The following is a 43,203-nucleotide window of genomic DNA, read 5'->3' on the forward strand; positions in this document are numbered from 1 at the left end:
AGCGTGTTGAAAAAGGTTCCCTCCTTCGTGAATGTTTTCTGAGATCGCGGAGGCCTTCGGCATCAGGGGCAGGACCAACAGCGGAGCGACGGCCTCCGCTCCTCCAACCTGGCCACCTGTGCCTTCTGAGGTTACGCAGAAGATCCGGGTCCTCTCTCAAAGAGGATATTTCGTGCATCCTCTAACCGCGCGTAGATGACTGGATCGGCATTGAACCCGACCATGTTCTTAGTGAGACCAACGACGGTGTAGTCGAAGTCTGCGAGGTGCACCTGTTCGCCAAGCTGTAACCCTGTCTTTAGATCCGCGACGATTTCATAGTGGCTGGCTTCAATCTCCCTGCCGGCTACGATCATCGGGGCCCGTCGAGATGGCCTGGGGCAAAGCCCACCAGCAAGAATTTCAGCTCGGGTGCCATTTCGGTCCAAGGTCGTTCTCCCATCGTGGCGGTCCCTATGCGCGCGTTCTCATACATGAAGAGCATCAGACCTGCCGCTTGAATCCGATGTTGAACGTGATCCCATGCCATGACGAGCGGACTCGCCTCGGCCACGCCTCGCAAGGACTGGATCGCACGGTAATCATCCTCGGGAAGTCTGGAGACCTCTACGAATGGCCCAAGCCAACCTTTCTGGACGACCCACAGGTCAGCTCCGGTTGCTGTGACGATGGTCGAGGAATCGAGGATAGAGAAGACCCGAATAGCGAACGGTACGGTCTCTGTCGACCCGAGGGCACATCTTGTTTACTTTCCTCAGGAGAGTGTTGACGGTCGCCCGGGGCTAGGAATCATGCGACCTGATGAACAGAAATAACGGCCGCGAGAGTAGAGGATGAGGGAAGGAAAACCCAGGTTGGCGTTGGCCGACCGAAGCAAGTGTTCCTCAGCATACCACCAAGCACCTTCGGAAAAAGCCGCATTTCTTCTCACAAAAGGCTAGCATTGGGCATGGAAGCGCAGGAACATTGGGAAGGACTCTACGGAACGAAAACTCCTGAAGAGACGAGCTGGTTTAAGCCGCATCTTCAAACTTCTTTCGATTGGATATCAGCAGCAACCGAACACAAGTCTGTCTCGATTATCGATGTGGGAACTGGCGAATCTACGCTGATTGATGACTTGCTAGCAGCGGGGTATCGTGACATCACTGTCCTGGATATTGCATGGACTGCCACCAGAAGCTTCAGGAACGCTTGGGGGCGGTGGCGCAGTCGATCGTTTGGTTGGTTGGCGACGTAACAAAGCTTCCTCTTCCTGCCCGCTCTTACGATCTGTGGCATGACCGTGCAGTCTTCCACTTCCTTACCCACGCGGAGCAGCGGGCCGCGTATGTACGCCAGCTTACCTTGACGCTAAAGGCCGGAGGGCAAGTGATCGTGGCTACATTCGGTCCGGAAGGTCCACTAAAATGCAGCGGTTTGGATACTGTGCGCTACGATGCAAAGTCACTGGCATCGGAGCTTGGACCAGACTTCCAGTTGGTGAGAAGCTCCACAGTGAGTCACCGAACACCATTCGGAACGACACAACAGTTTCTCTACTGCCACTTTAGCTTCAACCCGCGCCAGAAAGGTCACAAAGCATGAAATCCCAGACCATACCGATTGTCTATGCACTCGGGTTGCTAGCAACACTCGGCTTATACGGCCATGACTTGATGGCCCAGCAGTCCACAACGACACGAACGTCGCAGACAGAGACAACGATACCTTCTTCCGCATTGCTACAGCCAGGAGAGCTTGTAGGAATATTGCAGACTTCTGACAAACCCGTACTGTTACAGATCGGCTCGCATGTTCTCTATGCGGAAGCGCACATACCGCGTTCAGAGTATGCCGGGGCCGCAGGCACTGCGGCGGGTTTGCAGGCGCTCAGTATGCGGGTCTCCAACATGAAAAGAGATCAGTTGATCGTCATCTACTGCGGATGCTGCCCCTGGGGCAAATGTCCAAACATCCGGCCCGCTTACGAAGAGTTGCGGGAGCTCGGCTTTACCAACATAAAGGCACTCTACTTGGCTGACAACTTTGGCAAAGACTGGGTTGACAAGGGTTATCCGATCGCCAAGGGAAACTAAGAAAGCCATGAAAATGATCGATCAACTCAGGGTGTTGCGAACTTCTTTCCTTGCGTTCATGATGGCGGCTCCGTTGTTCGGAGTCTCGATGGCTTCCGCGCAATTGACATCTCCCGGCACCGCTCGCACAGCTCCCAACTTTTCCCGGTTGGATCTGAATCACAACAATATCCGGCTGTCGTCTTACCGTGGGAAGGTAGTCTTGCTCAACTTCTGGGCGACGTGGTGCGGACCGTGTCTTACGGAAATGCCGATCTTCACCGCATGGCAACGAGAGTACGGTTCCGAAAAGTTCCAGGTGATTGGAGTGTCCATGGACGACGGGGCTCCAGAGGTGATCGCAGCCACCCGCAAGATGAAGATTGACTATCGCGTGTTCATGGGAGACGCACATCTGGGGATTGCTTATGGCGGCGTCCTGGGACTTCCGGTAACGTTTTTGACCGACCGTAATGACAAAATTCGAGCGCGATACGACGGAGCTGCCGACCCGGAAGGCCTCAGGAAAGATATTGAAACCCTGCTAAGGATGAAATGAGTGATTCGAATACATGAACTACGGAGACCACGAAATATGAGTGAAAGTTTGCCCTTGCTCCATCACAGGGTGTCTGCCCAAAGCGCATTCACGCCGGAGGCACTTGTGGAAGCAGTACGGATGGAGCGGGGTCTCAAGGGTAAAGATGTCCCATCTATCTGTTTGCTCGACTTCGATGGCGATCTCACAGATTGGCTGGTCGCTTCCGGTATCGCTCGTCCCTTCCCGACGTGGGCCTGCTTCCACACAAAGATGTATTCCTTTTGGGTCGATGGATTGGAGGTTGGGATCGTGGCTCGAACAATCGGCGGTCCTTATGCCGTCCTCGTCGCCGAACAACTTCTGGTTTGCGGAGCTGAAATACAGCTCGGCCTCACATCGGCAGGCAGGATCGATCCGACGCTGTCGCTACCCAGCCTTGTCGTCGCAACGAGCGCCATACGGGACGAGGGAACTTCCTATCACTACGTGGCTCCAGCAGAGACAATCGCTGCGAATGCGGCTTTAGCTGATTGCCTTTATGCAGGCCTTCAGGGGTTGAAGAATCCAGTTCATCGAGGCCGCGTATGGACGACAGACGCTCCCTATCGCGAAACTCTACAAGAGATTGATGAAAATGCGTCCAGGGGAGCGCTTGCGGTCGAAATGCAAGCGGCATCGTTATTTGCCTTCGCGGAGGCTCGGACCGCGAGAATCGGCATAGTTGCCCATCTGACGAATGCAGTAGATCATACAAATGAACAGTTCGATAAAGGATCGAACGAAAATGGATGGGAGATCGTGCTGGCAATGTGTAGAAGCGTTCGGCAGTTGCTCTCCGAACCCACAGCCGGTCGCGTGTTCCGCTAATGCAATGCAAGTCGAAGCACTGCCAACGACGATCCAGAGCAACACACCCTGGAGCAACGGCCGGAAGCCAACCTCTTTGAGTGTCTTCGTTCAGAGGCTGGTCCCAATGAGGAACAGTGTCGTGGTCAAACCGAGTTTTCCAAGGTGCTTCATCTCGTGCCTTCTTGGTCCCCACTGATTCCCTCTGGATTTCGAAACTATACTTCTACTGCCGGGGGTGCTCTTCGGACGGCCAGGCTTACAAGCGAAGGTTTCGGTAGACTTGTCTCGTTCCTCGCGAGGCTGCATCCAGCAGTCTCTAGCCGCATGCGTTCTTCTCGCCGCAGACCGAATCAAGGCTCCCCGCGAGAGATGCGCATTTGCGCGCTCAGGGGAGCTATGCCCACCAATAAGATCGCGCATGTTGAGTTTCCTGCAACCAGCTCAAATGAGATGATGACCTTTTACGTCTCTCTATTCCAGGTCGAAGTCCTACAGCGAGGATGAGACATGACGACCGAACAGGAGTTGCGCCAGAAGCTACGGAAGATCGCGGCGCTTTTCGAAGGTGCTACGAGCGCAGGGGAGCGAGACGCCGCCGCCGCCGCGCTCAACCGTATCCGAACCGCCCTGAGTGCCGCGGAGAGGACCGAACAGGTGGCCGAGATGACCTTTCGGCTCCCGGACCGTTGGAGCCGCCAGCTATTCCTCGCTCTCTGCCGCCGCTACGGGCTCACGCCTTTCCGGTACCCACGACAGCGACATTCGACCGTCGTTCTGCGCGCTCCGAAGACCTTTATCAATACCACCCTGTGGCCCGAGTACCTGGAGATCGCGCAGGCCCTTGAGGAGTATCTGAACCGAGCTACCGAGCGGATCATTCAGGAAGAGGTTTTCGGCGATGCTGCGGAGGCCGAGGAACGGCCAGGAGATCCGAAGGATTCAGCGGCAGTCGGTTTTTCGCTCGAAGGATGAGGAGGAGGAGAAGCAGTGAATATCAATCGAGTGCATGTATCGCTTCGGGAGATCGATCCACCTGTTTGGCGGCTCCTTGAAGTCTCCAGCCGCACCACGCTCAAGCAGCTTCATCACATTCTGCAAATAGCCATGGGCTGGGAGGATTCTCATCTGCACGAATACATCGTTGCCGGACAGCGGTATGGAACGCCTGATCCTCACTACGACGCTCCCGGCGACGTCGCGCCTGAAACAGGAGTCCGTCTGGAAAGGGTCTTACCTGAACCCGGCGCGAGCATACTGTATCTCTATGACTTCGGAGACTACTGGCAACACGACATCCGGTTGGATACGGCATTAACGGCAGAGCCGGGTGTGACGTACCCTCGGCTTTTGGGTGGCGCGCGCAGCTGCCCGCCGGAAGACTGCGGCGGCGCGCGCGGATACGCCGATCTGCTCGAGATCCTTCTCGATCCGGAGCATGAGGACTTCGAGCAGATGCGCACATGGGTCGGACCGCGCTTCAATGCGGAGGTTTTCTCCGCAGTTGCCGTCAATCAGCGTCTGCAGAAGAGACAGTCAGCCTAATCTGCTGTCATCGTCCCAACCCTAAACCGTTTTCATATTCGTTCTGCGAGTGTGCCCGGCCCACCGGCATTGCGCGGCCAAGCGCAGCGCCATGATTGGTCGACTTCCCGTCTTGGCTGTAAAACTGGCCTTTGCCGTCGTTGTGGATGTTGCGCCCCGTCTCGGTGTGCTGGTACGTCTGGACGCTTCCGGTTTCGCCCTTCCACTTGAACTGCGCCGCATCTTCAGGCTCAAGTGCCTCACGGATGGTGGCATAGTGCCGCTCGATCTCAGCGGGCGTGTAGACACCCTCGGTCGTCGGACGGAAGTCCACGGCGGCGGTCTTGGTGATCTCGGTTGCAAGCCGCTGGCCGATGGTCGCTGCGTCATTCGTGTAAATACGCGCGTCCTCAGACGCTCGGGAGATGGCGACATAGGCAAGCCGGGTGTTGACAAGGCTGCGGGCAGTCTCTGAGTCCATATTGGCGATGATGCGGCCTGTCGTCAGACCCTGGGAGCTGTGCGAGGTCACCGCGTAGCCGTGATCGAAGTGCCGCATCTCCCTGGGGTCGAAGGTGACGATGCGCTCGTCCTTGCCGTCCATCCGCACGGTCACTTGATGAGGCTCGACATTCCTCACGGTGCCTAGATTGCGGTTGGCGACTGCAAGCTCCTTGTTCGACGTGGTGAACTGAACGCGCTCGCCGTTGGCGATCTCCCGCTGGACTTCCCTGTAGACGTTCACGCCCTTCAACCGCTTTGGATCGTGCGACACCACTTCCCCGTCCTGGCGCTGGATCGTGAGGGTGTTCGTCTTTGCGTCTACCGATTGCACGGTTGCGTAGCTGCCGCGCTCGATCCCATTAGCCTTGCTGCCGGTCGTATACAGCAACACGTCACCGGTGTTGTACCGGGCCGCCCACATCCGATCGGCTCCGGTCATGTCAGAACGATGGGCGAGGGTGCTGAATTGCTGGCTGTCCTTCGCCAATGTCCCGTTCGCCTGCAACTCAACCCGAACCGCCTGGTCGATTGCCACCCGGCTGCGGTTATCGGGAGAGACGATCAGCGTGTTGTTGGGCAGGACGGCATAGTCTCTGGCGATGGCCTCGATGCGATCTTTTGGATTGGCGATCTCGGTGATGCGCCCCTGGTCTGCAAGCATTTTCACTCCGGTTGCGGTCTCACCCTTCGTCAGATGCTCGACCGCCTTCAGCAGCGCGGGATCTTTCTGGCGCATAATCTGCGAAAGCTCGGAGGTCCGCATCCCGGCCTCCTGCATCTGTTGGAAGGGTCGGCCCGCGTCCACGGCCTGATGCTGCCGGGTGTCGCCGATGACGAGTACGCGGTCTTCGGGGCCGATCTTGTCGAGGAAGGCCCGCATCCGCTTCGTGCTGGCGAGGCTCGATTCGTCCAACATATAAAGATGTCTGCTGGCAGGGTCTTCGCTTCCCTGCCCGTCCTTGACGATGAAGCTCTGCAAGGTGGTCGCGCTGATCCCGGCCTCGCGGAGCTGGCCCGCCGCCTTTGACGACGGCGCGAATCCTTCAACGGTGTAGCCGTTGCGCTCGGCTCCTTCGCGGATGCTCTCAAGAACAGTTGTCTTTCCCGTGCCGGCCAATCCTTGCAAGCCGTGGATGCGGTCCGGGGAAGTGAGCACATCGTGGATCACTCCCTTCTGCGCCGCATTCAAGAACGCACGGGTCTCCGCCTGCGCCGCCGCCTGGTCCCGGGTCATGATCGGCTCAATGATGTTCTGGCCGCGCATGAGGCATGGACGGGGGCGTCCCGGGGTTGCAGTTTCATCCAAGCGTCAGGCCGGCTGTAGTTCGAGTTGCTCCTTGATGACTGCAACGGCTTCCGCGAGTGCACTGGCACCGATTCGGAAAGCTCGTTCGACGATGCGAGCCTCGCCGCGAATGTCCTGGGTGAGGTTGAAGAGTGCAGCCTGGCCCTTTCGTAGCGCTTGCATTACCTCAAATCCCATGATGGTCGCGTAGGCCGTCTTCAACGTCTTGAATCCCCGCACGGGGCGGATCAACTGCTTGAGCTTGCCGTGATCGGCTTCGACAATATTGTTGAGATACTTGACCTGTCGATGCACCGTTTCTTCAGGACATTTGCCCTCGGCCTTCAGTTCCGAGATCGCGATGCCGTAGGTTGGGGCTTTGTCAGTGTTGATGACAGTTGGCTTCTCCCAATCCTTCAAACCGTTCAGCGCCTTGACCAGAAACCGCTTTGCCGCCTTCGCGTTCCGTGTCGGCGAGAGATAGAAATCAATCGTATTTCCTTCCTTGTCGAGCGCCCGGTACAGATAGGTCCATTTGCCGCGAACTTTCACGTACGTCTCATCGACCCGCCAGCTCGTCGGTCGCGGGCACCGCCATTGCCAGCGCAGCCGCTTTTCGATCTCAGGCGCGTACTTCTGAACCCACCGATAGATCGTGGAGTGATCGACGCCAACGCCGCGCTCGCCCATCATCTGCTCAAGATCACGGTAGCTGATCCCATAGCGGCAGTACCAACGCACTGCCCACAGAACGATCTCGCCTTCAAAATGACGACACTTGAACTCTGACATGATCGGCTCCGTTCGGGTTCAGGCCATTCTCAAACGGCCACCAATACTTTGCAACAGAGCCCCTCGGCATCACCGCGTTCATCGGGAAGAGTCCCGACTTTTGCAGTTGCTTCCAGCTTCGAGTCCACCTCGGAACCAATCGCGCCACCCTATCGAAGCGGACCTGCCGGCATCCGTTCCGCCACGGCGGGCTTTGTCTCGCCACTACCTCTTTTCACATTGAGGATCATCTTGTTCCCTTCTAAGTGTCCCGAAATCTCAATTGAACTGGAAAACAGACGCTGCCTTCCAGAGGCCGCGACCTTGACAGCTGCCCCGACATAGTAACCGTGGCTGATGGTCATGGCACCTCCAGTCTGGGGTGTGACCGTTCCGACCAACGAAGACCCACTCTCGGTCAGGTCGAGCGTGAAGATTTCCTCTTTGCCTTTAGCGTCGTGTGCTCTTAGTTGCCACTTGCCGGTCAAGTCGGGACGCATTGCTTCCTGGGCCCCGACGGACACAATGCCTACGAGGCTTAGAGCCAACACAGTCGCGCTCCAAACGAGGGATCTTCTAAGCATTGAAGCACCACCTATACTTCCATTTTGAACACTTACACATCTTCGGTTAGGACACTTCATCGAACATCAGGGTATAGACGGCGCGGCCGTTGAACGATGGAGCCCAACGGGGCTTCCGCAATAGGGTTTAAGTCTCGGTCGTTGGGTAAGGCCTCCGAGCTAGGGAGCTCCTTGTAAATTCGGATGTGCCGCGAAGTCGCCATCGATTCGGTTCTGCACGTGCACCAAGACACCTTCTCGCGCTGATCGGCTCCCCGATAACCCGATACGCCATTTGAGGCTCATGCTGCCTCAATTCGGCGGTGTCCCTCGTTTGTAATTTTGACAGCGGAACCCAACCACTGAACCCGACGATGCCTATGGCCACCATGATGACAATCTGAGGCTCTATAGGTTCCCGATAGTCCATGGACGAGTGCGTCAGGTAATACGGAAGCGGAAACACAATCAGCAAGAACAGATAAGGAATCGCATGACCGCGATCTTCGCGCCACCAACGCCCTATGCCCCGCAACATGAGAAGCGTGACGAAGGTGCAGAAGAAAACATTTGGGCGATCCAGCGGTTCGGATTGCAGATAACTTGACCGGGCACTCCAGAATCCAGTCCAAAAGCGGACTACTCGCCGTAGTGAGACGCTGGCGAAAAGAAGGGGATGGTGACGCAGGAAGCTCGTTGCCAAGATGTGCTTGTGTTCGAGGTAAAGCGTCTCTCCCTCGGCTTCAAACGCGTTCATTTCGACGGCGTTGCTGGCCGGATGAGCCCATGCCGGATTTGAGGTGGTGGTATCGCCAGAATTCCCAGCCCAGAATTCAAGCCAGAAACCGTCTCGGACGGGAGATGCGGCGTGCATGACGCGATCGTTGCGGATAGCCCATGGTCCAACGACAGTGGCAAGCGCGACGACGGTCACAATGCCGCGGAGCAACCATCGGCCACCAACGCGTCTAACTTTCCAAAGAGCTGCCGCGAGAAGAAAGGGAAACAGCGAAAGGACGGAGGGATTGGAGAGTGCTGTGACACCGAAGAGAGCGCCGAAGCCAAACCATACCGCAAAGCGTTCTTGCAGATGCAGTCGCTGGGCAAAAGAAAAGCAGTTTGCAAAGAGGAAAGAGGTCAAGGCATAGTCCCATACCTCAGCCCCGGAGAAGTAGATTGCGAATGGATAGATTGCCCAGAGCCACCCGGCCAACCGTGCCGGGCGTTCGCCCGCGACGTGCTTGAGGCTGAAATAAATCGGGATGCATGTGAGTGCAGAGAATATGCTGTCAATGGCCAAGATCGCGAATGCGGACTTCGCCGTGTAGATACCGAAGATACGGAAGACGATCGCAAGGAGAGCCGGGAAGAGTGGCGGCACAAGAGCGGTCGGTCCGCTCATGGGCAAGAATGGCGAGCTGAAGCCATGCCCCGAAGCAAGGCTGCGGGCAACCCAACCCATTTCGGCACCGAACTGCCCATGATCATGAGAAGGGGCTGCAATCCTGAGAAAGCTAAAGGCAACTACAACAACGCGTAGAATCAAAGCACAGAAAACCATCGATAGAAAACGTGTCGTGGTGGACCTGATATGAAACCTATCTGATCGAGTGGCCGAGGCCGTTTGCGTAAGGTCATCTTGATAGAGAGTCGTCATTTCCTGCCTTGAGTGAGTCTGCAGGCCGAAGGTGGCCCGAGGGGTTGAGCTGGCTGCGTCGAAGGAGCGTACTGTTCGGATCGCACTCGGTCTTAGCCGAACACCGGAAGAGGATTTATGTACCGCAAGGAATGAGGATGATGCGCACCTTCTTCCCCGTGCTTCCCTGACGTTAGCGGGGTTCGCAGCACGATGCCGTCAAGATGTGTCGCAAACGTGCAAGGATTTGTATGACATCGGTTTGTCCGAGAGGACAATGGCCGTGTCTGTTTGGCGGAAACAATTACTGGCGCATGAATCAATCAAGGGCGGTTTGTGAGGACGGTCTTACCACCAGCTGCTGCAAGCCGATAGACGGGACCGTAGCGTGAAAGGTCGGCACCGCGCGCAGGGTTGTAGGTAAGCAGGAACAGGCGAGGGGACTTCGAGGCCCACAACTTGTGTAGAGAATCATTCGTCTCGAAGAGATTTGGGGCATCAGGCCAATAGCTGCCATACCAGGTTCCATTCATCCGTCCGTCGACCAAAGCGACTGGCTGCTGGGTGTAGAAGTTGAGAGTTGAACCAAGCGTGTATTCGCCATCAATGAGGATGCGGTCGCCTGGCTGATAAACGCCGTTGATAGCGAGCGCAAGGGACTTTGATCCAAGAATTGGATAGAAGCGGGTGAGCCCTTCATGCACGCACAGCAGCACCGCGAGGCTCGCGATAGTCAATGAGATATTGGCAAAAAGATGTCGACGTCGTGTGCGGAACAAATGACTGAGTGGGCCGCCGAGCAGCATGGCGAAGCACACGAAGATCAACGCTGCCCGGAAGAGACCCATGGCGCGGCCTGTCAGGTCGAAGATATGTCCGAGAGCGAGGTTATAGCTTGCTGGGTTGGAGAGAAGCAGGGACGCGATGTCTACCCCAGTGGTCGGTGTGGGCGCTGTGACCGCGAAGTAGCCAGTGACTGCAGCAACGAGAAGCGACAGAGGCAGCAGGAACCATCGGCTGGCTGCAAGCACTTGCCGCTCGGCGACCGAATCGCCTTCCTCAGCTCGCGTTAAGAGACCGCCAACCAAGAGTGCGAGAGCCGGCAGCGCGGGCAGTGAGTAATACTCTTGGCGCGATGAGAGACAAAAGAAGACGAGGACGATACCAGCCCACAACAAAAGGAGGAGAGCGGTATAGCGATCTTCTACTGGCACCGAAGAGTTCCCACGGAGAGCTTGAAAAGACCAGGAGGCGGCTGTGGGTAAGAAGCTGGCCCAAGGCGCAAGCCATAATGCTGCAAGCACAAGAAAGAGCAGCAGTGGTACTTGACCGTAGTCGTGCGGAATGCGCTTGCCGAAGAAACGCATGAAATGTTCGTTGATGATGTAGAACCAGAACCATCCGCGAGCGACGACTGCCCCTGAGACAGCAGGATTTCGCAGAGCAACCAGTACATGCCAGGGAGCAGCTATGAAGGTAAAGACAATGGCGCTGGAATAGGGGTGCAGGCGCCGGACAAGGTTCAGTTGGTGAGTCACAGTAAGATAAGCGAACACAACGCCAATAGGAAAAACCAGACCGATGAGACCCTTGGTAAGCACGTTGAGGGACATGACGGCGGCGAATGCCCAACAGGTGATTCGAAGGCGATTGTAGTCAATAGGGGGTTCATTCAGGAGACTGAGCGCCTTCAGGAACAGATGGACGGCCATCGTCATCCATAAGGCGAGCAGCACATCCGGGATAAAGAATCGCGTAAATAGATACGGGCCTATGGAGGAAGCAGTAACCACCGCAGAATAGAATCCGCCGCGTTCCCCGAAAAGCCGCGAGCCAAGCAAGTAGACAGCAAAGAAGAGAGCAAGCGTCAGCAGCGCAAGAGGCAACCGGGCGGCCCAATCGTGAATGCCGAAGATGCGCATGGAAGCCGACGCAAGCCAATACATGAGCGGCGGTTTATCGAAAAATCGAATACCGTCCACATACGGCGTGACGAAATCATGCCGAACGAGCATCTCCCGAGCACTCTCGATGTAAACGGAATCGACATCATCGAGTAATCCAGGCGAGAAGATACCGTAGAACTCCAAAGGAAGCCATACGCCGATCAGTGCAAGAAACGAGAGCAAACGCCCGAGACCCGCAGTAGCCGACCCTGAAGAAAAGTCTTCAGAATGGCCGCTTGTGCGCAAATACGTTGTCTTTGAATCTGGTACGGTACTTGTGTCTTCCGCGATGGCGCGCATAACGTCCCTTCCCCTGACTCTACTGATGTAACTGGTCGGTTCTTCGTCCTGAAGCTAGATACGGGAAGAGAGGCCAGACAAGATCACTCAGGATCTGAGCGATTTCGGTTCTGCTCAACATCGATGCTGCCGGCCCGGCTGGGTAACTGAGCCTCACGTAACTGCTGATTTCTCAACAATAGTTCGGCGACCAGTCGCAGCAAGCGAGAATTTTCTACCTCTAACTCCACAACCCGATCCTCTATGCATCTCTTCGTCGGGCCAAGCACGGCAGGTTTCCTAAAGATAGTTGGTATCTGCTCAATGGATGAAGCTTGCACGATACGGAGAGTGAAGCCTGGGAACAGCAAGCTACGCCCTCCGTATTCGTGGTCTCTCTATGGCTCGACAACCTGTGCGATGCTCTGCACCCGGGCTGACAGCTACAGGTCACCTTGTAGCTGTTGTCAGCGTATCCAACAGAGGTTCGGGATGCGGTAAAGAAGTGTGGAGAGAGTGTATGGATTTGTACGCGAAGGGACTTTTGCTTCGCACTGGCGCTGAGGGTTGGAGACCATGAATTGGTCGATCGTCGCTGAGCGACCCAGCGGCTCAAAACACGACGTCAAGATCAAAACGTCCATGCCGGTCGTAGCTTCCGAAGAACTGACCATATTGCGGATCGGCAGTGTTGCTGTGAATCTGAAGCGCATTGAAGTGATTCGTAATGTTCGCGATGGATATGGAAGGTCTTAAGGTGTATTTGGAGTTGAGCTTAATGTTTTTGGCGACGCGCGCGTCCGCGGCGAAGTAGGTCGGGAAACGTAGGCTTGCGGTCTTCATATTCTGGATGTAGTTTTGATAGACGTCGACGGATTGAAAGGGAAAGCCGCTTCGCAATTCGATCTTGGGGTATATTTTGATCTTCCATGGAAGCGCCACACTGCCCCAAGTCAAGAATCGATTCGGAATATCTCCTGTTCGATTGGTATACAGATTGGCGCGAATGAACGGCAAGGAAAGGTCGCCCAGGTAAGTGTCGGATTCATTAAGCGTGCCCTCGGACAAGCTGCGGACATAGGAGGCATAAAACTTGTTATCGCCCTGGAACGAAACTTGTGTCGTCAGTTCGAATTGACGGTATCGGGAACCTCCGTCCCCTGCAAGCACATATGCGCTCTGTCCCTGGACAACCTGGGGAGAGATCGTTACCAGTCCACTTGCATGGTTCTCAAGGTACTTGGCGCGCACGGTCAGGTGTTCGGAAAACTGTTGCTGCATTTGAAGATTCCAGGCAACGGTGTACGGTGCAAAGTTTCCGAGTTTATGGTCTTGGTCGACAAGAGGCGTCCCCGATGCCGCCGCTTCCGCGGTCAAATTCAAATAGGTTTGTGGGCTCCCTGATACCGTTTCATTCGGCAGATAGTTCGTGATGATCTGCTCAGGGTAGTGACTAAACGCGTAGACGTTCAAGGGCACGCTGTCATAGAAAATCCCAATTCCTCCGCTGACGGTGGTGCGTCCGTCCTTAGATGGGTTCCAGACGAATCCGGTTCGCGGAGCAAAGCGGGTCGTTGCCGTGATGGTCTGCGCCTCCCAACGTAGTCCGGCATCAATCGCAAAGTGCGAGTTGATACTCCAATGATCCTGTACAAAGACCGCCGGCTGCTGATCAGTGCGATCGTAAGGGCTTCCAAGAGAGAAATCGATCGTGCGAATCTTGACTCCCAGGTTATCGAACATAGTGATCGTCTTTGCATTGAGTTGCCCCTCGTCAGCCACGCTCGCGAAGGAAGATCCTAACTGGATCTTATGGATACCGTAACGGTTGATGGGCTTAAGAGACCACAACTCATTCCATTCAAGTCGGCGAGAATGCCGCTGCTGCTCACTAAAATAGTTTCCGCCGTCGCCGCCTGGTGCGACGGTCATCCCAAGATCGCCTTGCGGGGTCACCGCGGTTGTGAACTCGCTCACCGAGAAGGTGCTCTGCAGGAGGGCTTCCCCCAGCGCGATACGATGGGTGATAGCGCCGGTATAGATCCGAGTATCGTCATTCGGAGTTACGGGCTGCGGGTTGAAAAAATCGAGGTCGGAATAGCGGACGTTCTGCGGAGCAACATGGAGGGTGGCGGTGAGGCCCTGCCGAGGCGTCAGCGTCACATCCGTCTGTGTAAATGAGTTCAAGGATGTCGTTTTGGTCTCGTTGAAAGGAAACGGCAGCGTACGCACGGGGACTTTATTATCGACGAACTCTAAACCTTCCGAGTAGGAGATACGATCTGGAATAATCGGCCCTCCGAAGGAAAACCGGGGCGTGGCTGACTTTAGACCGCGAACGTGGCCACTGCGAATCCTAAATTCGGGCAGGGGGTCGTTGAGATCGTAATGCCATCGATTGCCACCCGGTTTCGTCTCCGCCGTGACTACTCCGGCAGTGAAGCGGCCGTATTGTGCCAGATAAGGGGAGGTCAGTACATGGATCGAATCGACGACGTCGATGGGAGCGCTCAATCCCAAACGTCCTGTCGCCGGGTCGCCCGCGTCCACTGAATCCACAATCAAGGCGCTATGCATCTCTCCGGAACCCTCAATTTGGATTTGGCCATTAAGCGCAACTACCACTCCCGGAACAAGGGGTAAGGCGTCGGTCAGCGTAAGCGGTCGTAGCGGGCTCTCATTTGCCTCCTCGGGCTTAATGGACTCTGCTGGCGACGAAGTCTGCTCTGTGATGTCTTGAGTCGACGCTTGGACGCTCACGGTTTCCTGTACCCGGGGAACAGATACGATCTTGATATCCAGAACCGGCTCCACAATGGATCGGGTGTCGACGACCTGCGCTATGGGTGCGTAGTCAGTTTGATGGATAGATAAGGTGAACAGGCCGCGACCTACCCGAACCGAAGCACGGCCATCAGCCGCGGTCTTAAGTAGGGCGAGAAAGGTGTTGTCCTTCATGAGAAAGACGTCGACGTTCTGCATGATCACGCCCTGCGTGTCGACGACAGTGACGGTAAGAAGTGTATCTTGCGGTCCTTGATACCCCTGCATGGGAGTCGCACAATACCCCAGGAGCGCGAAAGTGAGAAGTATCAGTTGGCGCATCCAGGCACCCGCGCGCGTTCCCTTCGCCGGCGTTCGAGATCTCGTATCGCCATTGGGCCAGGGCCTCATCTGGGCACCTCATTGTTGGTGCCTGAAGTCGAGGCTCGACTATGGCGCTTCCGCACACCGGCAAGGGGATCGAGACCAACCCTTAGCATCACATCCTCCAATCTCCGAGCTTTCAAAAAGAGGAGCAGTTCCTCCCGCTGCCGCCTATTGTCTATGTAGATCTTCCTTGAGCGCCCCGAAGCAACGCGGAGGTGGAGTTTACGTCGTGGTAAGTCAAGATAGGCAATTGAGCCTGCGGTAGCGCAGAGCCACACTCCCAAACCGATCAAGAGCACTCGTTCAGTTGGCAACTGGCTAAGCGCTATTGGCGCGTCCACATTGAAGATCAAGCCGTATGCTCCTAAGGCAAGACCAAGCAGAGCCGTGACAAAGACAGCCAGCCCGATAGCCGAGTCCCCTTGGACCACAGTCAAGTCGCACAACTCAAAAACAATCTCGTCCTCACCTTCTTGATAGAGTGTCGCCTTCTCTTCATCGACGACCAGGAGCGGTAAATAAAACGTAATCCTGGCCTGCCATATTCCTATCCCTGCTCCTATTACCGTAGATGCTGCCCCGCTTAGCCAAGCGCGTTGCAACAGCAGGAGACCAGCAGTTAGACCACAGGTCAGTGCGGTCGTCAGTGCAAGGATGGGAGCTCGGGAGTGGATGAGCATTCCGCCAGCGGTGTAAAGAGAAGAGTGCCAGACGAGCGGCTGTGTGTCGCGACCGGATTTCCTCGAAATTCTCACTTTATCTCTCGCCCCCGCAACCCCGGTCTAGATGACCCGCTCCAGTGTTGGTTCGTCTATGAGAAACATCTCGTTTGTCATTTGGCCTTCACTTCGTCGGGGAGAAGACCGCGATACGGGGATGAGCAAGGAGGCTTGCGTAACCCACGTAGACCTTATGCGAGATGGGATCCAGCGCCAGGGTATGTGCGCCGTAGTGAGTGCTTATTTCGTCAAGCACATGGTACGCGTTCGGGCTGTCCTGTTGAATGATGGTCAATTTTCCACCTTTTCCGGCGGAGTAGATTCGGCGAAGTATCGGATCGAATGCAACCGAATCTGGGCCTCCACCGATCTTGAGCGAGGTAACGACACGATGCAGATCGAGATCGAAGACCACCAACATAGCGTTGCCCGAGCAAACTGCGAAGAGGCGTCGCAGTTTGGGGTCAATGACCATGCCGGTCGGCCTTTCGCAAGGATTGAGAGGCCAGCGCCCTACAATCGTCCGTTTGCCAATATCAATTGCTGCTATCGAGCTGATGTCCTCAAGGTTTTGATAGAGGAAGCCACTCTGCAGATCTTGCGCAACAAACTCAGGCTTTCCAGGAAGAGGTATGGTTCCGACTGTGACACGGGTCTCGGGATCGATCAGCGTTGCCAGCTTTGCGTCGCCATTGGCTACATACACGAGCTTCGCTGACGGGACATAAAGTATGGCATCTGCGTCATCTGCCACCGGAATGCTTTGAAACTGTTGAAGAGTCTTTGGATCGAAGACCTGTACCATGTTCTCTTCACTTCTTGTGAGGAAGGCGACATTGGAGTCGGGAAATAGCGCAATGCCGTGAGCCGCGCCGGCACCAGGCATTTCGGTCACAGGACTGATCGGCGGCCGATCAGGATTCAAATCGATCTTGAATAAAGACCCTGTTGACTCGCCGGTGACGAACAATGTTTTCCCGTCTAACGTCAGATAATCAAGGATATTGAGTAGCCCATGCTTTGGAAGCTCAATGTATCCATCGAAGGTCATGAAACTGGATTTGCCCGGCGTTCCGGGATAAGCAAGATACACGCCCACTATTGAAAGACACACGAGGATCGCGGCTGCAAGCACCGCTGTGATTTGAAGACCTCGTTTGATAGATCTGTTCATTCTGCCTCCTACAAGGTTTCTCGATCAGGTTGGTCACTGCCACAATCCTCTTAAGCGACTGCTATGCACGGCTGGTTCACATTTCGATCTCTGTCGAGACCCAATTAGGCCGGAGCCATTCGTAATGAAAGAAACTGCCGTTCGGTCAGCATCAAAGCTTCGAAATGACTTCACTACCCGCAAGCACACAAGGCACTAGCTCAAAAGGATAGCCATGCGAATTACAAAGAACGAGACTGTCCATGCAATCTGGGTGAAATTTAGCAGAATGCTGCGCTTCATGGTTCCTCCACTGTGGTTATTCACAGCGCGGTATAGTTGTGCTGTCAGGAACGGTATTCGAACTGTCACGATTTGTAGGTTTGAATAGGGATGAATGTGAGCGGTGTTTCAAAGGTCATGAATGAAGCAAAGCCGAGCCGAGAAATGATTACGCTTGTTCTGCTTGATGCAAAGTTGATCAAACTGAGCGATCAATGTCGAAAGATCTCTGCCGTAGCATCCCCGGCACGTTTCTATGGTGTACCGGAGGGCGGGACGTTCGTCGTAATGCGTTTGGAGAAGAACTCACGAATAATTGTTCCACCAGCTTTCCCGGCGATTCCAATGGCGGCATTGGTGAACACCAGCCCGATGCCTCGGTCTGCGTGGGGATAATACAGATTAGAAATTGCGCCCGATCCTATGTCGCCGAGGAAATACGAATAGTTGGGCATTGGCTTCCCATTGTCACCGCGGGTGATGATTGCATAACTTGCCGCATGGATCAATCGAGACTTGATGGTTCCTGTCCCCTGGTAAAAATAACGCGGATCTTGGTGAAAAAGTGAGGGGAAGACTGCATGGCTCAGGAAGTCACTGGTTCGCCCGTCTCCAAATTGAGCGGCAAAGCGCTTGCCGTAGCCGGCTGCCCCGTACCCATAGCCTGGATACTTGTCATTTGCCTGCTCAATACCGGCGGCAAGACCGACACCAATCAGCGAAACGGGATCGAATGTGTCATGACTAGCAAGTGAGAATTTTTGCTTTATTGTCATCGGAGCGGGGTCGTGAACATAGCTTATATAAAAGTTCGGAATTACGCCGATGAACCGCTGCTTCTCTTCCGCCTTTATCTGTTCAGCAGCGATCACTTCGGTGGGACGAACCGTCACCTCCGTCGTGGCTGAGGCAACCGACAAAGCGATACTCGGGACCATATAGGACTGGTCTGGGGAAAGCGTAAATTCCGCTGTGGTGTAAGACGCAAAACCTTTGGCGTTTACGATCACAAGATAGGAACCAGCGGGCAGTTTCGTAAAGACGAAGTCCCCGCCCGCGGCGGAGAAAAGCGTGTGCAACGGTATTCCGTCTCTGTGGGTCAAGCTGACCTGCGCCCCTGGAATCTCAGCTCCGCTGGTGTCCAATATGGTGCCAGCGACACTGGCTGTGCCTACCGCAGAGGGTGTTTGCGCCGCCGGGCCCAGGACATCTACCTGGGGAGATGGAGCATCCGGCAGAGAACTGCTGCTACTCGTCTCAAGCTTGGCGGTTTTTTGTTGGGCGTGTGCAGTTGCCCCGAGCAGGCAGAGCAACAGAGGCGAAGCGCAAAGGATCGACGGCAGAGGCCACCTTGACTCTGTTGAATCTAGCCTCCCGCGTCGGGAAGGAGCCGCGGAGCGGAGTGCATCCAGACCGAGCATAACGGCGCCACGAATAACCAGTTCCATAGTTGATCTACCCTCGAAGGCTTGTTGAATATCGGGTGGCCCCACATGCGGATGCGTACCCCATGTGGGGAAGGAAAGTCACGGTAACAACGGGAATTACAGCATCTCACCGCGGGCAGCCGTGGCGTGGATCGTTCTGGTCTGGCCCCACTTTTTAGGACCTACGATATCGAAGGTCATGGTGTCCCCGACGAGATGACCAGTTGCATTGAACTGTTTTTTTTGCGAGGTGAAGCTGAAGGTCAACGTGTCCGCTGCGATCTTGCCATTCTCAATCGGCGAGGCGGCTCCCTTTGGAGGCGTCCAATTGCCGGTGATAGCGTCCCCCGATTGGGTGAGCACAAGGGTTGTCGCCTCTGATTTTCCATCAGGTAGTACATACCATTTGCCGACTGCAATCGCTGCTTGAGCATAGATGGGGACTGACAGTGCAAGCATCGCCAATACTGCAGGCAATACGCTAACGATCGGACTTTTCTTCATTCGTGGATCTCCTGTAGTAGCAGGTGTTCGACTCGCGGCGGTTCATTCTAGGTTGCCGATTGTTTGAAGTTTCGAACTACGTCTGAGATGGTTGCGTAAGAGACACGCTGCCCCATCCAATGCGATTCTCTTGATCGCTATGAGAGACCGCCAAACTCGCGATTGAGCGCAACAATAGGCCACGCGGGCATCGAGGATAAGCGAAGTTGTCTGCCTCTGAAGCGAACAAGCTGTCGCCACGACGACCATCCGCATATACATGAACTTAAGCCATCACAGATGGGCGTGCAGTCAGGAAACGTAGGCGCTGTGTAAGGATTTGTATAGAGAGAGTAATGCAACTGTCTGGCGGCTGTTCTTTCCCGTATATATCAAAGCAGGGATCATAATTGAAAGGGAGGGCACGTGCCTCATCATCGTCACGAGCGGCGCGGCTGGGTGAAGGCACGAGTGCCCATGTATCGACTCTTCGTAACCATTTTCTTGTGGTTTTGGATCGCAGCGTGGGGCATGTTTGCTATGGTGTTCCTAATAAACGACCTGAAAGGCATACGGCAGGTCTACGCACCCAGTATGTATGCGACGATTGCTCCCGTTCTCGCTGCGGAGGCCGTTCGGACGTATGAAGTAGGCGGCCCGGATGCGTTTGCTGTTTTTTCGCAGCGCGACTTTCATCAGAATCGCCGTATCTTCCTGCTGGACGGATTCTACAAAGACGTGTTGGGTGGGTCGCTGACGGACGACGGCCTTAGAGTTGCCCACGCGACGAGAAACGGACAGCTTTTCATGCTCGGTAGGAACATCGCGGCATATAAGCTTGTGTCTGCTTCAGGACGTCCTTACATCCTGCTCATCTACCTCACGAAGTCCTTGTGGATCGAGTTGATCGACGCGCTAGTGGGAAGAAACCTCCCGTACACGATCGGCCTCTTTCTTCTGGTGACCGCACTTTGCTTTGTACTTGCGTACCATATTGCGGCGCCGATTCACAGCATCCAGTCAACAGCGCGAAGAGTTGCGCAAGGCGATCTGAAAGCTCGCGTCCCAAGCAATGTGGCGAAGCGCTTCGATGAACTGTCAGCTCTGGCGAAAGACTTCGATTCGATGGTCGATCGTCTTGAGTTGCTGATTGAAACGCAAAGAAGTCTTTTGAACTCCGTATCGCATGAGCTGCGCTCGCCACTTGCAAGGATCAATCTGGCGGTTGCCATGCTGAAAGAACGCTATGCAGCGGATGCCGACGATATGCTTCAGCATCTGGATCGAGATGTCGAAAGAATTGATGTACTGATCGGTCAACTCTTGATCCTCTCGCGGCTAGAGTCTGGGCTTTCCTCATCGGAGCGAGAAGAAGTGGACCTTGCGCAACTCGTCGAGGGTACAGTTGCCGACTGCCATTTTGAAGCAGAGGCTTCAGGCAAGTCAGTCAGCTTGCATACGGCGGGCGCATTTCTTCTAAGGAGTGCCGATCCGCATGCCCTTCGGAGCGCTTGCGAGAACGTCATTCGCAACGCAGTCCGATTCTCTCAACCGGGAACCAATGTCGAGGTCCTATTGGCAATCGACAGAAACGGATCGGAACCACAGGTGACTCTATCCGTCCGTGACTATGGCCCTGGAGTTCCAGAAGAGGCACTTGATGCGATCTTTCAACCCTTCTATCGAATCGCGGGCGACGGGCAGGAGCCGGACGGGAACGGTCTCGGTCTGGCGATTGCGGCTGAGGCGATACGTTTGCATCGAGGCACCATCAGTGCCTCCAATTGCCGTCCCATTGGACTGGAAATAACCATCCGGTTGCCGGGCGATCTTGACATGGACATCGCCTAGAGAGGACGTGCGCCATCTGCGCTTAGCGCGAGCGTTCAGAGCGCATAGCAGGCACCAGGTAGCAGTCGTCATTGACGACCCTCGCACGTGCCCTGAGCGCTTGTGGAAGGGGCGCCAAGACGCAGAGCGCACTCCGATCTTGGATCACTGCTCTCATACGGCAGGCTACCTCTATACAAATCCTTACATTCGGCTGACTGTTCCTTACGGCGCAGTCTCAGTGTGCCATTCACACTAGGGACAGCTCAGATACGGATTCATAAAGGAGTTGGCAAGTGATACAGCATCTCGACGAAGACCACCAGGAGATCGGCGCGGATGCTATTCCGCGGCAGGTTAGGACTGAGCGGCCTGTAACAGGCGTTAAGCCTATGTTTGCCCTACTTCTGATCCCAATTCTTGCGGTTGGCTGCTATTTCGCGCTGCATTCAAAAAACGATAAGCAAGTTCTTGCTAGCGCTGAAACTGCGAGCCAGGCCGTCATCATTCACGCCGGGTTGGCGACCAAGGGCGACATCGGTGTTTTTATCGACGCCCTCGGCACCGTGACACCCATCTCTACGGTGAATATCTACAGTCAGGTGAGCGGCAAAGTTGTAGCAATTCATTACCGGGAAGGTCAGACCGTGCAGAAGGGCGATCCACTCATTGAGATCGACCCGCGGCCTTACCTAGCACAGCTTCAACAGGTCGAGGGATCGCTCGACCATGACCTCGGGGTTCTTAAACAGGCAGAGATCGACCTTGCGCGCTACAAGGATGCGTTCGCTGAACACGCAGTTGCCAAGCAGATTCTCGATGACCAGGAGCAAGCGGTCGTTCAGTATCAAGGAACTGTCAAATACGATTTGGGACAGGTCGAGAGCGCCAGAGTTCAGCTAAGCTACTGCTCTATCGCGTCCCCAATCTCAGGGCGAGTCGGTCTCAGGCTTGTCGACTCCGGTAATCTCGTCGCCTCAGGAGTCTCGAACCCGTTGGTGGTGATCACCCAACTCCAACCGATAACGGTCGTATTCAACGTATCGGAAGACCATCTTGGAGATATCCGAACACAGCTTCGGGAACGGACACCTCTGGTCGTTGATGCATTTGATCGCTCGGCTCGAATCAAAGTCGCTACAGGAGAGCTGCTGACGTTCGATAACCAAATTGATACCTCGACCGGGACCGTTCGCTTTCGAGGCGCGTTCACGAACCGCGACTTGGCTCTTTTTCCAAACCAGTTCGTCAACGCGCGTTTGCACGTGCACAGCCTGAAGGGTGTCGTTCTCGTCGTGAACGCGGCGATCCAGCGTAATGGGACACAGGCTTTTGTGTTCGTCGTCACTAGCAACCACACAATCTCCATTCGCAACGTGACTGAGCAAAGCACAGACGGGAACCGGACGGCGGTCGAAGGGTTGGATGTAGGGGAGCAAGTTGCTTTGTCGAGCTTTGACAAGTTGCAGGACGGGACTTCTGTCACCGTCGTGCAACAAGCCGATCATGCGAGTGGTCTTCCGACCGGGAGCGGGCTGTGAGCCCTTCCCGTCCGTTCATTCTTCGCCCTGTGGCAACTGCGTTGTTCATGGTGGCGATTCTGGTCGTCGGCGCCGCCGCCTATCTCAAGCTGCCGGTTTCGGCTTTGCCTGAGGTGGAGTATCCCACGATCCAGGTGCGGACCTTCTATCCCGGGGCCAGCCCGGACGTAATGTCTTCCGCGGTGACAGCTCCCCTCGAGCGGCAATTCGGCCAGATACCTGGCCTGACGCAAATGACCTCCACCAGTTCGGACGGTAGTTCGGCGATCGTGTTGCAGTTCAATTTGAGCCTCAATATCGACGTCGCCGAACAAGAGGTTCAGGCCGCGATCAATGCAGCGCAAAGCTACTTGCCAACCGATCTACCCGTCCCTCCTGTTTACAGCAAGTCGAACCCGGCGGATGCGCCCGTATTGACGCTCGCCCTGACTTCGAAGATCCTTCCGCTGTCGAACGTAGAAGATTTGGCAGATTCGCGTCTCTCCCCTAAAATCTCGCAGGTCGGTGGAGTTGGGCTTGTGACGATCAGTGGCGGCCAGAAGCCCGCGGTTCGCATTCAGGTCAATCCGACAGCCCTATCGGCTTATGGGATCAGCCTGGAGGATCTCCGAACCGCGCTCGTTACCACAAGCGTCAACTCGGCGAAGGGGACCTTCGACGGGCATACGCAAAATTACCAGATTAATGCGAACGATCAGCTGCTCTCCAGCAAGGACTATCAGGATGTGCTGGTCGCCTATAAGGATGGAGCTCCCGTAACACTCTCCGACGTTGCAAAGATCACGGATGGAGTCGAAAACGTCCGCCTCGCAGGATGGATGAACCAGACGCCCGCCGTAATCCTCAACATTCAGCGACAGCCAGGTGCGAATACGATCGCGGTGGTCAAGAGCATTGAGGATCTGCTGCCCAAGCTGCAGGCTGGCCTCCCGACCGGAGTGCAACTCACAGTGCTCACTGACCGGACGACCACCATTCAGGCATCTGTTGCCGATGTTGAGTTCGAACTCATGCTGACGATCGGATTGGTCGTGATGGTCATCTTCGTCTTCCTGCGCAACCTTGCAGCGACGATCATTCCTGCCATCGCAATTCCGATCTCTCTCATCGGAACCCTGGCCGTGATGTATCTGTTGGGGTACAGCCTCAACAATCTTACTTTGATGGCTCTTACCATCTCCACGGGGTTCGTCGTCGATGACGCGATCGTGATGATCGAGAATATCTCGCGCTACCTTGAAGAGGGATATGGACCTCTCGAAGCCGCGCTCAAAGGGGCCGACCAGATAGGCTTCACCATCATCTCTCTTACTATCTCCCTCATAGCCGTTCTCATCCCCTTGCTACTTATGGGAGACATTGTGGGAAGGTTGTTCCGCGAGTTCGCGATTACACTTGCAGTGACGATTCTCATCTCCGCCGTTGTGTCGCTGACTCTGACTCCGATGATGAGCGCCCGCATTCTGCGACATAAGGCCGAGTCCAAGCAGGGCCGTTTCTATCATTGGTCTGAACGCATGTTCGAGCGCCTGATCGAACGGTATGGTCGTACGTTGCAATGGGTGCTTCGTCACGAAGCCGCAACGCTTTTGGTTGCGGCTTCGACATTGGCGCTCGCGGTCTACCTGTACGTCGTAATTCCGAAGGGTCTGTTTCCTGTCCAGGATGTCGGCATCATTCAAGGAATATCCCAGGCTCCGGAGTCCATCTCCTTCGAGTCTATGGCTCTCAAGCAACAGGAGCTTGGGAACGTCATCCTGGAGGACCCCGCCGTTGCCAGCCTCTCCTCCTTCATCGGAGTCGACGGTACCAATGCGACCTTGAACAGTGGGCGCATTCAAATCAATCTAAAGCCTTTCTCGCAGCGCAACATCAACGCGACCAAAGTGATTGAACGGCTCCAGACCAACCTGCAGAAGGTAGCTGGAATTCATCTTTTTATGCAGCCGGTGCAGGACCTTACGGTAGACGATCGCTCCAGCAGTAGCCAGTATCAGTACACCCTGGAGGACGCGGACCAGTCCGAACTGGACACATGGACTGCAAAGATGGTGACGGAACTGCGGAAACATCCAGAGTTAAAGGACATCGCAACAGGCCAACAGATGCATGGATTGGCGGTTAAGTTTGTGTACGATCGAGCGACCGCTTCCCGCATGAACATCTCCGCGGACCAAATTGATTCCACCCTGTACGATGCCTTCGGTCAAAGGCAGATCAGCACTCTATACACGCAGTCAAATCAGTACCACGTCATTCTCGAGGCATCGCCAGAATTCCAGAGGAACCCGCAAAGCTTGGTCTACATCTATCTGCTGGGCTCCTCATCGAGTGGCAGCTCGACCGGCGGTTCAACCTCCGGACGCACCTCTTCCAACAGCGCAGGTACTACAGTTTCTACATTGAGCTCCTCTTCTACGAGCGGGGTGGGAACGGCCCAATCGAACGTTCTATCGAGTTCTAGCGGAATTTCCTCGCTCTCAGCAAAGAGTTCGAATGCGCTTTCCTCTTCCTCCAGCACGTCCTTGTCGACGAGCGCATCATCCAGCCTGTCCGGCACTTCAGGTCAGACTTCCGGATCCACTAGCTCAAGTACGGCATCACCATCGTCGCCGATACCGCTCTCTGCTTTCACCCGCTTAGAAAAGACTTCCAGCCCGCTGACGATTTCCCATCAGGGACAGTTTCCGGTTGTGACGCTTTCATTCAACCTGGGACCGAACACCTCGTTGAGTCAGGCAGTCGCTGTAGTCGAGAAGGTGCAGCGGGGGCTGAATATGCCCGCCAGCCTTCAAACAAGCTTCGAGGGCACAGCTCAAGCTTACAAAGCCGTCGGTGGCAACGAGGGGCTATTGATTCTTGCGGCTCTGGCGGCTGTCTATATCGTGCTTGGAGTGCTTTACGAGAGCTTTATTCACCCCATCACAATTCTCTCGACTCTCCCCTCCGCAGGCGTAGGGGCCTTGCTGGCGCTTATGTTCTTCAAGCAAGACCTGGGAATTGTCGCCATCATCGGAATCATCCTTTTGATCGGCATTGTGAAAAAGAATGGCATCATGATTGTCGACTTCGCCTTAGAGGCCGAAAGAAATAGCGGCCTCAAGTCCGCTGACGCAGTCTACGAAGCCTCCTTATTGCGATTCCGGCCAATCATGATGACAACCCTCGCCGCGCTCTTGGCAGGGATCCCGCTTGCTTTCGGTTCCGGGATCGGTTCGGAGTTGCGACGTCCTCTAGGTATCGCGATGGTGGGCGGTCTATTGCTCAGCCAAGTACTGACGCTTTACACAACCCCAGTGATCTACATCTTCTTCGATCGACTTGGGAGCCGTTTCGCAAGGGCGAAGACGCCTGAGATTCCTGTCAGAGCGACGGAGCGAGCATGAACATCTCTGCACTCTTTGTCAAACGGCCTGTCGGCACCACCCTTCTTGCCGTCGGGGTTTCAATCGCCGGAGTGATCGCGTTCAAGCTTCTGCCTGTCGCTTCCCTGCCTCTGGTCGATCTCTCCGCGATCAGTGTAACGGCGGCACTCCCTGGCGCGAGTCCTGAGACGATGGCGTCCTCGGTCGCCACCCCGCTCGAAAAACAGTTCACTCACATTGCTGCCATAACAGCCATGAGTTCGACGAGCACGTTAGGTGTCACGCAGATCCGGTTGGTCTTCGATATGAGCAGAGATGTAGATGGCGCAGCGCGGGATGTAGAAGCCGCCATCAACGCCGCGCGAAGCTATCTTCCCACCAACCTTCCGGCGAATCCAACCTATCGCAAACTCGATTCCGCACGGGCGCCCGTCCTCGTTCTCAATCTCGCTTCAAAGACTAGCGACTCCGGCACACTGTACGACACGGCATCGTCCATCATTCAGCAGAAGATCTCGCAGATTAAAGGCGTCGGCCAAGTATCGATTCTAGGTGGTTCGTTGCCAGCAGTCCGGATCGAACTGAACCCACAACAGATGAGTCACTATGGCCTGGGCATGCAGAACATCGCGAACGTGATCAGCCAGCAAAACGCGAACCGGCCAAAGGGGCAGATCTCCGACGGAACTACGATCTCCGATGTGACCGCGAATGATCAGATCAGGAAGGCTCAGGATTATGCCCCGCTGGTTGTGGGAATGAAGGATGGCGCTGTTGTGCGGCTCACGGATATTGGGAGTGTCACCGACTCGGTCGAAAACGTTCGATCTGTAGCCTACGTTAACGGCAAAGAATCGGTCAGCTTATTGGTGTACTGCTCTCCCGGAGCGAACGTCATCAGCACAGTCGACGAGATCAAGCACCGTCTTCCGGCGATTCGTGCTTCCATTCCAGCGAATCAGCAACTCCTGGTCACTGGGGACCTTACGACTACAATCCGCGCGTCGGTGAAGGATATCGAGAGAACCCTGATCCTGTCGATTGTCTTAGTAGTGTTCGTAGTATTCCTATTTTTGCGAAACGCGAGAGCCACTTTGATTCCTGGAGTCGCGGTAGCAATCTCGGTGATCGGCACCTTTGCGGTCATTTATTTCTGCGGCTATACGCTGGACAACCTCTCCTTGATGGCGTTGGCGATCTCCACTGGGTTTGTCGTGGATGACGCCATTGTTGTCATGGAAAATACCGTCCGACTGATGGAACTTGGCGTTTCCGCGAGGGATGCAGCACTCAGGGGAGCGGAAGAGACCGGTCCGACCGTGCTTTCAATGAGCTTATCTCTCATCGCAGTCTTTATCCCGATCCTTTTCATGGGCGGAATACCCGGCCGCCTGTTTCACGAGTTTGCATTCACCCTAGTGGTTTCCATTGCGATCTCGATGGTGGTGTCCCTCACGGTGACGCCTATGATGTGCGCTTACGTGCTCCGATCCGAGATCGAGGCGACGCATGGCCGGCTTTATCGATTCACCGAATGCGGATTCGACCACTTGTTGGCTGGCTATCGCCATAGTCTGACCTGGGTTTTGAAACATCCCACAACCATCTTGATCCTTTTCCTGGGCACGCTTGCTCTTAATGTTGTTCTGATGGCGCGCGTCCCGAAGGGCATGTTCCCCATTCAGGATACGGGATCTCTCCTCGGTGGAATCCAAGGGCCGCAGGACGCCTCTTTCGGAGCGATGCAGCGTTCATTGAAGGCTATCGAGGCGGTGGTTCAGACTGATCCGGCCGTCGATGTGGTTACTGGATTCACAGGAAGCAGCTCCGGTCCCGGGAGCAGTGACGGCAGTAACTCCGGCTTCCTCTTTGTAACCCTGAAGCCGTTGGAACAGCGAAAAGTGAGCGCTTCTGAGGTGTTGGATCGGCTTCGTCCGAAGCTGGAGGCGATCCCAGACGCAGCAACTGAATTGAAACCCTTTCAGGACATCCCCTCAGAAGGCAAGGACAGCAATGCCGAATATCAATATGAGTTGTACTCCGATAGCGTGACGGACCTGAGCAAGTGGGGACCAATTCTCTATCAAGAGATGAGAAAGATGCCTGAGATAACCGACGTCAGCATCGACCAGCAGAATAAAGGCCTGCAGGCTCTGGTAGATTATGACCGCCCCACGGCAGCTCGCTATGGCATTACACCGCAACTGATTGATCAATCCCTCTATGGCGCGTTCGGGCAGGCGCAAGTTTCGACCATCTACACCTCGCTCAACCAGTATCACGTAATCATGGAGGCAGCTCCGCAATACACTCAGAGCCCATTGGGTCTGGGTTCTATCTATGTCCACCCCTTCGGCGGACCCTCCGTTCCCTTGGATGCTTTTGCTCGACCCACAAAGTCTACGTCGCCTCTGGCAGTTAACCACGACGGCCTCTTTCCTGCGGTGACCGTTTCATTCAATCTGGCGGCGGCTACATCTCTCGGCCAAGCGACCGCGGCAATTGAGCAGTTGAAGCAGCGGCTTGCCCTGCCGCGGACAGTGCGAGGTGCCTTTCCCGGAACCGCCGGAGGGATGAGTAAATCATTGATCGACATGATCGTCCTCATCGTCATGGCCTTATTCGCGGTATACATCGTGCTCGGTGTCCTCTACGAAAGCTTGATGCACCCGCTCACCATCCTATCGACATTGCCTCCAGCCAGCGTTGGTGCTGTGCTCGCCCTAATTCTCTTCAAGAGTGAGTTGGACGTGATCTCTATCATCGGCATCGTGCTGTTAATCGGGATCGTGAAAAAGAATGCGATCATGATGATCGATTTCGCTCTGTTGGCGGAGCGAATCGAAGGGAAGAGCCCGCGAGATGCCATCTTTGAGGCTTGCCTGCTCCGCTTCCGCCCGATCATGATGACCACGATGGCCGCCCTGTTTGGAGCACTCCCTCTTGCGATGGGACACGGCACTGGATCGGAGCTCAGGCGCCCACTGGGAATTGCGGTTGCCGGTGGCCTGGTGCTCAGTCAAATCCTCACGCTCTATACGACGCCCGTGATCTATCTCTTTCTCGACAGGCTTCGGCTCCGTTTCCGGAGTACACGCAATACCCATGAGTTGCTCGCTCCCGGAGACATCCTCTAGTGGAAACTGCAATCAAGATTCCCGCCCTTCTGCCAACGCCGTGGAACGCTCACAGTCGTGGGTGTTACATCGCACTCTTCCTCTCCGCCGTTTTCGGATTGCAGGGATGCAATGTCGGACCGAAGTACCACCCACCTGTAATGCCGGCTCCCCCCGCATTCAAGGAGCAAGGCCCACAGCAGGCGCCGGACGGCACGACGTGGAAAGAAGCGCAACCACAAGATGCTGCACTTCGCGGGAAATGGTGGGAGATCTATCAGGAACCGGAGCTGAGTGCCCTGGAAGAGAAGGTCGTCATCTCCAACCAGAATGTGGCAAAGGCATTTGCCAACTTCACGGCGGCCCGAGCTCAGGTAGGGCAAGCACGTTCAAGCTACTACCCGACCATCAGCGTAGGCCCCTCGTACTCGCGCAGCCGATCTTCTCAGACCGCTACGACATCATCGAACTCAATTAGCAATCCAAACATCAATTTATTCAATCTTCCATTCGATGTCTCCTGGGAACCCGATCTCTGGGGCCGTATCCGCAATTCCGTGCACCAGTATGCCTACGCCGCGCAGGTAAGCGCAGCCGATCTCGCAAACCAGACATTGGCTGAACAGGCGAACTTGGCGATCTACTACTTTCAGCTGCGAGGGCAGGACGCGTTGGAAGATCTGTATCAGAAGACTGCTGAGGCGGACCGCCAGTCGCTGGCGCTGACCCGTGTCCAGTACCGGACTGGGTTGGCGAATGATGAGGTCGTCGCTCAGGCCGAGATTGCGCTTAAGACTGCCGAAGCATCTGCAACCAACGCAAGCATTGAGCGGGCTCAGTATGAGCATGCCATCGCACTAATGATTGGAGAGCCCGCCTCGTCGTTTTCGATTCCGTTCAAAGCCCTTGCGACCCGGTCCCCTGTCATACCGCTCGGAGTTCCCTCCGAACTATTGGAACGACGCCCGGACATCGCAGCAGCGGAAAGGACTATGGCAGAGGCGAACGCTCTCATCGGCGTAGAAAGAGCCGCCTATTACCCCACGCTGAATTTCTCTGGCACTTTGGGGTTCGAAACGACCAAGTTCTCAAAGTGGATGACTGCTCCAAGTCGATATTGGTCGGCGGGCCCAACGGCCTCTGAAACTATCTTCGATGGCGGCTTGAGAAAATCCACGGTCTCGCAGTACAGAGCTCTCTACGACGCGGACGTCGCGAATTACAGGCAAACAGTCCTCACTGCATTTCAGCAGGCGGAGGACTATCTCGTCTCTCAGCGTTTACTCAAAGAGCAGATTGCGCAGCAGCAAGAGGTAGTTCAGTCGGCCCAACGCTATCTGGAAGTTGCCACTGCGCGTTATAGAACCGGGCTCGATCCATATCTCAACGTATTCACCGCCCAAAGTACTTTGCTCACAAACCAGCAAACGGTCATTACTCTGCACATACAGCAGATGTCCAGCAGCGTCCAGCTGATCGAAGCTCTAGGCGGAGGCTGGCGAGTCTCAAGGTTACCGACCGAGCAAGACGTCAGTTCAAAAAAGCACTAAGCGAAATTGACGCTCGCTAAGATGATGTGTCGGCACTGAGTGAATGCCCGCGACAAGTGGGGACTTTGATGTCGACAGCATCGAACTCCGCGCAAAGATTGGCGAACTTTCTGACGCACAGGATACGATTGCGATTCTTGCCGCCATTAGTTATTTGTTGAAGATAGATTTGCCACGCTACGAAAAGGATCTGGTCGTCAGGCAAAAGGAGATGGAAGACCTTCCGGATGTTCCAAAGCAGCCTTCTTCTGACGAGAAGGATCGTCGCCGGATGAGCGCTGAGGCGATCATCGCAGGCGAACAAAAGTACACCGAAATTGAATGCCCGGTCCTCGCAATCTTTGCTGACCCCTCATGAATGGAGCGGCCCGCCGATGAATGATAAGCAGAAGGCAGCCGCAGCGGCTCACGACGCAGACTTTACCGAGGCCCAGGCGAAAGCGTGGGAGCGGATCGTGCCGACCGCCCAAGTCATTCGGATCCCACCGCAAACCACTATTTTTACAAAACGAATGAGTCTGAGGTTCTGAAGGATCTGGAGGCATGGGTGGATGCGCTGAAATGACGCAGACCCCTCGCTTCATCCGGTTTTTGCCATCAACAACGATGGTTCGTATCCTTCGGGCCACACCTTTGCCGGCTTTATTTCTGCCTATATCCTGATTCGGATGGTGCCAGAGCTGAAGACGGAGATCCTTGCACAGGCCGATGACTACGCCCACAATCGACTAGTGTGTGGAGTGCATTACCCTTCAGACCTCGATGTAAGTCGGCGTGTCGCTTTCTCTACGCCGGGAGTCTGCTCGGTGACCCACGCTTTGAGCGAGAGCTCACAGCTGCAACTGCAGAGGTGCGGACCCAGTTGCATTTGAGAGCGCTCCCGACCGAAAAACAACTCGAACAGCGGGCAATCTGGATGAGACGCATGACTAGGTGAGCGTCGCGGCTCGGGGAGATCACCCGACTTCGACTTGGTTCTCGTTCATGTTTAGTGAGACCGCATTCCAAGATGGCGTGCATCCGTGAGTACCGCTTCACGGATGCACTCCAAGCATCGAGAGTGCCTGCAGGACGGTGGTGTCGGATGAGATTGCACGCCAGCCGGACTTCGACTCTTCGCTCTGCTTATTGATTGCCTTGAAGAGGGCCGCGCGACCATTCAGATTGAGTTTCGTGTTCTTTGTCTTCCACACTCCTGGCCCAACCTCGACACGCCGCAACATATAAGTCCCGCCCTTATCCAACGTTCCAAGAATCCCGTAGCCGAACTGCACTTGTTCCGCCACCACAGCGTCTATTCCTGTGAGACGCATGTTCTTTCTTTCAACATAAAAGGTGCCGGACATACCATGAATCGCTCGCTGTTCAAGGGTTTGCGGCTGAAATGCTGGATCAGGCTTAAAAGCGATCGTTTCTATCCCGTCTGTCTGGCCTCGATCCTCCAGCAAGAACATCTTTGGGAGCGCCTGCATGAGTGTCGCGGCATCCTTGTTTTCCGTCAGCATTGCCGTGTGCATGGCTTCCCGGGCCTGAGCGCTCCTAAGCAGCCCTTGAAGCACCTTGTCATTCTTGCTTTTTTCTGCACCATCAGGCGCATGGCCATCCACGCTAACGAGCAGATCCACGTCTCCATCGAGAGTCTCGATTGTCCGTTCGACAAAGACATGGCCTGCCGACCGCCGCTCGGAGGTGCTTTCCCAAAGCGTATTGCTGGATTGTTGACGTATATCGTTTGCGCAGGCAACATCCATAATCTGCTGGGCTGTCTGTGCAAAACCGGAAGGTGCAAGAGCTAGCAAGAGTGTAAGTAATCCGCTGAATACGAAGGCTCGATGTAAATAGGTGGAGAATGAGATTTGCATACTCAAGTCTCACGTCTTGCACGGCCAAGCAGCGTTTGACTAGTGTTAGCTTTTGTATGGATTTGTATGGGAACGAATTTCTGATTCGATGGTCATGGTTGGAACGAGCGACGGCCTCGCAACCGGCACGCGAGTTGCGATGCAATCGCTGGAGGCAAAGGCATAGCATACGCACCCGATACCGCGCAGTCAGATCAAGGAGTAAAGGACTCTGTCAGCTCCAGGGAATTAGCTTGCGGGCAGCAATGAAGCGAAGGGCGGCCACATTAGGCTTGTTCGACAGCAACAAACTTGGAAACGCTGGACGGCACCGACCAAATCCATTTTCCCTTCAGTGCTACAGTCGCAGGCTCAGGCACCTGAGCGAGTTGGCAGTTCGCCTTGACAACCCGCTGGTACCGTAGGCACTTCACGGGACAGGGTGAGGCCTTCAACGCGTCAGGGGCCAAAACTCGCCGGAAGTCACTGTCGCCCGGAAAGATCGAGACTCTGGAGTCAACACCTTTGTTCTGGACATTCTAATGGACTCTTGCGGTCTCACCCTTCTTAAGTCCACGCCGGCTGTTGCGTGGCGCTTCTTCTTCGTGCTCACGACGGCAATGAGTCGGCTCTACCTGGTGCCACACCTGGAAGATACTGTCCGCATTGACCAATAGGGCCCACGTCGTTTGGACGTAGGCCCATAAACGGAAGAATTGTCGCCGCACTCTTGCGTAATGGAGCTTGCTCAATACTGCGGCAGCACCACGGCGCTGCGTGTCATTCAACTCGCATCCACGATGGACTCCACCAGTTCCATTTGCCCATCAAGGACACAAGCGCCGGTACTAGGAGGGTTCTGATGATGATGGCGTCGACTACAACGCCGGCGGCGAGGGTGGTGGAGATAATCTTAGGAATCTGGTTAGGATCTCCGCTCAGCGAGAGAAACGAGATCATCAGAATGACGGCTGCCGAGGTTACGAGGCGTCCGGTGCGAGCGAGTGCTTGAACGATGGCCTCGTCTGTCGCCTGCAGGCGGTCATACTCTTCGCGGATGCGAGACAGGACGAAAACCTCGTAATCCATCGAAAGACCGTAGAGGCAGGCAAATACAACAACCGGAATCCAGTCGCGAATCGCGGCAGTGGCAGGCACGCCGAAGATAAGGTTTGAGCCATACCCTCGCTGCCAGAACAAGACCATAAACCCAAATGCAGCGCCAAGGGAGACGACATTGAGCAGGACAGCCTTGAGGGCGAGGACTAAGGAGCGAAGCGCTTTAGTTAGGATAGCGACGCTAAGTAGACAAACAATGGTAAGCATCAATGGGAAGTGACCGTAGACTGCATCAGTGAACGCCACATCGCCAGCGGTGGATCCCCCGACCTCTGCCCCTCCTGAAACACCTTGAATACGCTTGCGCAGATCAACGACGATCGCTTTTCCTTCGTGCGTGCCCCCCTCTGCCTTTGTGATCACCGTCAGAAGGCTATCGTCTCCATGACGGAAGGACGGGGTATTGGGCGAGACGACCGCAAAAACTCCTGGAGTCGCCAGAGCAATCGCCGTCGCCTGTTTTCTGCCTTCGTCTCCTCCATGAGTGATCACCTGGACCGGAAAGTCGACCGCGCTGGGAATACCAATGTGAAGAAGTTCTCTGAAAGTTTCAGCTGCTGGCCCAGTTTGCGGGAGAGAGCCAATGAGCGGTTCTGCCGTGTTGATGGAGAGAGCAGGGATCGTAAGGGATCCAAGCACCGCAAGCGCGACCACCGCGGCCAGCCAGCGATAACGCAGAATCAGCCTCGCCCAACGTTCCCAGCCGCGGCTGAAGGTTGTGGAGGTCTTCCATAGACGGCGACGCTCAAGCCAGGGACCCCACGCCGCGAGTGTGATCGGTAGCAGAGTCAACGCAGAGCCCGTGGCAATGAGCGGCACAAGCATACCGCCGACGCCTACACTGCGCAGGAAAGGCACTGGCAAGAGCACAAGCGAGAACAGCCCGACAGCGACGGTCACGCCGCTGAGGATTACTGTTCCGCCGGCGCTGCGAATGGCAGATCGAATGGCCGCGTCATTGTCTAGCCCGCGCTCCCGCTCCTCGCGCCAACGGGTCACTACGATGAGAGAGTAGTCGACCGCGAGTCCGGGACTAAGGAGAATGATCATGTAGGGAACGAAGTAACTGACCGGCGTTAGGTAGGTCAGACCCAAAGCGCTCAGGAAGGTGACCAAAATGGCGGGAAGCGCCATCATCACAGGCACGATCGCGATGGCTGAACCGTATACCAACAGCAGTACAACTGCGGCGGCTACGATACCAATTTCCAATCCAATAACAAGGTTGTGCCGATTGGGCCCCGCATTGGACAACATTTGAGCGAAGCCGGTAAGCGTAAGTTTAGATCCCGGCATTACCGCCTTCTGCATAGCAGGAGGGATGCGTTCCTCGAAGCCAGCGCTCGGCCCCTTGTCAGGATTTGGCAGATCGATCAGCGCCCATGTGGTCTGTCCGTGATCAAGTATGAAAAGCGAATCATGCGTGTTCGCATAGTCCGCGATAGCAACGATCGAGGCATTCGAGGCAGAATCAAAGGTCTTTGCCGCCATCGCTTGGCCAGCTGGTGTATCCATGCCACTCCCTTGCGGCAGGTGAAGCACGGCAAGAAAGGGCTCGAAGGTTGCGTCGATACCAAAGCTATCGAGGATGTGCTGGTTTGCAATAAATCCGGGCTGTCCCGGCGTGGTGTACGTGTAGTCCATGCGGTGCATCATGACGCCTGCATATTTGGCCCCACAGAAGGAAAGCAGCAACCAGAAACAGACGGTCAGGATCTTGTGACGCATTACGAAAGAAGTCATCAGTGTTGTATCTCTTCTTGGTCGGATTGGTATTCAAGAATTGTTGAGGCGGTCGCTTTGCGCAAGAGACAAATGAAGCGCCCGCAGGGCTGGTTGCATGTGAAGCTGATAGCTCGTCCCATCAGCACCGGAGTCACACACTTTCTGCGAGCGGATCTTAGCCGTTCCGTTTGAGTGAGATTAGACAACGCCCGCTTGCGAGAATTGGTCAGGATTTGTACAGCGGTTGTGAAGTTTTGTAAGGCATCCGAAACTCCAATTCGACATGATATTAACGATTCTCTGTTGCTACTGAGTCGCAGCAACCTGAAGATTGCCTGAAAATGCACATCGGTCACTGTTGCCGCGATAGACTGAGTTCGCCAATGCAAATCGGTATGGGGAAGACGATGATTCACGTTTTGCTGGTCGAAGATGAGAAAGCAATGGCGGGATTGCTACGCGCCGCTCTCTACGAACAGGGATTTTCTGTTCAAGTCGCTTTTGATGGCACCGATGGCCTCCATCTGGCGACGGAGTTTCCGTACGACGTTCTGGTGCTTGACGTCATGCTACCAGGCATGGACGGTTTTGCGATCGGACGCGAACTGCGACGCATAAGAGTTTCGACGCCTATCCTATTCTTGACAGCCCGGGATGAATTGACCGATCTCGTCTACGGTCTTGAGAGCGGCGGGGATGATTATCTTACAAAGCCATTTTCTTTTGTAGAACTGACCGCGCGCCTGAAAGCGCTGGCGCGCCGCCGGTCAGAAATTCATTCGGAAATGCTTATCCTTGATGACCTTGTAATCGACACCACTTCGAGAGAGGTGTCTCGCGGCGGAGACATTGTCGACCTCACGCGGAAGGAGTATGTATTGCTCGAGTTTCTGGTGAAGAACAGACATCGGGTCGTTACCAGGCAGAGCCTTATCGATGCCGGCTGGGGATTTGCTACGAATGTTGAGAACAATTCGCTCGATGTCTACATGACCCACTTGCGGGTGAAGATCGATGGGGGGAGATCCGTGCGTCTGCTACAGACGGTCCGTGGGGTTGGATACCGGATTTCCTCCCCTGGGCGGAAATAATGCTCTCTATACGGCTGCGACTCACCTTATGGTATTCGTCTATCTTGCTTGCAATCCTCTTCCTATTCGCTGGCACAATTTACTTCGGCGTCCGGAGGGCACTTCAGGCAAGCGTTGATGGGGAACTGCAGTCTCGCGTGAACGGGGTCGAGAGCTACCTAAACCGTCAAGTGCCTCGATTCGATCTAAACCGAATTCGCGACGAGCTTGAAGAGAACGTCCTTATCCAGGTGTCGAGTACAAATGCCGATCTGGAGCCTCTGGGTGGGGAGATGCTACAGATCTCGGATGGCCAGGGCCGATGGTATTGCCAGTCGCGATCCATGCAGGAATTGAAGATCGCTGCGCCAGTTTCCTCACATGAGACCGGATTGGTGACGCGCAAGGTGACGGGCGCTCCCATGCGAATTCAGACCGCCTCGCTTCAAATCGATGGCCATGCATTCGTGATTCAGGTGGCTGCCTCAATGGCAGGACTCCAAGCTACCCTGGCGCGCATCGCCAATCTGATGGCGTGGTCCATCCCTGTGTTCGTCATCGCCGCTTCCGCAGGCGGCTATTGGCTAAGTCGGCGCGCTCTTACGCCAGTGGATCGCATCATCGAGACTTCCCGCGCGATTGGCCATCATAACCTCTCCCAGCGGCTAGTCGTTCCACAGAGCGGGGACGAATTGCAAAGGCTCTCCGAGACTCTAAACGAGATGATCGATCGGCTTGATCGCGCCTTTCGGCGTGTCACCCGGTTTACCGCAGACACATCTCATGAACTCCGCACGCCAGTGGCATTCATACGAACAACGGCGGAGGTTGCGCTATTGCAGCCGCGCCAACCGCGAGAGTACCAGCACGCATTTGTCGGCGTCCTTACGGAGGCAGAGCGAATGACAACGTTGATTGAAGATCTGCTATTGTTGGCTCGTGCCGATTCAAACTCTGTGCCGCTAATCAGAGTTTCGCTGGACCTACGCGATGTCCTGCGGCGAGCCGTAGAGCAGGTAAGGGATTCCGCGCTTGATAAAGGGATCGATCTCTCTCTCGAGCTTCCCCAGAATACCGCGACCCTAGTGGGCGAGCCCTCTGCGCTTTACCGGTTGTTTCTGATCCTGATCGAGAATGCAGTGAAGTACACCGAGCGCGATGGTCGGGTCAAAATCAGCCTAGTGGCAAATGCAAGAAGCAGTGTTGTGTGGGTACGAGACACAGGAATCGGCATAGCCGAGAAAGAGCTGCCCTTGATCTTTGACCGATTCTACCGTTCCGACAAAGCGCGCCAGCGTGATCTGGGAGGTGCAGGACTCGGACTTTCGATAGCATCGAGTATCGCTGACGCCCATCAAACACACATCGAGGTGGACAGCAAGTTGGGTGAGGGCTCGACCTTCTCAATCGCCTTCCCTCGCTGAGCGACGTCCGCTTCCCTACTATCTCGAGCTGCGAAAAAGGTTTCCTATCGTCCGGATGGGACCTTCGCTTCATTATGTCGAAGCGTCGTGAGCTGCCCGCGCCCAAGACGGCAAGTTTCGATCCCTGCACTTTGACCTTTCGTTCTCAAGCGGCTTCGACATTTCAGTTGATTTTCAGGTAACAGTCATTGAACCGTCACTGTCGCTCCCTAGTGTTGCTACAGTTCGTTCCGCAATCGACACATTTACTTGACACCACAGCCTTGCAGAACAAGGCAGCTGAGGTGCTGCGTTTCTACAAGGGAGATCATCATGAGTCGAGAATCAAGTCACAATCCTGTTTTCGTCAGGCTTGGCAAATGTCTTGCATTGGCCGTCGTCATGTTCCTAGCCGGGTTCACCAATACTCTGCTACTTGCACAGAGCTCGGGTGGATCCCTGTCAGGTTCCATGACCGACCGTTCGAACGCAAAGATCGTCAATGGTGCGATCGCGGTCACAAATACCGAAACCGGAGTCAGCAGGACCGTGACGACCAACCGGACAGGCAGCTACTCGCTGCCAAACCTGCTTCCTGGAGCTTACGCGGTAGATGTGTCAGCCTCGGGATTCGGCAGAAAGCACCTGACCGGCATCACAATTACTGTAGGCACTGCACAGGTGCTTGACGTCTCCCTGGACGTCGAGGGTCAAACGGAACAAATTGTTGTTCCGGCGAACATTGAGGATCTTCAGCTAGCGACCTCCGATATCAGTGCATTCCTAGGCGGTGAAACGATCCGCGACCTGCCGTTAAATGGGCGAAGCTGGTTCGATTTGGCCGTACTTCAGCCCGGTGTAGCAGCCATTCAGGCACAGCGTTCTTTCGCTATCGGAACCGATCGAGGTACACGCGGATTCGGTTCGCAGTTGACAATCTCCGGTGCGCGGCCGCAGCAGAATAATTATTTGCTCAACGGAACTAGCCTGAACGACTATGCAAACGACTCCGGCAGTGTGATCGGCGGCAACCTCGGTGTCGACGCCATCTCGGAGTTTACGGTGATCACAACGAACGCATCCGCGGAGTATGGACGGTCAGCTGGTGGGATCATCAACGCCGTGACGCGCTTCGGCACGAATGCATTTCACGGCAGTGGATACGAGTTCGTTCGCAACAGCATATTCGACGCCCGTAACTTCTTTGACGGTTCTACCCTCCCGTACTTCAGCCGCAACCAGTTTGGTGGATCGTTGGGTGGCCCCATGAAGAGGAATCGCACGTTCTTCTTCGTGAACTACGAGGGCATCCGGCAGAATCAGGGAAATAGCGGCGTGGCAACTGTTCCAACGGCAGATGCCCGAAACGGAATGCTCCACAACGCTGATGGGACCGTGACCAACGTTGGCGTCGATCCATCCGCAGCAAAGTATCTGACGTTCTGGCCCCTCCCTAATGGCGGACTCGCGCCCGGCGGGAACGGAAACATAGGAATCTACAACTTCAGTGAACCGCAGGTCGTTCAGGAGGATTTTGCAGTTGGCCGTGTTGATCATCGTTTTTCACAAAACGATTCCATCTTTGCGACATACCTCTACGACCGAACGCCTTACACCTACCCCGACAGCCTGAACGATATTTTCTTCTTGAGTAAGACCTCCAAACAGATAGCCACGATTGAGGAGACCCACACATTTTCTCCAGTGATCGTGAATACCTTCCGAATCGGACTAAATAGGAACTTTGTCGTCAATAACGTTGGCGCTCAGGCTATCAATCCGGCGGTGCTGGATCCCAGCCTGGCGTCGGTACCAGGTCAGTATGCAGCACAAGTCTCAGTACCCGGGTGGACTGGCTTTACTGGTGGTTCAGGAGCAAGCGGCTCAGACTACGCGTGGACCTCCTATCAATTGGGCGAGAATGTCTTCCTCAACCGCGGCAAGCACTCCATTAAGACCGGCATCGCGTTTGAGCTGATGCACCTAAATGTCTTGAACCATAACACCCTGGACGGGCAGTTCGTCTTCACCTCGGTGGCTGGCTTCTTGACCAATCATCCCTTTGTTTATAGCGCCCCTTCGAGCGGCACGGTCTCCCCGCGCAATCTCCAGGAGATGCTATTTGCGGGTTACGCTCAGGACGATTGGCGAGTCAGCCCAAACCTTACGCTTAACCTGGGATTGCGTTACGAAAATACCTCGGTCGTTCGTGAGGTAAGGGGCAAGCTTTCCAACTTGATCAATATCAGCGATCCAACACCCCAACTCGGTAATTCATTTTTCAAGAACCCAACGACTCTCAATTTCGAGCCTCGTGTCGGTTTTGCGCTGAGTCCATTCGCAGGCTCACAGACCGTTATCCGTGGCGCTTTCGGTGTATACGACGTTCTGCCTTTGCCATATGAATTCATTCTCCCTGCTACGTTTTCTGCGCCATTCACAAAGTACGGAATCGTTGAGGGCACACTCCCGGCCGGTACTTTCTACAGTGGGGCTGGGGCTTATCTCAATCCATACACTCTTTTCGGGACTCACGTTCAGCAGTCTCCAAAGCGCAACTATGTGATGCAGTGGAATCTGAGTGTAGAGCGCCAACTCACGACCGACATGACGCTCTTGGTCGCGTATTTAGGTTCGCGCGGTCTGCACCAGCCCTATTATTCCAATCAGTACAACATTGTGTTGCCAACTGCGACCCCACAGGGGAGTTTCCAATGGCCACTTCCGATCGCAAGCGGAAATATCTTGAATCCAAAATATGGCACTATCCGGGGTCTGGACTGGATTGGCGATTCTTACTATGACGGCCTTCAAGTCGGCCTTCGCAGGAACATGAAGCACGGCTTGCAGTTCCAGGTTTCCTACACCCAGAGCAGAAGCATCGACGACAGCTCTTCCAGCCTGGCGGCGGATTCCTTTGGTAATTCAGTTTCGACACTGCCCTTCTTTGCGCCAGCCCGTGGCCGTGGTCCGTCCGACTTCAATCAAAGCCGAGTTCTGGTGGTTAATGGCATCGCACATTTGCCGCAATTGCATGGAGATCAGCCTGTGATCACTTGGTTGACCAAGGGCTGGCAGTTGGGCACAATCTTGACAGCGAGCGACGGCATCCCGTTCACCCCCATATTCGGATCCGCCGGAGATCCGCTGGGTTCGAACGGTCTTCAGGACTACCCTGACCGCCTGGGCGGCGCTGGCTGCTCCTCGCTCATCAACCCGCGGAACTACTTGAATTATGTAAAAACGCAGTGTTTCCCTGTTCCAGCCCCCGGTGTGATGGGCAACGCTGGGCGCAATATTCTCGTCGGGCCAGGCTTGCTTGATATGGACACTTCCGTCTTCAAGATTGTGCAAATCCCGAAGGCCGGGGACCGCCTCAACGTGCAGTTCCGGGCTGAGTTTTTCAACATCCTCAACCACACGAACTATGCGATCCCAGGCAATACTGACATCTACAACCCCGATGGAACGCCAAGCGCGACTGCAGGCCTAATTACCTCGACAACCACACCGTCTCGCCAGATCCAATTTGGTGTCAAAGCCACTTTCTAGCGACCGCAAATTAGAGGCCACCAGCTCAGTAGCTGGGCCGCTCCGCGTTCACCATCGGAGGAAGTACGCGTCGATTATATATTGTTCACTTTCTGCTATCGATCAGTGTGGCTGCCTTCACGCAAAAGGACCGCGCCGCCTTGTCCGGCCACGCGGCCGAGTCTACCGGAAAGTACGTGGTTGGCGCTACGGTGTCCGCCACGGAAGTTGCTGTCAGCACTACGTGCACCACTGTGCCCAGGTCTTGAAAGCAGTTCCTATCGTAGGTTTTCGGTTGCAGAGATTTCCACCTGGGTAAAAAGGTGAATTTAAGGTTGAAAGTGCATACTCTCGCAATGTTCAAGAAAATTTTGGACTTGGGGTATAGGGACGGTGCCTTCGTGGACGAAGCTGTTGAAGCAAGAATAGGCAGAACCAACGTACTTCCGAATTGCACAGACCTAATCTTCACGATTGCATCTCTGTCGTTACACATCGAGCCCGATCAACCCGTGGATGAACAGGCTACCTCTGATGCAGTTGATGACCTCAGGACATTCCTGCTACGCACATTAATCGTTCTCGTAGAACGCTGGACTGCTGGCTTCCGGAGAAGCTGGAACGCTTTAAGCGGTCAGTCAAGCGAGCTATGGCATACCGCGTGAGTATTCCAACAGGGATCAGCTCAACCCTGCAACAAATCCAGGAGATTTTATGCAATTCAAGGTCACACCAAAAGTCGGCCCGCGTTACTGGACAGCCATCTCAATCGCTAGCATCTGCGGGACAAACCTAGGTGACTACGTTCCCGACGTCCTCAAGATGGACCCCGGGACCGGTCTGCTGCTCTTGGCGGTGGTGTTCGCGGGACTTGTCATCGTCGATCGCCTCAGTAAGCGCGGAAGCGAGGCCTTCTATTGGCTGGCCATTCTCACCGTACGCGCCGCTGCCACCAACATCGCGGACTTTTCTATCGGTAAAGCGCATCTGGCGTACACCTTGGTTGCAACCGTGGTCACCTTGCTTCTTTGCTTTCTCGTCGCCTTACAACTTCGGGTAACTCCGCGATCTTCGACAGGCGACTTGCCCCCAACGAGCGGCTTCTATTGGCTCTGTATGTTGACAGCTGGCACGCTTGGCACAGTTATCGGTGACGGCCTTGGCCATTCCTTCTCTTCAGTCTCGATCGGCGTACCCATGTCGGCGGGGCTATCGACCGTCGTTCTTGCGACCCTTCTGGGTGTTAGGGCTCGCACGGTACTGAACTCAATCGTCAGCTATTGGATCGTCGTTGTTGCAGTGCGGTGGTGGGGTACTAATGTCGGAGACATCCTGGCGTTTGTCATGTCTTTGTCGCTTAGCCTCGTCGTCTCCGGGCTCTTGCTAGCCCTCACTCTCGTGCTATGGCGCAAGCGGGAGACCCAGCGTGGTATCGGGGAAAGCGCGGTCGGCGCCTGACGCACCTATAAGCAGATCCGAGGAGGACCGTCATTCCTACAACCTGGGGTCGGGGAGGCGGCTAGAATGCTCACTCCCTACACGACAGGCCCAGCCCGTCTGCAAATGAGTCGCCCAAAAAAAATGGGTCAACGCTAGCCAGCGGTAAACGCGCATTCGCATCCCCAATGGTAAAAGCAGTGGAAGTCGCGAAACTAGGGACTATTCCATGGCTCACTCCTTTATCTCAAACTAGTGAGCCGAGGAAACTGACGATCTCCTGAAGCTGAGTAGATCTCGAATCGCCGCCACCGATTAGCAGCGGTTTGCCGTCTAGACCGAGCGCTCTGCTCACAGTCCGGCGTTGGTTCTGTATCTCCCTGATTGCTTCTGGAAGCACTGCACGCTGGCCGTCCCGTAGGCCTCATACAAATTCTTACACTTACGTACATGTCTTGACGGACATGCGGTTCTCTATCGGTCATATTGGTATGCACGCCCACTCTAGG

General features: G+C 55.2%; 31 protein-coding genes. 19 read left to right on the forward strand and 12 right to left on the reverse strand.

All coding sequences use genetic code 11. The annotated features are described in order from the left end of the window. Positions 1 to 131: 131 nt before the first annotated feature. Positions 132 to 356 (reverse strand): hypothetical protein, encoded by a 225-nt coding sequence (locus HDF16_RS26635; RefSeq protein WP_184223404.1) that lies wholly within the window; start codon positions 354 to 356, stop codon positions 132 to 134. Between the two features lie 593 nt (positions 357 to 949). Between HDF16_RS26635 and HDF16_RS30390 the strand changes: the two genes are divergently transcribed. The 7 genes from HDF16_RS30390 to HDF16_RS26665 all read left to right on the forward strand — a co-directional run bounded on the left by HDF16_RS30390 (position 950) and on the right by HDF16_RS26665 (position 4,989). Continuing rightward, positions 950 to 1,240 carry a hypothetical protein gene (locus HDF16_RS30390; RefSeq protein ID WP_221313242.1) on the forward strand — a complete coding sequence of 97 codons (291 nt, stop codon included), beginning with the start codon at positions 950 to 952 and terminating at the stop codon, positions 1,238 to 1,240. Continuing rightward, a complete protein-coding gene (locus HDF16_RS32230; RefSeq protein WP_221313230.1) occupies positions 1,165 to 1,587 on the forward strand; it encodes a class I SAM-dependent methyltransferase in 423 nt (140 codons plus the stop codon). The genes HDF16_RS30390 and HDF16_RS32230 overlap by 76 nt, the downstream gene beginning before the upstream one ends. A gap of 164 nt (positions 1,588 to 1,751) precedes the next feature. Then, positions 1,752 to 2,078, forward strand: coding sequence for a rhodanese-like domain-containing protein (locus tag HDF16_RS26645; RefSeq protein WP_184223406.1), 327 nt, complete (start codon positions 1,752 to 1,754; stop codon positions 2,076 to 2,078). An 88-nt stretch (positions 2,079 to 2,166) separates the two neighbouring features. Further along, positions 2,167 to 2,616, forward strand: coding sequence for a TlpA family protein disulfide reductase (locus HDF16_RS26650; protein WP_184223408.1), 450 nt, complete (start codon positions 2,167 to 2,169; stop codon positions 2,614 to 2,616). Between the two features lie 36 nt (positions 2,617 to 2,652). Beyond that, complete coding sequence (locus HDF16_RS26655) at positions 2,653 to 3,465, forward strand: nucleoside phosphorylase (RefSeq protein WP_184223410.1); 813 nt, start codon at positions 2,653 to 2,655, stop codon at positions 3,463 to 3,465. A 489-nt stretch (positions 3,466 to 3,954) separates the two neighbouring features. Continuing rightward, a complete protein-coding gene (locus HDF16_RS26660) occupies positions 3,955 to 4,419 on the forward strand; it encodes a hypothetical protein (RefSeq protein ID WP_184223412.1) in 465 nt (154 codons plus the stop codon). Positions 4,420 to 4,434: 15 nt separating this feature from the next. Next, positions 4,435 to 4,989 (forward strand): IS1096 element passenger TnpR family protein, encoded by a 555-nt coding sequence (locus HDF16_RS26665; protein ID WP_184223414.1) that lies wholly within the window; start codon positions 4,435 to 4,437, stop codon positions 4,987 to 4,989. Positions 4,990 to 4,996: 7 nt separating this feature from the next. Here the strand turns inward: HDF16_RS26665 and HDF16_RS26670 are convergent, their stop codons facing one another. The 9 genes from HDF16_RS26670 to HDF16_RS26710 form a co-directional block, all read right to left on the reverse strand. Next, a complete protein-coding gene (locus HDF16_RS26670) occupies positions 4,997 to 6,706 on the reverse strand; it encodes an AAA family ATPase (protein ID WP_246410238.1) in 1,710 nt (569 codons plus the stop codon). A 75-nt stretch (positions 6,707 to 6,781) separates the two neighbouring features. After that, positions 6,782 to 7,549, reverse strand: coding sequence for an IS6 family transposase (locus HDF16_RS26675; RefSeq protein ID WP_184223419.1), 768 nt, complete (start codon positions 7,547 to 7,549; stop codon positions 6,782 to 6,784). A 149-nt stretch (positions 7,550 to 7,698) separates the two neighbouring features. Next, complete coding sequence (locus tag HDF16_RS26680) at positions 7,699 to 8,028, reverse strand: hypothetical protein (protein ID WP_184223420.1); 330 nt, start codon at positions 8,026 to 8,028, stop codon at positions 7,699 to 7,701. Positions 8,029 to 8,239: 211 nt separating this feature from the next. Then, the gene (locus tag HDF16_RS32235; protein ID WP_432432294.1) at positions 8,240 to 9,748 is read right to left on the reverse strand and encodes an ArnT family glycosyltransferase; all 1,509 of its coding nucleotides are present in this window, start codon (positions 9,746 to 9,748) and stop codon (positions 8,240 to 8,242) included. Between the two features lie 302 nt (positions 9,749 to 10,050). Continuing rightward, a complete protein-coding gene (locus HDF16_RS26690; RefSeq protein ID WP_184223424.1) occupies positions 10,051 to 11,973 on the reverse strand; it encodes an ArnT family glycosyltransferase in 1,923 nt (640 codons plus the stop codon). A gap of 591 nt (positions 11,974 to 12,564) precedes the next feature. Then, positions 12,565 to 14,934 carry a TonB-dependent receptor plug domain-containing protein gene (locus HDF16_RS26695; RefSeq protein WP_221313234.1) on the reverse strand — a complete coding sequence of 790 codons (2,370 nt, stop codon included), beginning with the start codon at positions 14,932 to 14,934 and terminating at the stop codon, positions 12,565 to 12,567. Between the two features lie 1,011 nt (positions 14,935 to 15,945). Beyond that, positions 15,946 to 16,995 (reverse strand): YncE family protein, encoded by a 1,050-nt coding sequence (locus tag HDF16_RS26700; protein WP_184223427.1) that lies wholly within the window; start codon positions 16,993 to 16,995, stop codon positions 15,946 to 15,948. 515 nt (positions 16,996 to 17,510) lie between these two features. Beyond that, entirely contained in the window at positions 17,511 to 18,569 is a 1,059-nt protein-coding gene (locus HDF16_RS26705) for a carboxypeptidase-like regulatory domain-containing protein (RefSeq protein WP_432432295.1), read from the reverse strand. 231 nt (positions 18,570 to 18,800) lie between these two features. After that, positions 18,801 to 19,187 (reverse strand): hypothetical protein, encoded by a 387-nt coding sequence (locus tag HDF16_RS26710; protein ID WP_184223431.1) that lies wholly within the window; start codon positions 19,185 to 19,187, stop codon positions 18,801 to 18,803. A 519-nt stretch (positions 19,188 to 19,706) separates the two neighbouring features. On the opposite strand from HDF16_RS26710, the gene HDF16_RS26715 reads away from it, so the two are divergent. The 7 genes from HDF16_RS26715 (at position 19,707) to HDF16_RS32240 (ending at position 31,440) form a co-directional block, all read left to right on the forward strand. Beyond that, positions 19,707 to 21,017, forward strand: a complete 1,311-nt coding sequence (locus HDF16_RS26715) for an ATP-binding protein (protein ID WP_184223433.1) — start codon at positions 19,707 to 19,709, stop codon at positions 21,015 to 21,017. A gap of 275 nt (positions 21,018 to 21,292) precedes the next feature. Continuing rightward, positions 21,293 to 22,537: an efflux RND transporter periplasmic adaptor subunit gene (locus HDF16_RS26720; RefSeq protein ID WP_184223435.1), complete on the forward strand. Its 1,245-nt coding sequence runs from the start codon at positions 21,293 to 21,295 to the stop codon at positions 22,535 to 22,537. Further along, positions 22,534 to 25,923 (forward strand): efflux RND transporter permease subunit, encoded by a 3,390-nt coding sequence (locus HDF16_RS26725; RefSeq protein ID WP_184223436.1) that lies wholly within the window; start codon positions 22,534 to 22,536, stop codon positions 25,921 to 25,923. Before HDF16_RS26720 ends, HDF16_RS26725 begins: the two co-directional genes overlap by 4 nt. After that, positions 25,920 to 29,039, forward strand: a complete 3,120-nt coding sequence (locus HDF16_RS26730; RefSeq protein WP_184223438.1) for an efflux RND transporter permease subunit — start codon at positions 25,920 to 25,922, stop codon at positions 29,037 to 29,039. Before HDF16_RS26725 ends, HDF16_RS26730 begins: the two co-directional genes overlap by 4 nt. Continuing rightward, on the forward strand, positions 29,039 to 30,568 hold the full coding sequence (locus tag HDF16_RS26735; RefSeq protein ID WP_348641445.1) for an efflux transporter outer membrane subunit: 1,530 nt from the start codon (positions 29,039 to 29,041) through the stop codon (positions 30,566 to 30,568). The genes HDF16_RS26730 and HDF16_RS26735 overlap by 1 nt, the downstream gene beginning before the upstream one ends. Positions 30,569 to 30,611: 43 nt before the next feature. Continuing rightward, positions 30,612 to 30,926: a hypothetical protein gene (locus tag HDF16_RS26740; protein ID WP_184223440.1), complete on the forward strand. Its 315-nt coding sequence runs from the start codon at positions 30,612 to 30,614 to the stop codon at positions 30,924 to 30,926. A gap of 238 nt (positions 30,927 to 31,164) precedes the next feature. Further along, a complete protein-coding gene (locus HDF16_RS32240) occupies positions 31,165 to 31,440 on the forward strand; it encodes a phosphatase PAP2 family protein (protein WP_184223459.1) in 276 nt (91 codons plus the stop codon). A gap of 162 nt (positions 31,441 to 31,602) precedes the next feature. Here HDF16_RS32240 and HDF16_RS26750 read toward each other — a convergent pair whose 3' ends face one another. Continuing rightward, positions 31,603 to 31,881, reverse strand: coding sequence for a hypothetical protein (locus tag HDF16_RS26750; protein ID WP_184223442.1), 279 nt, complete (start codon positions 31,879 to 31,881; stop codon positions 31,603 to 31,605). Positions 31,882 to 31,917: 36 nt separating this feature from the next. Here HDF16_RS26750 and HDF16_RS26755 point away from each other — a divergent pair, with 36 nt between their 5' ends. Then, positions 31,918 to 32,364, forward strand: a complete 447-nt coding sequence (locus HDF16_RS26755) for a hypothetical protein (RefSeq protein ID WP_184223445.1) — start codon at positions 31,918 to 31,920, stop codon at positions 32,362 to 32,364. A gap of 825 nt (positions 32,365 to 33,189) precedes the next feature. On the opposite strand, the gene HDF16_RS26760 is transcribed toward HDF16_RS26755, so the two are convergent. After that, positions 33,190 to 35,271 carry an MMPL family transporter gene (locus HDF16_RS26760; RefSeq protein WP_184223447.1) on the reverse strand — a complete coding sequence of 694 codons (2,082 nt, stop codon included), beginning with the start codon at positions 35,269 to 35,271 and terminating at the stop codon, positions 33,190 to 33,192. Positions 35,272 to 35,636: 365 nt separating this feature from the next. On the opposite strand from HDF16_RS26760, the gene HDF16_RS26765 reads away from it, so the two are divergent. From HDF16_RS26765 to HDF16_RS26785, 4 genes are all read left to right on the forward strand, one after another. Continuing rightward, positions 35,637 to 36,344: a response regulator transcription factor gene (locus HDF16_RS26765; RefSeq protein ID WP_221313236.1), complete on the forward strand. Its 708-nt coding sequence runs from the start codon at positions 35,637 to 35,639 to the stop codon at positions 36,342 to 36,344. After that, on the forward strand, positions 36,344 to 37,747 hold the full coding sequence (locus HDF16_RS26770) for a sensor histidine kinase (protein ID WP_221313238.1): 1,404 nt from the start codon (positions 36,344 to 36,346) through the stop codon (positions 37,745 to 37,747). The genes HDF16_RS26765 and HDF16_RS26770 overlap by 1 nt, the downstream gene beginning before the upstream one ends. Positions 37,748 to 38,059: 312 nt before the next feature. Then, a complete protein-coding gene (locus HDF16_RS26775; protein ID WP_184223451.1) occupies positions 38,060 to 41,278 on the forward strand; it encodes a TonB-dependent receptor in 3,219 nt (1,072 codons plus the stop codon). Positions 41,279 to 41,971: 693 nt separating this feature from the next. Further along, complete coding sequence (locus HDF16_RS26785) at positions 41,972 to 42,715, forward strand: hypothetical protein (RefSeq protein ID WP_184223455.1); 744 nt, start codon at positions 41,972 to 41,974, stop codon at positions 42,713 to 42,715. The last annotated feature ends 488 nt before the right edge of the window (positions 42,716 to 43,203 follow it).

The organism is Granulicella aggregans (assembly GCF_014203275.1).
Taxonomy (GTDB): domain Bacteria; phylum Acidobacteriota; class Terriglobia; order Terriglobales; family Acidobacteriaceae; genus Edaphobacter.

Bases quoted from the DNA above. Each gene is read 5' to 3' on its own strand.
- HDF16_RS26635 (WP_184223404.1), bottom strand. From the start codon at position 356: ATGATCGTAGCCGGCAGGGAGATTGAAGCCAGCCACTATGAAATCGTC.
- HDF16_RS30390 (WP_221313242.1), top strand. From the start codon at position 950: ATGGAAGCGCAGGAACATTGGGAAGGACTCTACGGAACGAAAACTCCT.
- HDF16_RS32230 (WP_221313230.1), top strand. From the start codon at position 1,165: ATGGACTGCCACCAGAAGCTTCAGGAACGCTTGGGGGCGGTGGCGCAG.
- HDF16_RS26650 (WP_184223408.1), top strand. From the start codon at position 2,167: ATGGCTTCCGCGCAATTGACATCTCCCGGCACCGCTCGCACAGCTCCC.
- HDF16_RS26655 (WP_184223410.1), top strand. From the start codon at position 2,653: ATGAGTGAAAGTTTGCCCTTGCTCCATCACAGGGTGTCTGCCCAAAGC.
- HDF16_RS26660 (WP_184223412.1), top strand. From the start codon at position 3,955: ATGACGACCGAACAGGAGTTGCGCCAGAAGCTACGGAAGATCGCGGCG.
- HDF16_RS26670 (WP_246410238.1), bottom strand. From the start codon at position 6,706: ATGACCCGGGACCAGGCGGCGGCGCAGGCGGAGACCCGTGCGTTCTTG.
- HDF16_RS26675 (WP_184223419.1), bottom strand. From the start codon at position 7,549: ATGTCAGAGTTCAAGTGTCGTCATTTTGAAGGCGAGATCGTTCTGTGG.
- HDF16_RS26680 (WP_184223420.1), bottom strand. From the start codon at position 8,028: ATGCGTCCCGACTTGACCGGCAAGTGGCAACTAAGAGCACACGACGCT.
- HDF16_RS32235 (WP_432432294.1), bottom strand. From the start codon at position 9,748: ATGACGACTCTCTATCAAGATGACCTTACGCAAACGGCCTCGGCCACT.
- HDF16_RS26690 (WP_184223424.1), bottom strand. From the start codon at position 11,973: ATGCGCGCCATCGCGGAAGACACAAGTACCGTACCAGATTCAAAGACA.
- HDF16_RS26695 (WP_221313234.1), bottom strand. From the start codon at position 14,934: ATGCAGAACGTCGACGTCTTTCTCATGAAGGACAACACCTTTCTCGCC.
- HDF16_RS26700 (WP_184223427.1), bottom strand. From the start codon at position 16,995: ATGAACAGATCTATCAAACGAGGTCTTCAAATCACAGCGGTGCTTGCA.
- HDF16_RS26710 (WP_184223431.1), bottom strand. From the start codon at position 19,187: ATGAAGAAAAGTCCGATCGTTAGCGTATTGCCTGCAGTATTGGCGATG.
- HDF16_RS26715 (WP_184223433.1), top strand. From the start codon at position 19,707: ATGGTGTTCCTAATAAACGACCTGAAAGGCATACGGCAGGTCTACGCA.
- HDF16_RS26730 (WP_184223438.1), top strand. From the start codon at position 25,920: ATGAACATCTCTGCACTCTTTGTCAAACGGCCTGTCGGCACCACCCTT.
- HDF16_RS26740 (WP_184223440.1), top strand. From the start codon at position 30,612: ATGCCCGCGACAAGTGGGGACTTTGATGTCGACAGCATCGAACTCCGC.
- HDF16_RS26750 (WP_184223442.1), bottom strand. From the start codon at position 31,881: ATGCGTCTCACAGGAATAGACGCTGTGGTGGCGGAACAAGTGCAGTTC.
- HDF16_RS26755 (WP_184223445.1), top strand. From the start codon at position 31,918: ATGAATCGCTCGCTGTTCAAGGGTTTGCGGCTGAAATGCTGGATCAGG.
- HDF16_RS26760 (WP_184223447.1), bottom strand. From the start codon at position 35,271: ATGACTTCTTTCGTAATGCGTCACAAGATCCTGACCGTCTGTTTCTGG.
- HDF16_RS26765 (WP_221313236.1), top strand. From the start codon at position 35,637: ATGCAAATCGGTATGGGGAAGACGATGATTCACGTTTTGCTGGTCGAA.
- HDF16_RS26770 (WP_221313238.1), top strand. From the start codon at position 36,344: ATGCTCTCTATACGGCTGCGACTCACCTTATGGTATTCGTCTATCTTG.
- HDF16_RS26775 (WP_184223451.1), top strand. From the start codon at position 38,060: ATGAGTCGAGAATCAAGTCACAATCCTGTTTTCGTCAGGCTTGGCAAA.
- HDF16_RS26785 (WP_184223455.1), top strand. From the start codon at position 41,972: ATGCAATTCAAGGTCACACCAAAAGTCGGCCCGCGTTACTGGACAGCC.